We start from the raw sequence: 55,862 nt of genomic DNA on the forward strand, positions 1-55,862 counted from the left end.
GCCAAGCGCCGTCTGCAGCACGATCTTGATGTCGCGCGCTGCCGCCGCCTCGACCACGGGCCCGAGCAGGCCGACGGGATCGAGGTAGCCGGTCGGCGACAAGGCGAAGATGCGGTCCACGCCGTCCAGCGCGGCAGTCAAGTTCCGCGGATCGGCAAGGTCGAGTCGTACGGCTTCGGCACCGGTTGCGGGCGACGCAGTACCACGCGTGGCGGCCTTGACCATCTCTCCCCGGCGCAACAGTTCGGTGACCAGCGGTGCGCCAACATTGCCGGTGGCGGCCAAAACAAGGATTTTTCCTTCAGGCATATCAAGCTCCATGCGCTTTCTTTTGGAAAGTGAGTTCCCAATGGCTGCTTGATAGCGAAACGCTACATGGGTAAAAAGAAGGCACCTCCCGGTTATGAGGTGGCCTTCAATGCCACCAGCTTACCTCCAGGAAATCACCCTTCAGGGATGCCGCGATGCCCGTCTATGACGTCTACGCCAAGAATTGCCCGACCAGGATGCTGCTCGACCACATCGCCGACAAATGGACGTCGCTGGTGCTGTGGAAGATTTCCGACGGGCCGGTGCGCTTCAACCAGTTGCGCCGCGACGTCGAGGGCATTTCGACCAAGGTGCTGTCGCAGACGCTAAAGCGGCTCGGCCGCGACGGGCTGATAACGCGCGAGGTGTTTGCGACCGTGCCCGTGACGGTGGAATATTCGATCACGCCGCTCGGCCAGACGCTTTCCAACAAGGTCTCGATCATTGCCGAATGGGCTGAAACCAACGTCGAGGCCGTGCTGGCTGCGCAGGAGCGCTTCGACGCTGAAGCCGGCGCCGAGTCAGATGCAACCATGGCTGGAGGTGCAAAACGCGGCCTCATCCCGGCCGCAGGCGTGCGGTAAAATAATACCACACATACATGCCATTGTTTTCACTTATCTTTTCGCCACAGCTGCCAGCCCCACACGCTTGACGCGTCATCGGCCCTCGCCTATAAGCCCATCCAAAGCAGCGGCCCGCAATGGCCGCCGTTTTGTTATTGGCGGCGAGCTCCGGTTTTTCGCCAATGAAAGCAACAAGAAACGCCTTCATTTGAAGGTCCGAACCGAAAGCATATGACCATGACAACCTTTTCGCAGAAGCCTGCGGACGTGGTGAAGAAGTGGGTGCTGATCGACGCCGAAGGTCTCGTCGTCGGCCGTCTCGCCTCCATCGTCGCCAACATCCTCCGCGGCAAGAACAAGCCGACCTTCACGCCTCACGTCGACGACGGTGACAATGTCATCATCATCAACGCCGACAAGGTCGCCTTCACCGGCAAGAAGTTCACCGACAAGGTGTACTACTGGCACACCGGCCACCCAGGCGGCATCAAGGAGCGCACCGCGCGCCAGCTGCTCGAGGGCCGTTTCCCCGAGCGCGTCCTGGAGAAGGCCGTTGAGCGCATGATCCCGCGTGGTCCGCTCGGCCGTCGCCAGATGAAGAATCTCCGCGTCTATGCAGGCGCCGAACATCCGCATGTCGCGCAGCAGCCAGTGACGCTCGACGTCGGCGCGCTGAACGTCAAGAACAAGAAGGCCTCGTAATCATGGCTGATCTCAGCTCGCTCGCAGAACTCGGCACCGTCGCTGCAGCCGCACAGCCGGCAGCTCCGGTCCACGTCCAGAAGCTCGACAAGAGCGGCCGCGCCTATGCCACCGGCAAGCGCAAGAACGCCATTGCTCGCGTCTGGATCAAGCCGGGCACCGGCAAGATCATCGTCAACGGCAAGGAATTCGCGACTTACTTCGCGCGCCCCGTGCTGCAGATGATCCTGAACCAGCCAATCGTCGCGGCTGCTCGCGTCGGCCAGTACGATGTCATCGCCACCGTCGTTGGCGGCGGTCTCTCGGGCCAGGCCGGTGCTGTTCGTCATGGCGTCTCCAAGGCGCTGACCTACTACGAGCCGACGCTGCGCGGCGTGCTCAAGAAGGGCGGCTTCCTGACCCGCGACAGCCGTGTCGTCGAGCGTAAGAAGTACGGTAAGGCCAAGGCCCGCCGTTCGTTCCAGTTCTCGAAGCGCTAAGCGTTTCGCAGTCCGGATTTTGGAAAAGGCCGCCTTCGGGCGGCCTTTTTGTTTCCTACATGGCCTTACCCCGTGCCTAGCTTATGCTTGCGAGCGCTGTTCCAGACCGCCCCGTGGAGATCACCATGGTCCGCATGCTCGCACCGGCAGTCGCCTTGGCCTTTTTCTCTGGCCCGGCCGAGGCCGCTTCGAACAAGTTTCTCAAGTGGGCAGCTTCGTTCGACAGCTGCTGGATGCGCGCCTATGACAAGGCACAGGAACCTGGCGCGCCGACACAAGGAAAGTTCCTAAGAAATCTAATCATCAGTGAAAGAAGTCACCAAGTGCCGAAGTAGGTTCCATCAACCGATACCAAGGCGCCTCTACGGTCAAATGGCGCTGAAAATGCAAGCCCACGACCAATGCAACGGCTCATACTATCGAATTCTTTGTATCGTACGGTGAATTGCAGCGATCGTCTCAGCTCTAAAACTACTATTCTTTTCCACCAATCTTGCAATTTTTTGATCTGCAGAAAGACAAAGTACGAGCCTAATCAATCCGTATTTTGTATACTTCATTCTTATGTTATTCTTTTTTATTTCTTCAGAAAAAACACCAAGCTTTCGGTCAATATCTACGGCTGAATCACTTATAAGCCTATCTAGATTCTGAATACTTTTAACTTCCAACGCCTTGAAAAGCTTTATAGCATAACCTATTGAACGTTCACCGTCATCAGAGTTAACCTTCATCCTTGATGCAATATCCGCCTTTTCCGCTGCAACCCATATCTTCGCAACAGAAGGGCTATTTTGAATAAAAACTTCCAATGAATCACGGTTAATCTCGGTCACAAGCTCTTTTCGAGATATTTCCTCTGCGTATTGCGCGCGAAGAAGAGATACTCGACTGTCGATCTCGGACAAATTCTCATCTGCGTCTTCCAATTTTGCACTTACCAAAAACAGCTTTCGCTTTACAGCCTCAGGGACCTCATTTTTACTATTATACCTCAATCGACGATCAAGAACCGCCCACGCATGCTGCAGAACTGTTCTAACCTGTATTTCAGCCACCATCCCTGAAAACGGGCGGTTTTCTGGAAGCCCGCTCCGCAACTTACTATGCTTAACTACATAATGGACAGACAGATACCCAAATCTATCCGCATCCATAACCCTCTTCTTGTCTGTAGAATTCTCCTTGTCTACGTCAAAATTCTCCTCTATTATCCGACAAATTCTATCGACATCCTTCTGGTAGTATGATATTATTCTTATTCCAGAAATGTCTGTGATATCGCCAATTGATTTATATTTACCTTTCTTTTCTGGCCTTCCTATCTTATCCTTAAAACTCTCGGCGGTCTTGGTTCTGCTCTCGATCTGCAAAAACTCTATTCCCTCTGCCAAGCAGAGGGTCTGCAGTAATCCTGCAACGTTTCCTGAAAAGGATTCAAAAACAGAGCGAGCTTCTCCAAACTGCTCTTCCAAACTCAACTGGTTTTCCGTCACTACGCGCCCCATTAGATAGCATCGGCGCAAAATACATTGCTCGATCGAAATTGAAATGGAATTCTTGCGTCAATCTCAGGTCGAGGCACTATAATACTGCGCGAATTGACCAATCGATCGCCGAGCGTCACTTCACGAGCTGCTGCAAATTATCCGACTTCGACGACATCATACTACAATCGCTAACCACCAGCCTGCAGGTGGAATCACGCTACCGCCTCACGTAGTCAGTTGCCCGGCGCCTTAGAGGTGCCCGCAGCGACAGAGGCCACTGACTTGTCGAGCTCGGCATAAGGCACGCGATAGCCGTTGGCGGCCAGCCAGTTGATCGCAGCCCTTGGTTCGTCGGTCTGAATCATCGTCGCGCCGCGTTCGGCCCAAAAGCCGAACACCTCGTTGGGAAAGCCTGCCGCAACCGCCAGCTCATCGCCGCGGCCGCCGGAGAGATAGCCGCCCGGCTTGTTGACGATGGCGTGGGTGTCGACCCAGATGTGCCAGTTGCCGCGAACGGCCGTTGCCTTGACCTTGGACGAAAACAGCGGCCCGCCAGTGTCTGTCATCTTTTCGGCATCGCCACGCCAGGCGATCATCTCCACGGCATTGGCGGCAAAGGCCTTGCCTGACGCCTCGACGAAGGCAGGGTCCCGCACGGCGTCGTCGGCCATGATCGGCATGAACTGGAAGCCCTGCCCAACCCGCGCCATCGTCGCCTTCACGGTGGCGACGCGATCTGCATTCCACAGGTTCGCCTTGACCACCACCTGCTCCTCCATCTCCATGGCGCGTGCCAGCGCAACCATGTCGACGAGGTCGGCGGTGTCGAGCTTGTTATCGAGATTGACCAGGATCTTGCCCTTGGCGACCGCGAGATATTCCCGCAGCGTCGGCACAGACTCAGCCGTGACATTGCCGGTGCCTTCGACGACGAGATGGCATTTTCTGAGTTCGTCCATGGCACGGGTGACGACCTCGCCCTTGCAGTCGGTGGTGCGGTCGAGCCAACTGTCATGCATGACGATCAGTTCGCCGTCGGCGGAGCGGCGGATGTCGATCTCGGCCATCTCGGCACCGAGCGAGATCGCATCGCGCAGGGCGGCGATGGAGTTTTCGGCAAAGCGCCGCTTGCCGTCCTGCAGGCCGCCTGCCCTGTGCGCCACGACCATCACATGGTCGCGCCACTGATTGGCGTTTTCGAAGCGCGCGAGGATTTCTTCGGAACGAGAACCGGCATGGCCTGATGTCGCCAGGCCGAGGGTCAGCAAGACCGAGACTGCACCTGCCAGAACTGCCCGCATGGGAATCGCTCCATGGCTTGATATGCCTGGAACGACCTAGAAGGCGGCGATGACATGGGCGTGAAAGGTCGATGACAGGGCGATGAATGCAGCTGTCACACGCAATTCGCCATGGGGCTGGCATGTTGGTTCAGGCTTCTGTAGTTCTTGCGCCTCGAAATTCCGAAAGACTGAATAAGGAGACTGCCCATGCCCTCTTCGTCGATCGATCACGCCTTTACCGCACGCACCCCCAAGGGGCGCTCGGGTGATCCGACCTATGCAGGGGCATTGTCCTTCATGCGCCGCAAATATTCGAAGAACGTCGCCGGTGCCGACGCGGTCGTCTGGGGCATCCCCTTCGACGCCGCTGTCACCAACCGGCCAGGCGCGCGCTTCGGCCCGCAGGCCATCCGCCGCGCCTCAGCGATCTTCGACTGTGATCCGCAATACCCGTTCAACCGCGACCTGTTCGACGACCTCTCGGTCATCGACTATGGCGACTGTCTGCTCGACAGCGGCAACCACCAGAAGACACCGGCGACGATCGAACGCGAGGCGGCGAAGATTCTGAAATCGGGCGCCTTCTTGCTGACGCTTGGCGGCGACCATTTCGTCACCTGGCCGGTGCTCAAAGCGCATGCGGCGATCCACGGGCCGATGGCGCTGGTGCAGTTCGACGCCCACCAGGACACCTGGCCCGACGACGGCAAGCGCATCGACCACGGCTCGTTCGTGGCGCGAGCTGTCAAGGACGGCATCATCGATCCCGACCGCTCGATCCAGATCGGCATCCGCACGCATGCGCCCGACGATTGCGGCATCAAGATACTCTACGGCCACGAGGTCGAGGAGATGCGCGCCGCCGACATCGCCTATGCGATCGCCGAACGCACCGGCGGCAAGAAGACCTACGTCACCTTCGACATCGACTGCCTCGACCCGGCCTATGCGCCTGGAACAGGCACGCCGGTGGCAGGAGGCCCGTCCTCGGCCAAGATCCTGTCGGTGCTGCGCCAGATGACCCAGATCGACATCGTCGGCGCCGACGTCGTCGAGGTTGCACCGGCCTATGACCATGCCGATATTACGGCAATCGCTGGCTCGACGGTCGCCATGTATTATCTCGGCCTGCTGGCCGAGAAGAAGGCGCGCGACAAGGCCTGAGGCACTGAATCAAGGGCTTGCGGACCTGAGTCCGAATTTGGCCATAACTGACTGAAATAACGAATTTTTCGACGGACGGCAGAACAATGAAACCGAAAATCTTCATCGACGGCGAACACGGCACCACGGGCCTCCAGATCCGCACGCGACTCGCTGCCCGCGCCGACCTCGCCGTGCTGTCGATCCCGGAAGCCGAACGCCGCAACGTCGACCTCAGGGCCGAGCGCCTGCATGAGGCGGATGTCGCCATCCTCTGCCTGCCCGACGATGCCTCCAGGGAAGCAGTGCACATCCTCGAGGGCAACAACTCGACCCGCATCATCGACACGTCGACGGCGCATCGCGTCCACCCTGACTGGGCCTACGGCTTTGCCGAGATGGACGCAGCCCAGCGCAAGCGCATCGCCGATGCGCGGCTGGTCGCCAACCCCGGCTGCTATCCGACCGGTGCGATCTCGTTGATCCGCCCGCTTGTTGCGGCCGGCACCCTGCCCGCCGACTATCCGGTCAGCGTCAACGCCGTTTCTGGCTACACGGGTGGCGGCAAGCAGATGATCGGCCAGATGGAAGACGCCTCGCGTCCCGACCACATCGCGTCGCCGCACTTCCTTTATGGCCTGCCGCTGATGCACAAGCACGTCGCCGAGATGAAGCAGCATGGCCTGCTCGAGCGGCGCCCGATCTTCGCGCCTTCGGTCGGCCGTTTTGCCCAGGGCATGATCGTCCAGGTTCCGCTGCATCTCGCCGACCTCAATGGCTCGGCGTCGATCGGCAGCATCCACGCCACGCTTGCCGCGCATTATGCAGGACAGGACATCGTCGAAGTCGTGCCGCTGGCGGTCAGTGCCAAGCTCGACCGGCTTGACCCGACCGAGCTCGCCGACACGGACGGCATGAAGCTCTATGTCTTCGGCACCGAAGGCCAGGGTCAGGTCAACCTCGTGGCGCTGCTCGACAATCTCGGCAAGGGTGCCTCGGGTGCTGCCGTCCAGAACATGGACCTGATGCTCGGGCTCAAGCACTAGGATGGATCAGGCTGTCTTTTCAGATCGCTGGGAAGTCAGCGATCCCCAGCTCATTGCCGAAACGTTTTCCAGCCGCATCTGGAAGGTGCGGTTGGCCGACGGCAAGCCGGCGGTGGTCAAGGCGCTGAAGCCGTTCGACGACGTCGCTGACGAGCTGCGCGGCGCGCATTATCTCAGCTGGCGCGACGGCATTGGAGCCGTGCGCCTGCTCGGCTTCGAGGGGCACAACATGCTGCTCGAATATGCCGGCGACCGGCTGCTTGTCGATGAACTGAACGAACATGGCGACCGCCACGCCACCGACATCGCCAACGAGGTGATGGCGCGGCTGTTCTCGCCGTCCGACATCCCGCCTCCCGCCGATCTGCAGCCGCTGCGGGAGCGCTTCTCCAGCCTGTTCAAGAAGGCCGAGCTGGATCGCGATGCCGGGCTGGAAAGCCCCTACCGGGACGCCGCGGTCATCGCAGATCGGTTGCTGTCCAATCCGCACGAGCTGCGCGTGTTGCACGGTGACCTGCACCACGACAACATCCTGCGCGGCGAACGCGGCTGGCTCGTCATCGATCCCAAGGGCATCCTTGGCGATCCCGGTTTCGACGCGGCGAACTTCTTTTACAACCCGCTCGACCGGCACGACGACCTCTGTATCGATCCGCAGCGCATCGCTTACATGGCCGAGGTTTTCGCCAAAACGCTGGGCCAACGCCCTGATGCCATCCTGGATCACGCCATCGCCTGGGGCTGCCTATCGTCGTCCTGGCATGCCGAGGACGAGAACGACGAGGACGAGGCGAGCGAGCTGTCCGTCGTCGCGGCTGTCAGGGCGGTGCGCGCTAGCTTCTGATGGCGACGTCGTTTTCGAGGGGATAGGCCCCCTTGGTCGCGCGCCAATGGGCCGTGGCGAAGATCAGCACGATCAGCGCAAAGCCCTGATGCAGCAGCGCCCAGTGCATATGCGCCTGCATAAGCAAGGTACCGACGCCGATCGCCGCCTGCCCAACGATCAGCAGGGCCAGCACCCAGGCGCGGCGCGAATGGGTCGTGCGCGGCACCTGCGTCATGGTCAAAAAGGCGTGCCAGAGCGCCACGACCAGCACCGTGTAGGCAAACATGCGGTGGACGAACTGCACAGTCTTGGGGCTTTCGAAGAAATTGCGCCAGACCGGTTCGATGACCAGCAGGTCGCCCGGGATGATGGCGCCGTCCATCAGCGGCCAAGTGTTGTAGCTGAGGCCGGCATGCAGGCCCGCAACCAGCGCGCCGAGATAGATCTGGAACATCACCAGCAGCACCATGATGCCCGCGAAGCGCTGGATGCGGCGGTCCGCCGGCGCCTCGGAATAGGTCGCAAGGCCGCGCGCGAGGTAGGTGACAGCGGTGACGATGATGCAGGCAAAGGTGAGATGGATCGCCAGCCGGTACTGGCTGACCGACACACGCTCCGACAGCCCTGAGGCGACCATCCACCAGCCGATAAAGCCCTGGAAGCCGCCCAGCGCCAGCAGGCCGACGAGGCGCGGCTTCAGGCGCCGCTCGAGGCGACCCGAGATCCAGAAGAAGGCGAGCGGGATGGCGACGAGGAAGCCGACGCCGCGGGCAAGCAGGCGGTGAGCCCATTCCCACCAGAAAATGCCCTTGAACTCGTCAACGGTCATGCCCTTGTTGATCTGTTCGTATTGCGGAATCTGCTGGTACTTTTCGAACTCTTCCTGCCATTCGGCCTGGTTGAGCGGCGGAATGACGCCGTGGATCGGCTTCCATTCGGTGATGGAGAGCCCGGAGCCGGTCATGCGCGTGGCGCCTCCGACCATGACCAGCGCGAACAGGACCAGCAGCACTAGATAAAGCCAGCCGCGAACGAGCGTGCGGTTGCGCAGCTCCCTGTTGCGCTCGGCAAGCGGTGCGGCGGTGTTGGTCATGGCTGACATGGCATTCGTTCCCGGCTCATTCGAAACCGCGGGACTGGTGGACCATGATGGCCCCGCTGGCAAGTTCGGCCCACGCGACACGCAGTCGCGCCGACCACCCTACCCGGTTGCACCGGCTGGCCAGAGCGACTATGCGAAGCCTGGACAAAGGATGAAGAAATGCCCGTGCGCGTCAAGAAGCTGATCGGAACCGTGCTGCTGGTGCTGCTGGTCATCGTCTACGCGCTGATTGCAACCATGGTGGCGGTTGCCCAGCTGTCGCAATCAGGCCCGGTCACCCACCTGCTGTTCTTCTTCCTCAGCGGCCTTCTCTGGATCCTGCCGGCGATGTGGATCATCAAATGGATGGTCAAGCCATCCAAGACCGCCAGCCGCTAAAGCCTACACAGTCACGAGCCTGCGACCGCCATTGGTGATCAAGGTCGTCGCGCCAGACAGCATGGCGCGCATCGATGCGAGGTCCTGATAGCGGCCGTTGACCGAAAGCCGCGGCAGCGCGTGCAAGTGCGCGGAATGGCCTGGCACCAGGACACCGTGCCGTGTCGTGACAGCCGACACGAAGCCCGCCTCGCGCGCCAGATGGGTCTCGCGCATTCCTGCCGCTGCGGCATAGCCGTAAGGATAGGCGAAGTGCAGCGGTGCGGCGCCCAACTCGGCCTCGATCAGGCTGCGTGAGCGGTGCATCTCGCGCAGCGCCTTGCCGGCTTCGAGTCGCTTGAGATTGCAGTGATGCACGGTATGGGCCCCGATCGTGACCAGCGGATGGCTCGCGGCCCGCCTGATCTCGGTCCAGTCCATCAACAGTTTCCGGTTCGGAGCCGAGGCGTCGACGCTGGCCTGTTCGGCAAGGCTGCGCAGCACCTGCCGCTGCTCTTCTTCCGACACTTCGGAAGTCAGCCACTCCGACAGTTCAAGGAATGCGCTGTTGCGGTCCGCGGGCGTGACGCAATCGAGCGTGCGCTGCTTGCCCGTGATCGTAACCGTCAGCGGTTTGCCAGCCTCGACGATCGCATCGAGAACCTCCCACCACAGGTCGGCGGCGCCCGAGGTGAGCCCCGGCGCAACATAGATGGTCATGGGTGCGCCATGGCTTTCGAGAACCGGCAGCGCCTCGATCAGATTGTCGCGGTAGGCATCGTCGGCGGTGAGCGCGGCGAACGGCCCTGCACTGCGGCCTGAACGCAGGCGAGCGACGACTTCATCCATCGAGACGAAGGCGTAGCCGAGCCGCTTCATCTCGCTGATGAGCACATCGAGGAACCCTGGCGTAATCGTCAGGTGACGATTTGGGCCGTCGGGCCGGTCAAGACAGGCAGTCACCCGGTGCAGCATCAGGATAACGCCGACGCCACCCACCAACGGCTTGGCCAGCGCGCCAAGCCCACCATATCCGATCAGCAGGAAAGCCAGCTTTCTGGCTATGTCGATCATTCCTTCACCTTTGGCGCCTAGGCTTGGTGGCGTCGAGCATACCGAGGAATGCTCCCTTTGTGCCGATCAATAACCGGCAAGGATTGAAGTATGGTTGACGCTACTGCCCCCAGCGAAAACAATACCTTGCTCCGTCACGCTGCCACCACCGGCATCGCGACGACGGCAGTTGCGCTGGCGGCTTCGAGCGATGCGTTGAGCGCCTACGGCAAGTTCACCAACACCCATGCGCCGGCACAGAGCCCGGAATGGGTTGCTGCCTGGATCGATGCCAGCAAGCCCGACGCCCTCCTGGCCACCTTGAGCGCCAACGGGCGCCCGGTGATGTCGATTGCACTTGAAGTCGTCCGCGAAGGACCGTTCCGTATCGCCAGGTTCCTGGGCGGCAAGCATGCCAACGGCAACTTTCCGGCCACAGACAAGAACTGGCTGGCGGCGGCCAAGGCCGATGATATCGGCGTTCTGATCCATTCGATCGGCAAGGCCCGGCCGGACATCGATCTGGTCGCCTTCGACCGCCTGATCCGCGATCTCAAGGGCCTGCCCAATCCACTGCTCAAGCTGCGGTCGACGCCGAGCCCGAATGTGGCCCTTGCCGTCGATCTCGACGGCGGCTTCGAGCGCGTGCTGACGCGAACCAGCGGCAAGAAGAAGCGTAAGCGGCATCGCAGCCAGGAGCGAAAATACGACGCCCTTGGCGGCGCGCGGCGCACGATGGCGACGACGACTGCCGAGGCCAACGCCATGCTCGACGCGTTCTACGCCATGAAGGAGCAGCGGTTCGGTGCCATGGGCATCACCGACGTGTTTGCCGACACCAACGTGCGGAGCTTCTTTCGCAAGCTGTTCGTAGGAGCCCTCGCACGGGAAAATCCGTCCTTCGTGCTGCACGGGCTAGAGGTCGGCGGCAAGTATCGAGCGGTCACCGGATCGAGCCGCGCGGGAAATCGCCTGGTCTGCGAGTTCGGCGCGATTGCCGATGACGAACTGGCCTATGCCAGCCCCGGCGAATACCTGTTCTTCGACAACATATCGGAAGCCTGCGGCCAGGGATTCGGTGTCTACGATTTCAGCGTCGGCGACGAGCCTTACAAGCGCCAATGGTGCGACCTCGAGATCCTGCATGCCGATGTGCTGGTGCCGCTGACGGCCAAAGGCCGCATCTATGCGCTTGGCCTGAGGTCGCTGTCGCGCGCCAAGGCCACCGTCAAGAACAACGACAGGCTGTGGGCGCTGATCAAGAGATTGCGCTCAGGTATGCGCGGCAAGCCGGCCGCGGCACCAACCGAAGAAGATTAAGTCAGGCAGCCGACCGGGTTGGCTCCGGCGTCGTCGGCAAGTCATGGCCGACCGGAGTCACCAGGATGACGTCCTCGTAGCCACCAGCGCGCAGGCCGTCGGCCACATAGGCAATCTCGTCGTCATGGTGCAGGAAGCTTACCAGCACCTCGGTGCCGTCGCCGACAAGGCGCGTGATTTCGCCGGCGTCGGCCGGACCGCATTCGACCACGACGAGATCATAGGCGGTCGTCAGCGATTCCATGATGATCGGCAGGCGGTCGGCGGCACGCATGGCGCGTGCCGGATCGGCCGTGCCAACCGGCATGACATCGCAATCCGAATAGTGGTCGGCACGGATGACGTCGGTGAACTGGGCTTCGGAGGCCAGAAGGTTTGTGATGCCGGGATATCGGCCACCGTCGAGCATCGGCCCAGCCGCGGCACCTGAGGCCGTGAGGTCGAGCAGCAACACGCGCAGACCGGAATCGGCAACCTCGCGCGCAACCAGCACTGCGGTCGCCGCAGCATCGTCGCCTTCCGGCGAAACGAAGATGGCACGCGCCGCACCGCCCGCGATGAGCTTCTCCGCCGCCGTCTCGATGCTGATACCGCCATGGGCCGGTGCAGCGACAGTCTCCTGGGCCACGTCAGAATCGGACTGTGTATCATGGTCGCACTGCGCATCGACCAGTGTCTGTGGCTCGCCATCGGCGTCTGCGGTGTCGAGCTGCACGGCGACAGCCGGCTCTTCGTCTTCGACCCAGGCCTGGGCTGCGTCTTCTTCCGGCAGGCTGGCGGCGCGGCGCACCGGCATCGCCACCTGCGTGACAGGGGCGACGCGGGCGCCGGCTGCGGGTCGCATGGCGCGGCCGGAGAACAGTTCCTGCAGCAAGGTGAAGATAGCCATCAGGAGCAGAGACCCGACAAAGGCTGCGCCAACTATCGGGACAACCTTGGGGAAATAGGCTTCGGACGGAACGATGGCGGTCGAAAACACGCGTGCGTCAACCGGCAAATAGTTGCGGTCCTGGCGCGAGGCAGCTTCGCGGTAACGGGTAAGATAGGATTCGAGCAGCGCCCGCTGGGCGGCTGCCTCGCGCTCGAGGGCGCGCAGTTCGACCTCTTCTTCCGAGACGCGCCCGGATTCCACCTTCAACCTGTTGAGGTCGGCGACAAGCTGCTTTTCGCGAAGGTCGGCGCCATTGGCCTCATTGACCAGTCCGACAAGAACCTTTTCGGCCTCCGACCGGATTTGCGCGTCGAGGTCGGCGAGCTGCGAGTTGAGTGCCTTGATGCGTGGATGGTTGGGCAGCAACGTCGTCGAAAGATCGGCGATGTCGGTCCGCAGCTGGATCTGACGCTCGCGCAGGCGCTGGATGAGGCCGGACGACAGCACCTCAGGGATGGCATCGATCGAGCCGCCGCTCCTCAATGCCTGGCGTACGCTCTGGGCCGTAGCCTCGGCGGCCGAACGGCTGGCACGAACACGCGACAACTCGCTGGAGAGCTCGGACAGCTGCTGGGTGGCGAGCGCCGAATTGTTCTGCCCGACGAGCAAGTCGGACTGCGAGCGGAAGCTGGCAACCTTGGACTCGGCATCCCTGACGCGCTTGTTGAGGTCGGCAATCTCGGGCTTCAGCCAGTCGGTCGCCTCGGTGCTCGACTCAAGCTTGGAGCCGCGCTGGAAATCGAGATAGGCCTCGGCGATGGCATTGGGCACCGCTGCGGCAAGCTTCGGATCGGCCGAAGAGAACTGGATGACGATGACACGCGATTTTTCAACGCGGTAGACGGTCAGCTGTTCGCGGAACGCCTTGAGCACACGCTCTTCGGGCGGCAGTTCGTTGGGATCGCTCTTGAGCCCAGCGATGACCAGCAGGCGCGAAATCGTCGACATTTCCGAAGCGGCGTCGAACTCCGGCAGGCTGGCGAGATCGAGCTTCTTGGCAACCTGCTTGAGGATGTCGGTCGAACCGACGACCTCTACCTGGCTCGTCACCCCCTCCTCGTCGAGGATCGGCCGCTCGTTTTCGCCGCTGCCGTCGGGCCGCGTGAAGACGGACTCGCGCGTTTCGATCAAAAGCCGGGTCTCGGCGCGGTATTTCGGCGTCGCCAGCGAGGTCAGAACGAAGGCAAGAGCGGTGACGGCAACCGAAAACAGCACCAGGCGCAGCCAGTTCCTCGCAAGACTGGCGAAGAGCTGACGCAGATCGACATCGACATCACCGGCAGTGGATTGGACGCCAGACATGCAGTTCCTACTCCGAGACTGAGCAGACTGCACGGTAAACAAACATGGTAACCCATGCGTTAACAGCGCGGCCTCATATACAACCCAGGCCATGCAAGATGAGCGCGCCCTTTACCGGGCATTAACCCTAACAAGTCGATAACTGGCGCGAACCAATATTCCGCTGCGTGGCGGCAAGCCGTCGAAGGTGTGTCTGCAGAAATGAAAAGCTCCCTTCCCATTTGCCATGCGCTTCTCGCAGCCATGTTGGTTGTCAGCGGTTGCTCGAGCTATCGCCCCGCGCCGGCCGCCTTTCATGAAGTGCTCGACCAGCCCTACCGCCTCGGCGCCGGCGACCGCATCCGCGTCACCGTCTTCGAACAGGAAGGCCTGACCAACACCTATAGCGTCGACCAATCTGGCTACATCTCCTTCCCGCTCGTCGGCGGCGTGCCGGCACGCGGCTTCACCGCCCAGGAAGTGGAGAAGGCACTGGCCGCCAAGTTGCGCCAGGGATACCTGCGCGACCCCGACGTTTCGGTCGAGGTCGATCGCTACCGGCCGATCTTTGTCATGGGCGAAGTGGGAGCTGCCGGGCAATACTCCTATGTCCCCGGCCTGACCGTGCAGAAGGCCGTGGCCATGGCCGGCGGCTACAGCGCCCGCGCCAACCAGGGCAATGTCGACATCACCCGCGACATCAACGGCAAGGTGATGACCGGCCGCGTGCTGACCACCGACCCGTTGCTGCCCGGCGACACGATCTATGTCCGCGAGCGGCTGTTCTAAGCCGCCGTGCAGCAGACCCCGCCCCGCCAGCTCAGGATCGTCCATTGCTTCAGGTCGCCGGTAGGCGGCATCTTCAGGCATGTACGCGATCTGACCGAAGCCCAGGTGGCCGCAGGGCACCAGGTCGGTATCATTTGCGATTCGACCACCGGCGGCGAGCATGAGGAGCGCCTGTTCGAGGCGATCCAGCCGATGCTGGCGCTTGGCATCCGGCGCACGTCAATGCAGCGTCATATCGGGCCCGGCGACATCGCCGACGGCTGGCGCACATACAAGATCATCAAGGAATTGCGGCCGGACGTGCTGCATGGGCACGGCGCCAAAGGTGGTGCCTATGCCCGTGCGTTCGGCTCACTGTTGCGGGTTTCAAGGTATTGCGTGGCCCGCCTCTATTCGCCGCATGGCGGCTCTCTGCACTATGACGAAAGGACGATGACCGGGAAGCTGTTCTTCGGGCTGGAACGCCTGATGGAGCGCTTCACCGACCACCTGCTTTTCGTCTCGGAGTATGAGCGCGGCACGTTCATCCGCAAGGTCGGCAGGCCGCGCGTGCCCAACAGCCTGGTCTACAACGGCCTGCGCGACGCGGAATTCGAGCCGGTGGCAGCACAGCCTGATGCCGCCGACTTTCTCTATATCGGCATGATGCGCGACCTGAAGGGTCCCGACATGTTCATCGACGCCGTCAACGCTGCGCGGCAAAAGCTCGACCGCGACGTCACCGCGGTGATGGTCGGCGACGGCGAGCACCTGCCGCGCTACCACGCACAGGTCGCTAGGCTCGAACTTAACGGCAATATCCGATTCCTGGCGCCGATGCCGGCACGCCAGGCATTTGCCCTTGCCCGCTTCGTCGTCGTGCCGTCACGCGCCGAGGCCATGCCTTACATCGTTCTCGAGACACTCGCCGCCGGCAAGCCGATCGTGGCCACATCAGTTGGTGGCATTCCGGAAATCCTTGGGGCCGAGTCCCCGGCGCTGGTAAATCCCGACGCAGGCGAAATCAGCCTGAAGATGATCGAGGCATTCCAGTCGCCTGCGGCCTATGCAGCCGCGATGCCCGACCTCGCCGAGCTGAAAGCACGCTTCGGCGTAGACGTGATGGCCCGGGAAGTCGAAAAAGCCTACTTCTCCGCGCTTCCGAAAAACCGTGCCTGAAGTACGCTACAAGACAATTTTGTTGTTCAAGGGTTTCTTAGCTCATCTTTGATATGTCAATCTGGCAAACGGGCGACCGGCCAACAGATCGACGACGATGAACAACTTCGACCCAAAGCGCCGCTTCACCCCGGAAGCCGTCAAGGCGGCTGACGGCGACGGCAAGCCATCCGACAAGGCCAAGCTGAGCAATGTCGCGCAAGAGGTGGCAGCGCAGTACCGTCGCGACACCATGTCCCCTGTCATGCTCAGCGGCATCCTGCGCCTGACCGAATTCGGCATGCTTTTTGTCACTGGTCTGGTGATCTACGCCTACCACGTCGGTTTTCTCGGCCATCTCAGCTGGCAATATCCGCTCGTCATCCTGGCCGCTTCGGTGGCTGCGATCATCTTTTTCGAAATCATGGACTGCTATCAGCTGCAGTCACTGATGCGGCCGGGCGTCTCGCTGGGGCGCATGGCGCTTTGCTGGGCCACCACCTTCGCCCTGATGGCGGTCACCGCCTTCTTCATGAAGGTGTCGGCCGAGTTTTCCCGCCTGCTGTTCGGTGGCTGGTTCGTCATCGGGCTGGCGCTGCTGGTTTGCCAGCGCCTGATCATGGCGCGCTTCATCCGGCTTTGGGCCCGCAACGGGCGCATGGAACGCCGTGCGGTCATCGTCGGCGGCGGCAAGGCCGCAGAGGTGCTGATCCGGTCGATCGAGCAGCAGCCCTACAACGACATCCGCATCTGCGGCATCTTCGACGACCGCGACGACAGGCGCTCGCCCCCGATCGTCGCCGGCTATCCCAAGCTCGGTACAGTCTCCGAGTTGCTGGAATTCGCGCGCATCGCACGCATCGACATGCTGATCGTGTCGCTGCCGCTGACGGCTGAAACCAGGGTGCTGCAGTTGCTCAAGAAGCTGTGGGTGCTGCCCGTCGATATCCGGCTGTCGGCGCATTCCAACCAGTTGCAGTTCCGGCCACGCTCCTATTCCTACATCGGCGCCGTGCCGATGCTCGACATCTTCGACAAGCCGATCAACGACTGGGATTCGGTCGCCAAGCGCGCCTTCGACATCATCTTCAGCCTGTTCGGCATCGTCGTCTTTTCGCCTGTCATGCTGGCAACGGCGATCGCCATCAAGCTCGACAGCAAGGGCCCGGTGCTGTTCAAGCAGAAGCGCCACGGCTTCAACAACGAGGTCATCGAGGTCTACAAGTTCCGCTCGATGTTCACCGAGCTGTCCGATCCCTCGGCGAAAAAGACCGTGACCAAGAACGACCCGCGCGTCACCCGTGTCGGCCGCATCATCCGCAAGACCTCGATCGACGAGCTGCCGCAGTTCTTCAACTCGCTCTTCGGCAGCCTGTCCCTGGTCGGCCCGCGCCCGCACGCCATCGCCGCGCAGTCGCACAACCTGCTCTACAATGAAGTGGTCGACGGCTACTTCGCCCGCCACAAGGTGAAGCCCGGCGTCACCGGCTGGGCCCAGATCAACGGTTGGCGCGGCGAGATGGACACTGACGAGAAGATCCGCAAGCGCACCGAGTTCGACCTCTATTACATCGAGAACTGGTCGCTCTGGTTCGACATCAAGATCCTCTTCCTGACGCCGATCCGCCTGCTCGACACGGAAAACGCCTATTGAGCGCGATCAGCTATGATCTGCCGCGAGCCGCGATCAACGCCAAGCTGATCGGGCTCGTCTCCACCGGCGCCATTGCGCTGGGCGTATTGCTGTCGGGCTTTGTCATCCGCGAGCCGGCACCTTACGAGCTCTACATGGCCGGGCTGATCGCGGTCTGGTCGCTGTTCGGCCTGCGCATTTCGCGCGCCATCACCCCGCTGCTCGTGTTGATCATAACCTTCAACATCGGCGGCATGATTGCGATGACGCAGATGGCGGACCTGATGAACACCCCGCTTTATCTCGCGGTGTCGCTGTTCCTCGGCTTGACTGCGATCTTCTTCGCCGCGGTCACCGAAGCCGACCCGAGGTTGTTCAGGGTGATCTTCCTGTCCTGGGTGGCGTCAGCCGTGGTCACTTCGGTGCTTGGCATGCTGGGCTATTTCGGTGCCGTGCCCGGGGCGGAGATGTTCACCAAATACGGCCGCGCCGCCGGCGCCTTCCAGGACCCGAACGTTTTCGGGCCCTTCCTCACCTTGCCCGGCATCTACCTGCTCTACCGCGTGCTGACAGGCAATCCGCTCAAGATGGCGATCTACGCAGTGCCACTGCTCATCGTCACCGGCGGCATCTTCCTGTCGTTCTCGCGCGGCGCCTGGGGCTTGTTCGGCGCCTCGGCCATCCTGCTCACCGGCTTCCTGTTCCTGCAAAGCGATAGCGGCAAGTTCCGCCTGCGGATCGTGGTGATGAGCATCGCGGCGATTGCACTGCTGACCGTCGCGCTGCTGATCGTGCTGCAGATCCCCAGCATCGCCGAACTGTTCACCACGCGCGCCCAGCTCGTCCAGGATTATGACGGCGCGCGCCTCGGCCGCTTCGCCCGCTACGCAATCGGCTTCCTCCTGGCGACCGAGAAGCCATTCGGCATCGGAGCGCTGGTGTTCGGCCAGATCTATGGCGAGGACACACATAACATCTGGCTCAAGACGCTGATGGACTATGGCTGGCTCGGCTTTGCCAGCTACTTCATGCTGATCGTCTGGACCGTCGCCGCCGGGTTCCGCATCCTGCTGCGCAACCGGCCCTGGCAGCCCTACCTGCTGTCGGCCTACGTCGTCTTCCTTGGCCACATCGCGCTTGGCACGGTCATCGACACCGACCATTGGCGCCACTTCTACCTGCTGCTCGGCCTGATCTGGGGCTCGATCGCGCTCGAAGCCCGCCACCAGCGCACCCTGGGCTCACCCGCCTTCTGACTCGCCGGCGACTGTTGCCGTTGCACACAAGATTCTCGTTTTGTGAACGGTCCGGCACCGGTTTGCCGGCTCAACTCAGCGTGACCGCTTTGTGAATCAGAGTGACCGATCCGCCTATGGCAATCGGAAAGGTAGGCGCCTATCTCACAGTGGTCAGCGAGACGGCAAAACAAAAATAGCCACCTCGCTACCGAAAAAAGAAAGGACTACCCCCATGAAGAAGATCATCCTCGCAGCTTCGGCAATCGCTCTGATGTCTGGTGCAGCATTTGCTTCGTCCGCCGAAGGTGTTGTTGCCAAGTTCGACCCGGCCGTTCGCGTCATTACGCTCGAAAGCGGTCAGAGCTACTCGGTTCCGCGTGACGTTGCTATCCCGTCGATCCAGACCGGCGAGAAGGTATCGATCCAGCTCAACGACGAAGGCGACAAGGTCCAGGGCGTCCTCCGCTAAGCGGAAGCTTGCCTATCCCTAGACTGCCTATACCTCAGAAAAGCCACGGGCCCTCCCACCCGTGGCTTTTTTTGTTTTTCCGGTACGGCGTGCACGGTCACGCAACGTGCCCTGCACGCGGGCCGTTGAACCGTCGTCGCGGCACACCTCGCTGCCCTTGATGGCTTTCACCCGAACGTATGCCTCCCATCCGGCAAGTCTTTGCCCCCACCCTCCACATCCACGTCTGGACCGTGATGGCCATCCGACTCGGCGGCAGCGGGAAGACTCATCATCGAGCCCGGGCCGTTGCGCACAATCGCGCCGATTTGTGAACGGCCCGGCACCTGTTTGCCGGCTCAACTCGGCGTGACTGCTTTGTGACTCAGAGTGACCGACCAACCTATGGAAATCGGAAAGATAGGTGCCTATCTGTCCGTTGTAAGCGAAAAGACAAAACAACAAATCGTCGATCCGCTACAGAACATTGAAAGGACTAAAACAATGAAGAAGATCATCCTCGCCGCTTCGGCTTTCGCCATGATGTCTGGTGCTGCATTTGCTTCGTCCGCTAGCGGCGTTGTTGCTACGTACAACGAAGGCGCGCGCGTCATTACGCTCGAGAGTGGCCAGAGCTACACCGTCCCGCGCGACGTCGCCATCCCGGCGATCCAGGCTGGCGAAAAGGTATCGATCCAGCTCAACGGCGAAGGCGACAAGGTCAATGCCGTTCTCCGCTAAGGCGGGACAACGTTGATGGCCTGACTTGCCCCACAAGCTGGCCTCACCTCAGCAAAAAGCCATGGGTCCTCCCACCCATGGCTTTTTCTTACGTTCCGCGCCTGCCCGACGCCCAATCCGTTGCTGTGAAAGCGCCCCACGCGAACGGCAGTCCGCCACCAGAGTTTCAATACCGCGCGGCAAGTTCGCGTGATCGAAACGTGTCTCGAGTTTACCTGTCGGCACGCAACAAGCGCTGACGTCGGATCGTAGTTGATGGTGTCAGCAAGGTGTCCCGCAGCAAACGCAGCACCTCGCGCAACCCCATCAGGAGAACGATCATGAACAAGCTCATCTTGGCAGCCGCCGCCTTCGCATTTTTCTCCGGCTCAGCCCTCGCCTCCGACGCCAGCGGCGTCGTCACCCGCTTCAACGCCGACACCCGCGTCATCACGCTTCAGGGCGGCGACAGCTACACCATTCCGCGCGATGTCGCCCTGCCGTCGGTCAAGGTTGGCGAAAAGATCTCGATCCTCTTCAACGACGAAGGCGACCAGATCCGCAACGTGTTGGCCGGCCCTGATATGATGTAGCGCCGCCACGGCGCAGACCATGAAGCCATGGGCGCCTCGCGCCCATGGCTTTTGCGCACCCGGCCGGCCGCTCCCAACCTCGACCTGAAGACGACCGGGCGGCCGGCAATTCAAGACAGTGCGACACCGTGACTTCAGCAAAAGCGCGTGAGCTATTCGTGTTAGTTGTTTACCGAACCAAACCAGCGGCAGGCCGTTTCTTCTCTGCACCAAGCAATTGGCGTCTCCCTCCCGGATCCAATCCTTGGCCATAGAGCAATAGGAGAAGTACAATGAGAAAGCTCATCCTTGCCGCATCCGCCCTCACGCTCATGTCGGGCGCAGCCCTTGCCACCGAGGTTGATGGCACCGTTGCCAAGTTCAATCCAGCGGTCCGCGTCATCACCCTCACCAATGGCGAGAGCTTCACCATCCCGCGCGACGTCGCGATCCCGCCGCAACTGGCTCCCGGCAAGCGGGTGGCCATCGACCAGCATGACAACGGCGCCAAGATCGAAGCGGTGATGGTGGGTTCGGCCAGTTAGCATCCAGCGCCGTTATCACGCCCCTGCCCACAGACAACGCCATGGACGCCACCCAGCGCCCGTGGCGTTCTTCATTTCACAGAAGCATTGAAACCGAGAACCAGCGCAACACGGCCCACCGCCTGACGGCGGCCGGTGAACCGTTCAAACTCAGGTGATATTTAGGGGAAGGGAAAAATGGTCGGAGTGGCCGGATTCGAACCGACGACCCCTTGACCCCCAGTCAAGTGCGCTACCGGGCTGCGCTACACTCCGGACCGGTCGCGATGTATCTTGATATGACCGCTTCGGTCAACCCAATTCGGCGGCTCTCCCGCCAAACTTCTTCATTCGCGAGCAGAATATTTTGGTTAGCCTGGCGGGCGTCAGCGAACCTGGTCGAGCAGGCGCTTGCATTCGAGGAGATCGAACAGCGCCTCCTGCAGCAAGGCGCGGTTGTCGCGCGACAGCTTGCTGGAATCAGCGGCCACCGGCCCCTCGTCGTCGCCCTTGCCGAGCCCGAAGAAGCGGCGGCTTGGCTTGGCGCGCGCCTCGCCCACCAGCATCTCTTCGTCAGGCCCGCGCGGCTGCGCTGCCGGCGTCAGGGGCGCTTCGGCCTGCTTGCGCTGGGCAATCGCCTCAACGGCCTTCATGTCGCCGCTGCCAATGGCGACGAGGAACTGGTTGCCATTGTCGCGGAGCAGCTTCTGCACGCCCTTGATGGTGTAGCCCTGCTCGTAGAGCATGTGACGGATGCCCTTGATCAGTTCGACATCCTGCGGCCTGTAGTATCGCCGGCCGCCGCCACGCTTCATCGGCTTGATCTGGGTAAAACGGGTTTCCCAGAAGCGCAGCACGTGCTGCGGCAAATCAAGGTCTTCGGCCACTTCACTGATGGTGCGGAAGGCGTCGGGGCTCTTGTCCATGGTCGCCACTTTCGCAAAAAACGATTCGTGATCCATTTCAGCGCTTTGGGCAACAACATTCAAGCCCGGCGCGAATCACGCACCAGGCTATCAACCGGATTGTCGGGAGCTGGCAGCCTACTTGGCGGCCTTGGACTTGCCGTTCTGGTGAGCACGCAGGATGCGGCTCTTCAGCACGTTGGATGCCTTGAAGGTCATCACTCGGCGCGGCAGGATCGGCACTTCTTCGCCGGTCTTGGGATTGCGGCCAACACGCTCGTTCTTGTCACGCACGTGGAACGTGGCGAAAGACGACAATTTGACCGTCTCGCCGCGCACGATTGCTTCGCAGATTTCGTCGAGAACGGTTTCGACCAGTTGCGCCGATTCCGTGCGCGAAAGGCCGACTTTCCGATAGACGGATTCAGCGAGGTCGGCACGTGTCAGTGTCTTTCCCCCCATGCGACGGGCCCCATCCTCAATATCTGAAATCCAGCAACGCGCCGGAGGTTAAGTAATTGATCCGTCAAGGTCAAGGACCGATCCAATGACCTTTTCAAGACGTTGCACGGGGGCCGAAGCCCGCGCGATCACCACCTCACGAGCACGGCGCCCCAGGTGAAACCGCCGCCCATCGCCTCGAGCATCACAAGGTCGCCCTTCTTGATGCGTCCGTCGGCGACGGCGGCCGACAGCGCCAGCGGCACCGAGGCGGCCGAAGTGTTGCCATGCAGGTGCACGGTAACCACTGCCTTTTCCTCCGCAATGCCCAGCTTCTTGGCCGAAGCGTCGATGATGCGCTTGTTGGCCTGGTGCGGAACGAACCAATCCAGCGTGTCGGCGGAAACGCCGGTCTGGGCGAAAACGTCCTCGATCACGTCGGTGATCATGCCGACGGCATGCTTGAAGACCTCGCGGCCCTCCATCTTGAGATGGCCGACGGTGCCGGTCGTCGACGGGCCGCCGTCGACATAGAGCTTGTCCTTGTGCGTTCCGTCGGAGCGCAGGCTGGCAGCGAGTACGCCGCGGTCGGTAATGACACCCTCGCCCTCCTGGGCTTCCAGCACCAGCGCGCCGGCGCCATCGCCGAACAGCACGCAGGTTGAGCGGTCGGTCCAGTCGAGAATGCGCGAGAAGGTCTCGGAACCGATCACCAGAACGCGCTTGGCAAGACCGCCCTTGATGTAGAGGTCGGCGGTGGTGACGGCGTAGACAAAGCCGCTGCACACGGCCTGCATGTCGAAGGCGAAGCCGTGGCGCATGCCGAGCCGATTCTGGATCTCGACGGCGGTGGCGGGAAAGGTGTTGTTCGGCGTCGAGGTGGCGAGCACGATCAGGTCGATGTCGTCAGGCGTCAGGCCGGCATTGTCGAGCGCCGCGCGGGCGGCAGCCTCGCCGAGCGAGGCCGTCGTCTCGTCGTCGGCAGCAATGTGGCGTTGGCGGATGCCCGTGCGCTGGGCGATCCACTCGTCCGAGGTTTCGACCATGCCTTCGAAATCGGCGTTCTTCATGATGCGGCGGGGCAGCGCCGAACCAATGCCGCGCACAACTGATCTGATCACGTTGAAAAATCCTATTCCTGATCTTCGACCGCGGCCGCAGGACGGCCCATTGCAGCATGCGGGTTGCGTGCGTGAAACAGGTCGAGGTCGGCTTCGATGCGGTCGAGCAGCCGGTTCCGGACCATATCATAGGCCATTTCGATGGCAGCGGCGAAGCCGTCGGCGTCAGCGCCGCCATGGCTTTTCACCACGATGCCGTTGAGGCCGAGGAAGACGCCGCCATTGGCGCGGCGCACGTCCATCTTCTCGCGCAGGCGGTCGAAAGCGCCCTTGGCGAAGATGTAGCCGATCTTGGCCATCAGCGTACGGCTCATCGCTTCGCGCAGATAGCCGGCGATCTGGCGCGCCGTGCCTTCGGCGGTCTTGAGCGCGATGTTGCCGGAGAAGCCCTCGGTGACGACCACGTCAGTCGTGCCCTTGCCGATATCGTCGCCTTCGACAAAACCCTGGTAGTTCATCGAAGCCATGTTGGCCTCGCGCAGCATGCGCCCGGCTTCCTTGACCTCTTCCTGGCCCTTGATCTCCTCGACGCCGACATTGAGCAGACCGACAGTCGGTCGATCGATGCCGAACAGAGCCCGGGCCATGCCGGTGCCCAGGATGGCGAAATCGGTGAGCTGGTGCGCGTCCGCGCCGATGGTGGCGCCGACGTCGAGCACGATGCTCTCGCCGCGTGTCGTCGGCCACAGGGCCGCAATGGCAGGTCGATCGATCGTTGCCATGGTGCGCAGGCAGAACTTCGACATCGCCATCAGCGCGCCGGTGTTGCCGGCGGAAACGCAGGCGTCAGACGTGCCCGACTTGACCGCTTCAATCGCCTTCCACATCGACGACTTCCAGCGGCCCTGGCGCAACGCCTGGCTTGGCTTGTCGTCCATGCGCACGGCGACCTCGCAATGCACGAACTCGCTGACGGCAGCAAGCTTGGGATGCTTGGCAAGCTCGGGACGGACCACCTCTTCGCGGCCATAGATGATGAAGCGAATATCGGTGCGCCTGATGGCGACCTTGGCCAGGGCAGGAATGATCACGGAAGGGCCGTGATCGCCACCCATGGCATCAATGGAAATCTTGATCACGCGTCGGTCATCTCACTGTTGGCGTAGCTGGGCACGCAAAAGTCCGGCGAAAGTAACGGTTTTGGATAACCGCACAACCGGGATTACGCGAAACGGCGGGCGTTTTCAAAGCTTCTTGGATATTAGGCGGAGCTTTTTCTGGAATTCGCTCTCGACCGGCTCGACATCATCGTCATCGGTGCTGGCGACAGCAACGCCGGTCTTGCGCGGATAAGGATCGATGGCGAGGCCAAAGAACTCCTCGGCCAGCGCCCCGACATCGATAGTGTCGCCGGTGAAGGTTTCGGGCGCGTCGGGGCCCTCCGCATCGAGCAGGATCTCGCCGGCCGCATTGAAGCCCTGCCTGGCAAGCTTGGAATCCTCGGGCAGGAAGACGCCCTCGACATCCTCGTCGATCACCGATTCAACGGGGTCGAGCGTGACGACGCATGCCTGGGTGATCGCTGCCTGGACCCGGCCACGAACCTTGATGCCATTACGCTTCCACTTGGTGACAAGCAGGTCCGCCTTGTAGCGCTCGACCGACGTCAGCCCATGCGCCTCGGCCAGCGCGGCACGCTGGGCGGCATCGGCATCGACAACGGTTGACATGCCCTTCTGCGGCAGTCTGGCGACATTGACCTTGAAGGAAACCGGGCTCTGGGTCTCGTCAGGCATCATGGGGTGGCCTCCTTCAGGCTGCCAGCGGCGCCGGATATGACAATTTGCCGGCACATATGTCTTCCGACGGCTGCTCGGCAAGGGCGCGATTCGCCGCAAAGACATATTCGGCAAGTGCGACGGCTTCCGGCCACTCCTTCACTTCGGGGCGGACATTGCGCAAAAGTGCCGCCGCGAGTGCCGGATGATCGTCGCCTTCAAGCACGTTCTTGTAGGATTCGGTGCGGCCGTAGAACATCTTCGCCAGCTTCTTCATGCGCTTGGGCACGCCGACGTCGCTGATGCCGAGTTCACGCAGCGAATGGTCGACGTCGAGGAAGAATTCGTCGATCAGACGCTGGGCTATGTCGGCTGGCGCGCCCGGTTCGCCGCGCAAACGATGCTGGAACAGGAACATGTGCAGCGAAAGCATCTCGAAACGACCAAGCGGCGTGTCGGGAACATTCCATGCGGAATAAAATGGTTCCTGCCGCGCGGCCGCCACGATTCGTGTATAGAGCGCCTCGGTGATGGCGCGATTGGCTTGGCGTTCACGGCCAAACAGACGCTGGAACATTTTGAGGGCGGTCTCCCGGGGACCCGTTTCGCTTAGTGGCCTTGTTGCATCGGCGCGCAAGCTGGTTTACCGGTTTTGCGGCTTCGCGCAAGCAGGGGCTCTGGCACGACAGGATGGAGTTGTTGTTGCACTCGCTGAAATTCAAGATGCCATTTTCGTTGCGTCCGGCCGGCGCCGTGTCGCTGATCGTGGCCGCTGCCGCGCTGTCGGCATGCAACACCTCGAAGACGTTCGGTGACCTGACCCCCAGCGAGACGCTGACCCAGGGCTATGTCATCGACCAACAGTCGATCGACTCCGTGCCGGTGGGCTCGAGCCGCGAGCAGGTGCTGCTCGCTCTCGGCACGCCGTCGACGACGGCGACCTTCGACAATGAGGTGTTCTACTACATCTCCCAGACGCGTAGGCGCGCAGTCGCCTTCGCCAAGCCGAAGCTGATCGAACAGCGCGTGCTCGCAGTTTATTTCGGCGCCGACGGCCGCGTCTCCAACATCGCCAATTACGGCATGCAGGAAGGCAAGGTGTTCGACTTCATCTCGCGCACGACGCCGACCGGCGGCAAGGACCAGAACTTCCTCGGCCAGCTGCTTTCGGGCGCGGGCAAGATGGGTTCGAGTGCTGCCAGCAGCATCTTCGGCGGCGGCTGATCCGCCGACTGGGATTCAAGAATCTCAGGCAACAGGACCCGCGGAAGCAATTCCGCGGGTTTTTCTTTGGTCAAATTGCGGTCCATGAAAAAACCCCGCCCGCAATTACTGCGGACGGGGCGTTTAGCTTTGCCTCAAAGAATCGAGGATGCCGGCAGGATCAGCCGCCGCTATGCGCGAGTACGGCGAGCAGCAGAAGTGCCACGATGTTGGTGATCTTGATCGCCGGGTTCACGGCCGGACCGGCAGTGTCCTTGTAGGGATCGCCAACGGTATCACCTGTCACCGACGCCTTGTGAGCCTCGGAGCCCTTCATGTGCTTGACACCATCCTTGTCGGTGAAGCCGTCCTCGAACGACTTCTTGGCGTTGTCCCAGGCACCACCGCCCGAGGTCATCGAGATGGCGACGAAGAGGCCATTGACGATGACGCCGAGCAGCGAGGCACCGAGCGCCGCGAAGGCCGAGGCCTTGGAGCCAGAGATCAGCAGCACGCCGAAATAGACGACGAGCGGCGCCAGCACCGGCAGCAGCGACGGGATGATCATCTCCTTGATCGCCGCCTTGGTCAGGATGTCGACGGCGCGGGCATAGTTGGGCTTCGACGTACCCTTCATGATGCCCGGATCCTCGCGGAACTGCTTGCGCACCTCCTCGACGATCGAACCCGCGGCACGGCCGACGGCGGTCATGGCGATGCCGCCGAACAGGTAGGGGATGAGGCCGCCGAAGATCAGGCCGGCGACGACGTAAGGGTTGGACAGGTCAAACGATACCGTGCCGATGTCGGCGAAGTACGGGAACTGCGCGCTGTTGGCGGCAAAGTACTGCAGATCGTAGCTGTAGGCGGCAAACAGCACCAGCGCGCCGAGACCGGCCGAGCCGATGGCGTAGCCCTTGGTCACAGCCTTGGTGGTGTTACCAACGGCGTCGAGCGCGTCGGTCGAATGACGCACTTCCTTGGGCAGGCCAGCCATTTCGGCAATGCCGCCGGCATTGTCGGTGACCGGACCGAAGGCATCGAGCGCCACGATCATACCGGCAAGGCCGAGCATGGTGGTGACGGCGATTGCCGTGCCGAAGAGGCCGGCAAGCTGGAAGGTGGCGATGATGCCACCAACGATGACTATGGCCGGCAGCGCCGTCGATTCGAGCGACACGGCGAGGCCCTGGATCACGTTGGTGCCGTGACCGGTGACCGACGCCTGGGCGATCGAATTGACCGGGCGCTTGTTGGTGCCGGTGTAGTACTCGGTGATGACGACGATGAGGCCTGTCACCACGAGGCCGATCAGGCCGCAGATGAACAGGTTCTGGCCGGTGATCACGACACCACCCCCGGTGCCGATTTCACCCCAGCCGACGGTCAGAGAGGTCGCAGCACCCAGGCCGATGATGGAGAGGAGGCCAGTCACGATCAGGCCCTTGTAGAGCGCGCCCATGATCGAGCCGTTCGAGCCGAGCTTGACGAAGAAGGTACCGACAATCGAGGTGATGATGCAGGCGCCGCAGATGGCGAGCGGATAGAGCATCACGTTGGAGAGAACTTCAGTTCCGCCGAAGAAGATGGCGCCGAGCACCATGGTGGCAACGACGGTCACCGCATAGGTTTCGAACAGGTCGGCGGCCATGCCGGCGCAGTCGCCGACATTGTCGCCGACGTTATCGGCAATAGTGGCGGGGTTGCGTGGATCATCCTCGGGGATGCCGGCTTCAACCTTGCCGACGAGATCGCCGCCGACATCCGCACCCTTGGTGAAGATACCTCCGCCGAGACGGGCGAAAATCGAGATCAGGGAAGCACCGAAACCAAGCGCCACCAGCGAATCGATGACGACGCGGTCGGCGGGCGCATGCCCCATCGGGCCGGTCAGAACGAGGTAGTAGACGGAGACGCCAAGCAAAGCGAGGCCGGCCACCAGCATGCCGGTGATGGCACCCGACTTGAAGGCGATGTCGAGGCCAGCGGCGAGGCTGTTCGAGGCGGCCTGTGCTGTGCGCACATTGGCCCGGACCGAAACATGCATGCCGATGAAGCCGGCAGCGCCCGAAAGCACTGCACCAATCAAAAAGCCGATCGCCGCGGTTGCGGAAAGCAGCCACCAGGCAAGCAGGAACACGACGACGCCGACGATGGCGATTGTTGTGTATTGGCGGGCCAGATATGCCTGCGCACCTTCTCGGATGGCGGCGGAGATTTCCTGCATGCGCGCATTGCCCTGGTCGGCTGCGAGAACCGACTGAGTCGCCCATATGGCGTAAAGGACAGATAGCAGGCCGCAGGCGATGACGACGTAAAGCATTGTCATTGCCAATTTCTCTTCCCTGATTGTGCCCGGAATTCCCCTCCCCGGGCTAGTGAACGAGACCGGCAGCCTCTACTTGGTTTCCGGCCCCTGGCGAACAATCCGAAACAGGGCAGCGCACGTCAAGATATCGAAAAGGTGTTTCTCGGCTTTCACCGCCCCGTTATTGCAGACAGTCGAGCTTTAGAGCGCCGTGCGTCCGAAAGGACGCATAAAGGACGCTCTAATTCATTAGGTTTGCGCATCGTGCTTTCCGAAAATCAATTCCGATTTTCGAGCCGATGCGCAGGATCAGGCCAGATCGCGATCCGGCTGATTGACGAAGATCAACACTGCCAACATGGTCATGTAGAATTTGAAGGCGGCCTCCTGGCCGTTCCACGTGCTTGACTGCCACATGGCGAACCATTCACCGCCGACGACCATGAAGCCGAGGAACCAGACCAGAAAACCCATCGTCGCACCGATGACGACGAAGCCCTTGGCATCGTCGAACTGCCTGCCGGAACCCTTGCGCGCCTGCCAGAGCTTCAGCGCGGCGATCAGGAACAGCACGCAAGTGAGCCCCTCGCCGACAATGATCAACCAGTAGCCGACGGTCCACAGTGTCGGGTTGGTGATCGAGCGGTACATCAGCGCGTTGCCCGGGAAAGTGGTGTCCATGCTCAGCACATGCTGGACGAAGGCGAAATTCGAGCCGTAGTCGGTGATATTGCCGAACGCCACGAGAAAGGCGAAAGCTGCAAGACAAAGACACATCACGATCTTCGAGAGACGCCAAACCATGGCAAAAACTCCTTCAAATGACAGACCGGGGCATCAGCCAGATCAATCACCGAGTCTCGGCAGCGGCGCAACAGGCCAAAAGGTCGATGTTACGCTTACAGGTTCGGCCAGGATCTATGCCGGCAAGGTCGGGCTGGACGGCGTGCTGAATGCGCTCACACTTTCGCCGGAATGCCAAACGGGTGATGTCGTGACCGTGTCTGCAAGCGGGGCCAGTCACGACTTTGCCGTGCTACGCCGACGCTGGATCGTGGGTGCGATGGGCAACCGACTCGAAATCACGCTCGATTACCCCATCCGTGGCCGGTAGCACTAGGCTGCCTGCGCGACCTGCCCCATGCGCCGCGCCGCCATGCGCTCCAATGCCGATAGCGCGTCGTAGATCAGAACGGCAAGGGCCGCGACGATCAGGCCCCCTTGCAGGACGAAGGCCAGGTTGTTGGATTGCAGCCCGGCGATGATGACCTCGCCGAGTGTCTTGGCGGCAACCGTGGAACCGATGGTAGCCGTGGCGAGACTGATGACAACTGATAGCCGGATGCCGGCGAGGATGACCGGCACACTGAGCGGCAGTTCGACCTTGAGCAGGCGCTGCCAGCCGGTCATGCCGGCACCACGGGCGGCCTCGACGATGTTGGCCGGCGTGGTGGTGAGGCCGGTCAGGGTGTTTTCGAAAATCGGCAGCAGGCCATAGAGGAAAAGCGCGATCAGCGTCGGCTTCTCGCCAAAGCCGACCGCCGGAACGGCAAGCGCCAGCACCGCGACCGGAGGAAAAGTCTGGCCGATGTTCACTAGGCTGCGCGACAGGGGCAGGAATTCGACACCAACGGGCCGTGTGACCAGAATGGCGAGCGCGACCGCAACGACGATCGCCGCCGCGGTGGCGATGGCGACAGTGCGCAGATGCAACAGCGCCAGCGACAGCAGGCTGCTCTGATTGTAGATCGCCGGGGCGCCATTCTGGGTCAGCGGTTTGAGCAGCGGCTCGAACCACAGCGGATTTGTCAGGAACGCGATCAGCAACGCCAGCAGACAGAGGCGCAGCAGGAGCGGGAGCCACGCCTTCATTGCGGCCTCGCCGCACGTTTCAGCAGGCCTTCGACCGTTACGCGGCCAAGGGCAGCGCCGTTCTCTGAAGTTACCGGCATGGCTGCGCGTCCCGACCACAACAGTTCGGCGAGCGCATCACGTTGGCTTGCCTCGGCACGAATCCCCTCGCCCTGAGCTTGGCCGGGCTCGACCGCGTCACCGACGGTGCCAAGCGACAACAGCTTGAACGGGCGATCGCTCGTGCCGATCAATGTTTCGACGAAATCGTTGGCGGGTTTGGCCAAGATCTCGGCCGGCGTAGCGTACTGGACGAGCCGACCGGCATCCATCACCGCGATGCGGTCACCGAGATGCACTGCCTCTTCCATGTCATGGGTGACCAGGATGATTGTCGTGCCGAAGCGTTTCTGGATCGCCAGCAGGTCTTCCTGTGCCTTGGTGCGGATGATCGGGTCGAGCGCGCCGAAGGGCTCGTCCATCAACAGAACGTTGGGCTCGGCAGCAAGGGCGCGGGCGACGCCGACGCGCTGCTGCTGGCCGCCTGACAACTCGTGCGGATAGCGTGGGCCGAAGGCTGCGGGATCGAGCTGCAGCAAAGACAACAACTCGTCGACACGCGCCTTGATGCGGGCGGCATCCCAGCCGAGCAGCGAGGGAACGGTGGCGATGTTCTGTGCCACGGTACGGTGCGGGAACAGGCCATTGCCCTGGATGGCGTAGCCAATGCTGCGGCGAAGCTCATGGCCAGGCACCGAGCGGTTGTCGATGCCGTCGAGCTTGATCGTGCCGGAGGTCGGCTCGACAAGGCGATTGATCATGCGCAGCAGCGTCGTCTTGCCCGAACCGGAGGTGCCGACGATCACGGTGACCGTGCGCGGCTCGATGACCATCGAGACGTCGTCGACCACCGTGGTCTCGCCATAACGCTTGGTGATCTGTTCGATTTCGATCATGCAGCAGCCACCTCAGTGGATTTGCGGGTCGCGATGGTTTCGACCACCGCGTCAAGGATGATGGCGGCGGCAAAGGCCAGCGCCACCGTTGGCACGGCACCGAGCAGGACGAGGTCCATCGCCGTCTGGCCGACACCCTGGAAGACAAAGACGCCGAAGCCGCCGCCGCCGATCAGCGCTGCGATGGTGGCAAGGCCAATGTTCTGGACCAGAACGATGCGGATGCCGGTGAGGATGACCGGAAAAGCGAGCGGGAACTCGACGTTCTTGAGCCGCTGCCAGCCGGTCATACCCATGCCGCGTGCAGCGTCATTGGCCGCGCGCGGCACCCCTGCGAGACCGACGACCGTGTTGGCGACCACCGGCAGCAGCGAATAGAGGAACAGCGCGAAAAAGGCTGGGGCAGCGCCAATACCGCGAATGCCGAGCGCCGAAGCGCCGGGAATATTGGCCGCGACCCAGCCGAGCGGCGCGATCATGATACCGAACAGCGCGATGGACGGGATGGTTTGGATGATGTTGAGCACATTGAGCACCCCTGCCCGCAGCGCCTCCACACGGTGACAAAGGATGCCGAGTGGCAGGCCTACAAGAACGGCAGCAACCAGCGAGCCGAGCGCGAGTTCGACATGGCGCCTCGCCTCGTTCCAGAAACTGTCGGCGCGATTGGCATATTCCTTGAGGATCGACAGGCTGTCCCATTGCCCGGAGGCCAGCAGCAGCCAGATCGCTCCGGCAGCTATGCCGAGTACGACTACACGCCCAACCGGCGACAGCTGCAGCCGGGTCAGGACATCGGCAAGCAGCAAGGTGAAGGCAAAGATCAAGACCCAAAAGCCGGAGGCCGGCGATATGCGAGCGAAGGAGTTGCCCTCAGGCGTCAAATGGCTGCCGGCAACGCCGATCAGCAATGCGAGTGATGCGAGGGCCACGACGCTGGCGCCAAGTCGTGCAACGAGGGGCGTCTTGAACAGGGCAACGAGGCCAGCGGCGACCAGGATGGCCAGGAGAACGACGCCCAAAGGCTGCGGCAAGGCCTCGATGATCGAGCGTGGCTCACCAGCCACGATCCGGTTGGCGCGGAAAGTGGCAAATGGCGCCAAGAAGGCGCCATAGGCGGTGATCACGGCGATCACCACGCCAAGCTTGTCGAACCTGATGCTCACGACTGCGATGCGTCCCCGGTTCCGTCGGCGCGCGCCCTAATGAGGCGCGCGCCGGGGAAGCTTACTTCAGAAAGCCGTTCTTCTTCAGGAAATCTTCGGCAACGGCCTTGGCCGGCTCACCGCCGACCTGAACGCGGCCGTTGAGTTCCTGCAGCGTGACCAGATCGAGCTTTTCGAACACCGGCTTGAGCAGGGTCTCGATCTCCGGGTGCTCCTTGAGCACGGCTTCACGGATGATTGGCGCCGGCTGGTAGACCGGCTGCACGCCCTTGTCGTCGCTGAGAACAACCAGGCCGGACGGCGCGATGCCGCCGTCGGTGCCATAGACCATGGCGGCATTGGCGCCGTTGGTCTGGTTGGCAGCGGCACCGATGGTGGCAGCGGTATCGCCGCCTGAAAGCGTGATCAGCTGCTCCGGCTTGAGGGTGAAGCCGTAGGTGGTCTGGAAGGCCGGGAGTGCCGCTGCCGAATTGACGAACTCGGACGACGCGGCCAGCACGACTGTACCACCGCCGGCAACGTATTTGCCGAAGTCGCTCAGCGTGGCGAGCTTGTTGGTCTCGGCCACGTCCTTGCGCAGCGCAATCGCCCAGGTGTTGTTGGCCGGCGACGGCGACAGCCAGACGATCTTGTTGGCGTCGTAGTCGAGCTGCTTGGCGGTCTCGAAACCCTTGGCGGCGTCCTTCCACAGCGGATCATCGGCCTTTTCGAAGAAGAAGCCGGCATTGCCGGTGTACTCGGGATAGATGTCGATCTCGCCGGCGGTGATCGCCTTGCGCACGACAGGCGTCGCACCGAGCTGGATGCGGTCGGTGGTGGCGATGTTGTTGGCGTCGAGCACCGCCTTGATGATGTTGCCGAGCACGCCGCCTTCGGTATCGATCTTGGAAGACACCACCACCTGCGCGCTCGCAGCGCTGGTGGCGAGGCCGAGCGCGATGATCGCTGCGGCGATTGTTTTGGTTTGACGCATGGTGAAGCCCCTTTTCATTCCCGGAATCCGGTGGCCGCATAAGAGCATGGCGACACGGCTTCCGTCGGGGCATACGGTTTCACAATGCGCGGGGCATGCGCAATATTTTTTTGCGCTTCGAAGAAATCGGCGGCCAATGCTGCCGACAACGTACTGTCAGGTGGCTTGGCGCCGGCGTGTCAGGGAGAGAGTCGCAAGCGCTCCCAGGCTGATCGCGCAAACCGGGAAGACGATCCAGTTGAGCATTTCCCAGCCATAGGCGTTGTAGACCGCGCCGGACATCAGCGAGGCGAAGGCGACGGCGCCGAACAGGACGAAGTCGTGGAAACCCTGGACCTTGCTCTTCTCCGAAGGGCGATAGGCTGTCGAGACGATGGCCGTGGCGCCGATGAAGCCGAAGTTCCAGCCCAGGCCGAGCAGGATCAGCGCCGTCCAGAACTGCCAGAGCGCGATACCCGACAGGGCAACGATGGCGCAGGCAATGAGAAGGAAAAGGCCGAAGGCGACGACACGTTCCGCGCCGAAACGCTGGATAACGCGGCCGGTGAAGAAGCTGGGACCGAACATGGCCATGACGTGCCAGGAGATGCCCAGCGTCGCCTCATCAGGCGAAAAGCCGCAGCCGACCATGGCCAGCGGCGCGCCGGTCATGACGAAACTCATCAGCGTGTAGGTGCCGACGGCGCAGGTGAGCGCCGCAGCGAAGCGCGGCTCGGTGACGATCTCCAACAGCGGACGCGCGCCGGCTTCGGACGTCTCGTGATGATCCTGGGCAGGCTCCTTGACCCGCAGGAAGTACAGGATACAGGCGCCAACGGCTGCCAAGCCGATGATTGAGGCAAAGGAACCGGCAAACATCACCGGAGCGAACAGCTCGCGCGTGAAGATGACGATCTGCGGCCCGATGATGGCGGTGATTATACCGCCTGCGAGCACGAAGGAGATCGCATTGGCCTTGAACTGGGGCGGCGCATTGTCGGCGGCGGCAAAGCGGAACTGCTGGACGAAGGCACCGCCGGCCCCTAGCAGCACCAGGCCGAAGACGAAGAGCCAGAATTCGGCGCGGAACAACGCGAGCGTGGCAACAGCACCACCGAGGGCGGTGACTGCCGTGCCGAACATGAAACCGCTGCGCTGGCCGATAGCACGGATGATGGCGGCCGCCGGCAGGGCGCCGATTGCCAACCCTAGGCTGAAGCCAGTGATGGGAAGTGTTGCCAGCGACTTGTCCTCGCCGAGCAGATAGTAGCCGGCGAGGCCGCCAATGGCGAAGGAGATGGGAGCGGCGGAACCTATGATGGCTTGCGATGCGGCGAGAATGTAAGCTGTTCGCCGCGCTTCGCGTTCGCCACCGGTCATAATGCGTCCTTGCCCTTGCCTTCGCCGCGCAGCTTGCGCGAGACACGATCCAGTACAGCGTTGACGAGCTTGGGCTCGTCTTCGACGTAGAATGCCTTGGCGATGTCGACATATTCCGACACGATCACCGCCACCGGCACGTCCAGGCGCTTCATCAATTCGTAGACGCCAGCGCGCAGGATGGCGCGCAACGTCGAGTCCAGGCGCGACAATGGCCAGTCCTCGGTCAGCGACTGACGGATGACCGGATCGACAACCTTTTGGTTTTCGACGACACCGGCAAGGATGGCGCGGAACCACTGGGCGTCGGCCTCGCGGTAGAGCGCGCCGTCGACTTCCTTGCCAAGGCGAAATGCCTCGTATTCGGCGGTGATTTCGAGCAGGCCGCTGCCGGCAACGTCCATCTGGTACAAGGCCTGGACAGCAGCCAGACGGGCAGCACCGCGCTTGTTGGCGTGGCGGACGGGCGGCTGGCCGTTATCTTCGGAAGACGTCACGAGCGCGCTGCTCCGAGTTTTTCGCGTATGGCGATCATAGTCAGGGCGGCGCGGGCGGCAAAGCCACCCTTGTCGCCTTCGGTACGGCGGGCACGCGCCCAGGCCTGGTCGTCGTTTTCGACTGTCAGGATGCCGTTGCCGACGGCAATCGACTCAGCAACCGAGAGATCCATGATCGCACGGCAGGATTCATTGGCGACGATATCGAAGTGATAGGTCTCGCCGCGGATGACGGTGCCGAGCGCGACATAGCCGTCATACTGAGTGCCTTCGTCGTCGGCTGCATCGAGCGCGAACGAGATCACGGCCGGGATTTCGAGCGCGCCGGGAACGGTCACGACGTCGTATGCTGCACCCGCAGCATCCAGGGCGGCCTTGGCGCCGTCCAGCAGCGCGTCCGAAAGGTCGTCGTAGAAGCGCGCCTCGACGATGAGGAGCTTCAATTGCTTGTCGTTGGCCATGTAAAATCTCCGGCAGGAGCGGCTGACTTAGGCCGAACCGGGTGAGTTCGCAAGCGAAGTGTTAAGGCCTGTGGCAGGAAACCGCTGTCCAGCGACAACGGCCACTGCCCCGGGTCAGAGCCCTTCCCTGGCCGCCTCGGCAAGGCGCGCGGCGTAACGTGCCATGGTGTCGATCTCGAGATTGACCCGGTCGCCGACCTTGCGCTCGCCCCAGGTCGTCACCTGCAGCGAATGATGGATCAGCAGCACATCGAAGCGGGTGCCTTCAACCTTGTTGACGGTCAGCGACGTACCGTCGAGTGCAACCGAGCCCTTGGGTGCGATGAACCTGGCCAGCTCGCGCGGTGCCTCGAGGCGGAAGCGTACCGCCTCGCCCTCGTCCTCGCGCGCGACGATCTCGGCCATTCCGTCGACATGGCCTGAAACGATGTGACCGCCCAGCTCGTCGCCGATCTTCAGGGCGCGCTCCAGGTTGATCTTGCTGCCGGCCTTCCAACCGCTCGCGGTGGTCAGGCGCAGCGCCTCTTCCCAGGCTTCGACCTCGAACCAGCGCGCGTTGGAGGTTGCCTCCGGAAGCGTAACCACGGTCAGGCAGACGCCGGAACAGGAAATCGAAGCACCGATGTCGATGGTCTTCGGATCATAGGCGGTGTCGATGCGCAGGCGGACGCCCTGGTCGAGCTGGGCTGCGGACGCGACTGTAGCCACGTCGGTGACGATCCCGGTAAACATCAGATTTCCCTTATCCATTCGGCGAAGCTGTCCTCGCCGAAGCGCGCCTCGCGCACCAGGGAGAACCCTGCCGGTATATGGTCGCGGCCAATCGGGGCTGCAATACCGTCCGTACCAATGGCCTCGGGGCCGTAGAACAGCGCGATGCGGTCGACCAGCCCCTCGTCGAGGAAGGCACGAGCCGTGTCGGCGCCGCCTTCGACGATGATGCGCGACATGCCCTGGTTGCCCAGGTCCTCAAGAAGCTCCGGCAGCGCCACGCGACCATCATAAGTCTCGGTCGCCAGGAATTTTACCCCGGCTCGCTCCAGCTCCGCCCTGTTGGCGACTTGGCTGTCCGAGCAGGCGGCGACAAGCACCGGAACGTCGGACGCCGAGCGCGCCAGCTTCGACGTCGCAGGCAGGCGTGTCAGCCGGTCGAGCACGATGCGGGCCGGCGAACGGCTGCGCAGTCCAGGCAGCCTGACGGTGAGCTCGGGATCGTCAGCGATGGCGGTGCCGATGCCGATCAGAATGGCATCGCATTCGGCGCGCATGACATGGACCTGGCGGCGGGCGATCTCGCCAGTGATGCCGATCTGTCCCTCGCCTCGCCTGCCGATCATGCCATCGGCGGAAAGCGCAAGCTTCAGAATCACTTCCGGGCGCTTTCTCATCGAGCGATTCATGTAGCCGGCGAGCTGATCGGCGGCCTCGCGGGCAAGAACGCCCTCCTTGACCTCGATGCCGGCGCTGCGAAGGATCGCATAGCCCTTGCCGGAAACACGCGGGTCCGGATCGCTGGCGGCGCCAACGACGCGTGTTATGCCTGCGGTAACCAGCGCATTGGCGCAAGGCGGCGTGCGGCCATGATGGGCACAGGGCTCAAGCGTGACATAGGCGGTGGCGCCGCGCGCCAGTACACCCGCTTCGGCAAGCGCTTCGGCTTCCGCATGCGGCCGCCCGCCAATGGCGGTGACGCCGCGGCCGATGATGACAGGTCCATTGCCGTCGTCGCGAATGATGAGCGTGCCGACCGCCGGGTTGGTCGAGGTCAGTCCGAGGTTCTTGCGCGACAGCCTGAGAGCGGCTGCCATGTAGCGGCGATCAATCCTGTCCTGCCCGGATGCACTGTTTTCGACCATCGTTCAGCTGGCTTCCTCGTCGCCCTTCAGTTCGCCCAGGACCTCATGGAAGTCCTTGGCCTCGCGGAAATTGCGGTAGACGGAAGCAAACCTGACATAGGCGACGTCGTCGAGCGTCTTCAGCGCTTCCATCACCAGGCGGCCGATTTCGCCTGACGGAATCTCGGTTTCGCCGGAGCTTTCGAGCTGGCGGACGATGCCGGTCACGGCACGTTCGATGCGCTCGGGATCGACATTGCGCTTGCGCACGGCGATCTCGACCGAACGGGCCAGCTTGTCGCGGTCGAACGGCACCTTGCGGCCAGTCTTCTTGAGCACGACGAGGTCGCGTAGCTGGACGCGCTCGAAGGTGGTGAAACGACCGCCGCAAACCGGGCAGATACGCCGGCGACGGATCGCGGCACCGTCCTCGGCCGGACGCGAGTCCTTCACCTGCGTGTCTTCAGACTGGCAATATGGGCAGCGCATCGTTCAGCCTTGTCATTCGAATCCTCGACCGGGAAAGGCTTAATGCATCATCCCGGAAAGCAGAAGCCCCATGCCGGGATGACCGGCACGGGGCTTCGAAATGTGAAGGCTTTTTACGGCCTCCGGCCGAAGGATGCTTAGCCGAGATAAGGATAGAGCGGAAAGCGTTCGGTCAGGCTGACGACCTTCTGCTTGACGGCCGCTTCGACGGCAGCGTTGCCCTCGTCCGAATTGGCGACCTTGAGGCCGTCGAGCACTTCGGTGATCAGCTGGCCGATCTCGCGGAACTCGGCCTCGCCGAAGCCGCGGGTGGTGCCTGCCGGCGTGCCGAGACGCACGCCCGAGGTGACGAAGGGCTTTTCCGGGTCGAAGGGAATGCCGTTCTTGTTACAGGTGATGTTGGCGCGGCCGAGCGCTGCCTCGGCACGCTTGCCGGTGGCGTTCTTGGGGCGCAGGTCGACCAGCATCAGATGGTTGTCGGTGCCGCCCGAAACGATGTCGAGGCCGGTGTCCTTGAGGCTCGCGGCCAGCGCCTTGGCGTTGGCGACGACATTCGCCGCATAGGTCTTGAACTCCGGCTTCAGCGCTTCGCCGAAAGCGACCGCCTTGGCGGCGATGACGTGCATCAGCGGGCCGCCCTGCAGGCCGGGGAACACGGCCGAGTTCATCTTCTTGGCGATGTCCTCGTCATTGGTCAGGATCATGCCGCCGCGCGGGCCGCGCAGCGACTTGTGCGTGGTGGTGGTGACGACATGGGCGTGCGGCAGCGGCGACGGGTGCACTCCACCGGCAACCAGGCCGGCGATGTGGGCCATGTCGACCATCAGATAGGCGCCGACTTCATCGGCGATCTCGCGGAAGCGCTTCCAGTCCCAGATGCGGGAATAAGCGGTGCCGCCGGCGAGGATCAGCTTCGGCTTGTTCTCGCGGGCAAGGCGCGCGACCTCGTCCATGTCGAGCAGGTTGTCGTCCTTGCGCACGCCGTAGGAGACGACCTTGAACCACTTACCGGACATGTTGACCGGCGAGCCGTGGGTCAGGTGACCGCCCGAATTCAGGTCGAGGCCCATGAAGGTGTCGCCGGGCTGCAGCAGCGCCAGGAACACCGCCTGGTTCATCTGGCTGCCGGAATTTGGCTGGACGTTGGCGAACTTGCAGTCGAACAGCTTCTTGGCGCGCTCGATGGCGAGCTCCTCGGCGACGTCGACGAACTGGCAGCCGCCATAGTAGCGCTTGCCGGGATAACCCTCGGCGTACTTGTTGGTCATGATCGAGCCCTGTGCCTCGAGCACGGCACGGGAAACGATGTTTTCCGAGGCGATCAGCTCGATCTCGTGGCGCTGGCGACCGAGTTCGTTGCGGATCGAGCCGAAGATCTCCGGATCGGCCTCCTCGAGCGGGGTTCCAAAGAAGGTTTCGAGGTGTTTCGAAGCGGCCATCGGTTCTGATCCTTGCTGGTCCGGGGACTGGTCCGGAGGGGCATCGGGGAAGTTCGGCGGCCATTAACATACTTGCCCCAGCGTCGCCACGTGCGGTGCGAAATTTCGTGGTCGCATTTGGACCAAAGGGCCGGAGAATGAAAAAAGCCGCCCCGAAAGGCGGCTTTTTGGTTGTCGCTGCGGCTCGATCAGAGAGCCGAGGTGATCTGCAGCTCATCGACACCGTCGCGGCCATAGATGTCGTCGCGGAACTGCACGACGCCATCGCCGGTCGACCATGCCGAGACGTAGGTGAAGTAGACCGGTACCGGGTTGGTGACAGGAACCGGGGTATTTTCGCCCGACTTGATGGCCTGCTCGAAATGCGAGCGGCTCCAGCCTGGCGTGTCACGCAGGATCCAGGTGACGAGGTCGCGCACGTTCTGGACGCGGACGCAGCCCGAGGAGTCGAAGCGCATCAGCTTGCCGAACAGGCTCTGCTGCGGCGTATCATGCATGTAGACGCCATCCGGGCTCGGGAAGTTGATCTTGACCGAAGCCATGGCGTTGTTGGCGCCGGGATCCTGGCGGAAGCGGTACTTCGCCGCCTCTTCCGTCGACCAGTCGACGTTCATCGGATCAACTTCGCTGCCATCGGGCGCAAACAGGCGGATCTTGTTGTCGGTCAGGTAGTTCGGGTTCTTGCGCATCAGCGGGATGATGTCCTTGCGGACGATCGACACCGGTGCGTTCCAGTACGGGTTGACGACGATCTCGTTGATCTTCGAATTGACGATCGGCGACTGGCGGTCGACCTTGCCGACGATTGCCGTGTGGCGCAGCACGACGCGGTCGTTCTCGACAGCTTCGACCTGGGCAGCCGGAATGTTGACGTTGACATAGCGCTGGCCGAGCGTGCCGGCCTGGGCCTGGATGCGGCCGAGGTTGGTCTCGAGCTGGCCAAGGCGAATCTGGGCGCTGATGTTCATAGCCGCGTAGGTGTACTGGCCCATGACGCCGTCATCCGGCAGGCCGTGGCGTGCCTGGAAGCGCTTCAAGGCGGCATCGACATAGGTGTCGAAGGAATCGGAAAGGCCTGCACGCGGCGACAGGTCACCCGAAATCATCAGGCGCTTGCGCAACACCTGGACATCGGGGTCCTCGACGCCGAGGCGGAGCTTCTTGGTGGCCGGAACGACCGGCCAGCCGCCCTGGGCGACGATGTTCTGATACTGGGCAATCGCCTGCTGGGTGAAAGCGGCCGTCTGCGAGGTGAACACCGGCAGCGTGCTGGCAACCTTGGCGCCCTGGCTGACGCGGGCATCGAACTGGTCATCCCAGTTGCCGCGGCGCGACGAGCCGAGAACTTCGCCGATCACATCCTGAGCGCTGGCTGCGCCCGACAAGGCTGCCATGGCGATCGCGCCGGCACCGGAGAGAAAGAAACGGCGGCTAGTTTTCATGGACGTTCCAGACATATTCGCGCAACACAACCGGCAGGAAATCTCCCGCGACGATATGACGGCCATACTTAACAATTAGCCAACCATAACCCGGCATCACTAGAGCGTGAAACGCGACTTCATCGCACGGGTTGCTGACGGCCGAACAGGCAGATCTGGCACATCACAGCTTCCCGATAGTCATTCGAATATGGCGGCAACATGGCTGGCACCCCTTCCATTGAATGTCGGCGAGCTAAAAAGGGAAGGACCGGTGCATTTCTGCAACCGGCCCTGCGACTGGAGGTCGTTCCTTTGGGAAGATGGGAATAGGGCAGTAAGGCAGAAGGGCAGTCAGAAATAAGCGCGGCACCGGAGGTCATGTTGACCCATTGCCCTGCTGTCTTACTGCCCTATTCCCCTTCCCTGCACACTTACATCCGGTAGGCGATGGTGTCGTTCCAGAAGCGGTCGAGGCGCTGCAGGGCGCGGTTCATCTGCTTGAACTCGTCGGTGTTGATGCCGCCGACATGCTCGATCGAACCGACATGGCGATCATAGAGACCTGCAACCACCTCGGCCACGTCCTGACCCTTCGGCGTCAGGCTGACACGGACCGAGCGACGGTCGATGCGCGAGCGCTGGTGGTTGATGAAGCCGAGCTCGACAAGCTTCTTGAGGTTGTAGGAGACGTTCGAGCCGAGATAGTAGCCGCGTGAGCGCAATTCGCCGGCGGTCAGTTCTGCATTGCCGATGTTGAAGAGCAGCAGAGCCTGGATCGCATTGATGTCGCTGCGGCCGTTGCGGTCGAATTCATCCTTGATAACGTCAAGAAGACGACGATGAAGTCTTTCAACAAGCTGCAGAGATTCCATGTAAAGCGAACGGATCGCTTCGTTACGGTCCTCGGAAACCATGGCGGGCTTGGCCACCTGACGCGAATTGATCATTGTCTTTGCCTCTCTGTTTTCGCCTGGTGACTTTTTTGTTTGATGTCACCTTGATCGCGAACTTATCGAATACCCATAAAATTCGACTTAAACGTCAGGCTTAACAAGGGCTTACCGGGGACAGGTTTCGAAAGAGGGTTAACAAACCCCACTTCGAGTAAGAATAATTAACCTTGTATTTTACGGAATGTCGGCCAACGCACTGAAAGCGTTGGCCGGAGCAATTCCAGGAAAGCCGTGAAGCGGCTTTCCGTCCGGAATTGCGCAAAACAAAAAGACAGAGAGCGGCCGCTGTCCGAAGGAAGGCGGAAACGCTCTAGTGCGCGGCACGGCGCCTTTTCAGGTGCAGGACGATGCGGAAGGCCGCGTAGATCAGAGCCACGGCAATATGGGAGACGACGATCAGCGGCCGGCTTCCGAACAGTTCGGGGAAACCGGCATACATCGCGATCTCGGTCACGGCACAAATAAACCAGATGACCGGGCCCCAGGACGACAGCATCCACAGGCCGATGGCGGCGAAGGGGAAAAACACCGAAAGCGTCACCGCCGCGACCTGCCAATGGATCGGCATCAGGTCGAAACGCCAGAGCGGGCCGTCATAGAGGCCGATGAGGCGAACCCAGTAGAGGATGCCGAACAGCAGGCAGTAGCCGGCCACGACGCGCAGGAACAAAGCGAAGGCGCTCTCTATTGCCGACGGATGCATCTCGCGCAGGCGGCTTGCACTGTCGGTCAAAGGGCAAGTTCCCTGTCGCCAAGCGTTTCGAAATAGCGGTCGATGTCGAGGGGATCGACATCCTCAAGCCGGGCCGGTTGCCATTGCGGCGTCGAACCCTTGTCGACCAGAACGGCACGGATACCTTCATAGAAGTCGCGGCCGGCCAGCATGCGGCTGAGGATGCGGAACTCCATCCGCATGCAGTCTTCCATCGACATGGTAAGGCCGGCCCTCACCTGCCGGAAGGCAACTGACAGGCTGGTGGGCGAACGCTGCTGGATGGTCGCAAGCGTCTTTTGGGCGAACTCGCTCGAATCCGCTTCCAGGCTGGCGATGACGTCAGACAGCGTCGCCGCGGAGAAGTGCCTGGCGATCGCCTCCAGCGTCTCGCGCTCGGTCTCGCGCTTGGCCGGGCGGAAGAAATTGCGCAGCATCGCTTCCGGCTCGCCGGTCTCGCACAGGCGCTCCAGCAGCCCGATCTGCCCGTCGGCCGAAATCGTGTGCGTCGCGAGGCCCGACCACAACGCGTCGCCGTAGCGGATCCTGTTGCCGGTCAGCGCCAGGTACATGCCGAAATGGCCGCCGAGGTCGGGCAGCAAATGGCTGCCGCCGACGTCGGGAAAGAAGCCGATTCCGACTTCCGGCATGGCGAACTGCGCATTTTCGGTCAGCACCCGGTGCGAGCCATGAAAGGAAATGCCGACGCCGCCGCCCATGACGATGCCGTCGATGAACGAGACATATGGCTTGGGGTAGCGCTGGATCTGGGTGTTGAGCCGGTATTCATCGGCGAAAAAGTCGACCGGCGCATTGCCGGCGAGGCCGGCGTGATAGACGTGCAGGATATCGCCGCCGGCACAAAATGCCCTACCCTCGGCCTTGACCACGACGATTGCGACGTTGGGGTCGACCTGCCATGCGGTGAGTGCCCTGGACAGCGCCAGCACCATCTTGTGGGTCAGCGCGTTCAGCGCCTGTGGCCGCGTCAGCGTGACGATGCCGGCGGCTCCGGAGCGCTCGAAGCGGATTTCGTCGTCGCCGCCAAAGTCCATGTCCACTGGAATCCCTCACATCAGGCTGAGTGTGCAGAGCTAATGTGGAGCGCATGGGTGCGTCAATGCCGCAGGTCCCATCCTGCATCTTGGTCTTGGGCAAACCGGCATGCTAAAAACTGCACAATTGCCGGAGAATGCCGATGAACAAGTTCACCCCAGCCAAGCCAGCCGGCGCCCGCAGCGTCGACGAGATCACCGGCAGCCGCCGCCTGCGCCGCATGCGCAAGGCCGACTGGTCGCGCCGGCTCGTCCAGGAAAACCGCCTGACGGTCGACGACCTGATCTGGCCGATCTTCATCATCGACGGCGAGAACCGTCGGGAAGTCATACCGGCGATGCCCGGCGTTTATCGCATGTCGGTCGATTTCGCCGTCAAGGAAGCGGAACGGGCGGCAAAGCTCGGCATTCCCGCGCTTGCCACCTTCCCCAATGTCGAGATGGGCCTGCGCGACCAGACCGGCGCGCATATTCTCGAGCCCGACAACATCATCAACCGCGCCACCCGCGCCATCAAGGCAGCGGTGCCGGAGATCGGCATCATCACCGACGTCGCCCTCGACCCGTTCACCAGCCATGGTCATGACGGCATCCTGCGCGACGGCGTCATCGTCAATGACGAGACGGTTGCCCAGGTGGCGGCCGCCGCCGTGCTGCAGGCCGCGGCCGGTTCCGACATCATCGCCCCCTCCGACATGATGGATGGCCGCATCGGCGCGATCCGCGACGCGCTCGACGACAACGGCTTCCACGACGTGGCCATCATGTCTTATGCGACCAAGTTCGCTTCGGCCTTCTATGGCCCCTACCGCGAGGCGATCGGCACGCAGGGCCTGCTCAAGGGCGACAAGAAGACCTATTACATCGACCACGCCAACTCCGACGAGGCGGTGCGCGAGGCCGAGCAGGATCTCGCCGAGGGCGCCGACATGCTGATGGTCAAGCCGGGCCTGCCCTATCTCGACATCATCCGCCGGCTGAAGGACGAGTTCCGCGTGCCGACTTTCGCCTACCAGGTGTCAGGCGAATATTCGATGATCAAGGCAGCTGGTGCCAATGGCTGGATCGACGGCGAAAAGGCGATGCTGGAAAGCCTGCTCGCCTTCAAGCGCGCCGGCTGCGACGGCATCCTGACCTACTTCGCGCCCGAAGTGGCCGAGATGCTGAAGGGCTGAGGCCCGAGCTTCCCCTCCAGGATTTCTGCCAGCCCGCGCCGGAATTCTTGAAACCGGCGCTGCAATTCCCATTTGTTTCCGGCGCGGACAATCTCGTCCGCCCTTAGAGGAAGTCATGACCGCACGCGTTCTGGACGGCGAAATCATCAACAGCAGGCTCGACGACAGCCGCGCCTATGACGGCGTGCGCACCCGCCGCATCCTGGCGTTCCTGATCGACTATCTGATCGTCGGTCTTCTGATGATCCCCTTCGCCATCATCATCTTCTTTCTCGGCGTGCTGACGCTCGGCCTTGGCTGGGCGCTGTTCGGCGTGCTGTTTCCCGCAGTTGCCCTGCTTTACATCTGGATGACGCTCGGCGGGCCGAACCAGGCAACGACCGGCATGCGCATGATGGGCATCCGGCTCGACCGGCTCGACGGCAGGCCGATCGATGGCCTCCTGGCGGTGGTTCACTCGGTGCTGTTCTGGGCCGGCAACGTTGTTCTGACGCCGCTGGTGCTGCTGGTTTCGCTGTTTTCCGACCGCAAGCGCACACTGCATGACCTGCTGCTTGGCACCGTGGTCAGCCGCAGCGACAGCTAAAATTGCCATTCGGCGAGTCAAAACCGGCACTTGCGCCAAAATGTGAAGGCAAAGATTGGGCTTGCCTTCACATTCATGTTGAATTTTTCGCAGGCAGCGCCAAGCTAGGGAACATTGATTGGGAGTCTTCCTGACGCTCGATGACGCAGCATCCGACCCATTCTCCTCAGTTCTTCCTGACGGCGCCGTCCCCCTGCCCCTATCTTGAGGGTCAATTCGAACGGAAGGTCTTCACTCACCTCGTCGGTGACAAGGCCCCCGAGATGAACGACCTGCTGACGCAGGGCGGCTTCAGGCGTTCACAGAACATCGCTTATCGCCCGGCCTGCGAGACCTGCCGCGCCTGCGTCTCCGTCCGCATCCTGGCACAGGAATTCAAGGCGACACGCAACATGCGCCGGGTTATCGAGCGCAACTCCGACCTCGTCGGAGCCATGCACGACGCCGAGCCCTCGACAGAGCAATATTCGCTGTTCCGCTCCTATCTCGACGCCCGCCACCGCCGAGGCGGCATGTCCGACATGACCGTGCTCGACTATGCCATGATGGTCGAGGACACCCATGTCACCACCAAGGTGATCGAGTATCGCCGCCGCGGCCCCGATACCTTCATCACCGGCCAGGGCCAGGGCGAACTGATGGCCGTGGCGCTGACCGACCAGATGTCGGATGGCCTGTCGATGGTCTATTCCTACTACAATCCGGAAATGGACGAACGCTCGCTTGGCACCTTCATGATCCTCGATCATATTGCCCGCGCGCGCGCCATGGGCCTGCCCCACGTCTATCTTGGCTACTGGGTCAACGGTTCGCGCAAGATGAACTATAAGGTACGCTTCACACCTCAGGAGCATCTCGGCATGAAGGGCTGGGAGCGTTTCGAAGGCGACATCTGAGCCCGTCCGGCCCGTTTCCACGCTGCCGTCGACCATCTGGCAGGGGAAATACGTGGCAGACACTCAATCGAACCACTCCAAGGGATTGCTGCTGACAGGCATCGGCGGACTGGCGCTGACCGTCGATATCCCGCTGATCAAGCTCGCCGACGGCAACAACTGGTCGATTCTCCTGATGCGCAGCGGAACGACGTTCATCGCCGCCATCATTATCTGGCTGGTCTGGCGCGCACTGAGCCCGAAGGCACCGCAACTCATCCCTGGCCGGGCCGGCCTCGTCGTCGCCGGCCTCTACGGCATCGGCTCGATTTCGTTCATCACCGCCGTCTACAACACCTCGACCGCCAATTTGGTGTTCATCCTGGCCTTCAACACGGTGTTTTCAGCCGTGCTGTCGTGGATGTTCCTGCGGGAAAGGCCGCGACCGGCAACCCTGCTTGCCATGCTGGCGATGGTCGGGGGCGTGTCGATCATCGTTGGCAGTTCGATCGGCACCGGCCATCTGTTCGGTGACCTGATGGCGGTGTGCTCGGCCTTCTGCATCGCCTCGGCCATCACCATTTCCCGCTCCAGCGGCAAGGACATGGGCTTTACCGCCCTCGTCGGCGTGCTGCTGCCTGGGTTGGTCGCAGCGTTCATGGTGTCCAAGACAGGCTTCAAGGTCGAAGCGCCGTGGTGGATCATCTTCAACGGCGCGGTGATCATGCCGATCTCGTTCTTCTGCCTCGCCAACGGCCCGAAATACATCTCCGGGCCGGAGGTCGCGATGTTCTACCTGCTCGAGACGGTGATGGCGCCGATCTGGGTGTGGATGATCTTTGCCGAGGTGCCGACCCGCAACAGCCTGATCGGCGGGGCGATCTTGATCGTCACGCTGATAGCCCACTCGGCCTGGCAGCTATCCGAGGGACGCAGGCGCCGGGCGAGCCTCACAAGGCAGCCGGCGTAACCAGCCGCCTTTCACCACTGAGACCTAGGGGCTAACCGGCCTGCTTGGTCGGCATGTCGCTTCGGATGGCTTCGATGGTGCGCGGCGTATCGCTCTCCGGCAAGGCATTGGCTGCGGCCAGCATCGCGGCCTCGTCGGTCAGTTCGACCTCGCGCAGCCATTCGCGCCAGATCGCGACGAGCAGCGCCATCAGCACGGGGCCGATGAACAGCCCGAGAAAGCCCATCGTCTTGACGCCGCCGATGAGGCCGAAAAAGGTCGGCAGGAACGGCAGCTTGATCGGGCCGCCAACAAGCTTGGGGCGCAAGGTCTTGTCGACGATGAAGAGCTCGATCGAGCCCCAGGCAAACAGGGCGACACCGGCAATCGGCGAGCCGCTGGCAACCAGATAGACTGACACGAGCGTGAACGACAAAGGCGCGCCACCCGGGATCAGCGCCATGAAGCCGGTGAGCACGCCGAGCGTCACCGGCGACGGCACGCCCGCAACCCAATAGGCAAGGCCGAGCACCACGCCTTCGCCGATGGCAATCAGCGTCATGCCGGTGACGGTGGCGCTGATCGTCTTGGGCACGACGCGCGAGATGCGCTCCCAGCGCATCGGCAGGATGCGCTCGCCGAGCCGATCGAGCTGGCTGACGAAGTGCTCGCCGTCACGATAGGTGAAAAACAGGGCGATAAGCATGAACAGCAGCGTCAGAAGGATGCCAAAGGCACTGCCGCCGGCGGCGAGCACACCGCGATAGATGCTGCCGATGTTGGCGCCGCTGAGAAGCTGGGCCAGTTCGCCGATGGCGCCGGGATGGCCGACATAGCGTGTCCATTGTTCGTTCAGCCATTCGCCGACAACTGGAAGGTTGTTGATCCATTGGGGCGTCGTCGCGCCGTGGCGGTTGGTTTCCACCGCCCAGCCAACCCAGTCGCGGATCTCGTTGACGGCGTAGGTTGCGGCAAAGGAGATCGGCACGACGAGGAAGGCGATGATGAACAGCAGGGCAAGCGTTGCGCCAATTGTCCTGTTGCCATCGACCGCGACGAGCAGACGCCGGTAGAGCGGCCAGCTGGCGAAGGCGATGACGAGTGCTGCCAGCACGGGCACCAGGAAGCCATGGAAGAAATAGATGCCCGCGGCGACGATCAGGACGAGCAGCCAGCGCGCCGCCGAAAGCGGCGGCACCAGAGCGGCACGCATCGGCTGGGCCGGGCCGAACAGCCTCTGCTCTCGCTCCGGCTTACGGGGATTGGTCACGTTCAAGAGCCTGGATCTCCTCGGCCCTGAAGTGGACCCGATTGACGCCCGGCGCACGGTTCAGCGCCGGTGGGGAGATCATAGAGCCTAAAGCGGTGCCGCGCACGAAAACTTTGCCGCACCGCACGCGCTCATTTGCCTCCTTCCGGCCTAGCCGAAGCGGCCGGTGCGCGGAAAGCCCTTGGGAACCATGCGTCCGGCGGTGGCGCGCGTGCCGATCCACTCGAGCAGTTCCTCGCGCGACCGGGTGAAGGTGCGTTCCGCCGAATCCAGCCAGCTCAGGCCGCTCTCCATCGTGAACGTCTTCACGTCGAGTACGCCGCCGTCCTTGTACTTCTGCAGCCGGACGCCCTTGCCACGGGTCATTTCCGGGATCTGCTCGAGCGGGAACACTAGCATCTTGCGGTTCTCGCCGACGATGGCGAGATGATCGCCGGTCAGCGGGATGCATCGCTTGGCTTCGTCGGGCGTCTTGATGTTCATCACCTGCTTGCCCTTGCGGGTGTTGGCGATGACCTCTTCCTCCGGCACGGTAAAGCCATTGCCTTCATGGCTGACGAGCAAGAGCTTCCGCTTGGGCTCGTGGACGAAGGCGGTGACGATGTCCTGATCATTGTCCATGTCGACGATGATGCGGATCGGCTCACCATGGCCGCGCCCACCCGGCAGCCGGTCTGCACCGATGGTGTAGAACTTGCCGCCTGTCGTGAAGACCAGGATCTTGTCGGTGGTCTGGGCGTGGAAGGCGAGCTTGAGGCTGTCACCTTCCTTGAAGGTGAGTTGCGAGAACTCGGCGAGATGCCCCTTCATCGCGCGCAGCCAGCCCTTTTCCGAGACGACGACCGTCACCGGCTCCTTCTCGATCATGGCGTGGTGGATGTCGGTCAGATCGTGATCCGGTGCTTCGGCAAAGACAGTGCGGCGGCGGCCAAGCTCGGTCTCGGGACCGTAATGCTTGCGGACCTCGCTCACTTCCCACTTGATCGTCGCCCACTGCTTGGCATCGGATGCCAGCAGTGCCTCGATCTGCTTCTTCTCGGTGCTGAGCGCGTCGTGCTCCTTGCGGATCTCGAATTCCTCGAGCTTGCGCAGCGCCCTGAGGCGCATGTTGAGAATGGCTTCAGCCTGGTTGTCGGTCAGGTCCCAGCGCGCCATCATGGTGCGCTTGGGCTCATCCTCCTCGCGGATGATGCGGATCACCTCATCGATGTTGAGGTAGGCGATCAGGTAACCGCCGAGGATTTCGAGACGCTTTTCGATCTCGCCGAGACGGAACTTCGAGCGGCGGACGAGCACTTCGCGGCGGTGGTCGAGCCATTCGCGCAGCACGCTCTTGAGCGACAGCACGTTCGGCACCTTGCCACGCGACAGCACGTTCATGTTGAGCGGGAAGCGGCTTTCGAGCTCGGTGAGCTTGTAGAGCGATTCCATCAACAGGCCCGGATCGACGGTGCGGCTCTTGGGCACCAGAACGACGCGAATGTCTTCCGCCGACTCATCGCGGATGTCTTCGAGCAGCGGCAGCTTGCGGGCGATCAGCAGCTCAGCAATCTTTTCGATCAGCCGCGACTTCTGCACGCCATAGGGAATCTCGGTGACAACGAGGTTCCAGGTACCCCTGCCCTGGTCTTCCTGCTGCCACATGGCACGCATGCGGAAGCCGCCACGACCTGTCTCATAGGCGTTGACGATTGAAGCCCAGTCATCGTCGACGCTGCCGCCGGTGGGGAAATCGGGCCCACGAACCTTGCAGCCGAGGCGAAGCTCGGGATCGTCCTTGATGCGCTCCCATTCGCCCGGCGAGGTCATCAGGTCGGTGACCGAAGCGTCCGGGTTGTCGATCAAGTGAAGGGCAGCGCTGCACAGCTCGGCCGCATTGTGCGGCGGGATCGACGTCGCCATGCCGACGGCAATGCCGGACGAGCCGTTGGCCAGAAGATTCGGAAACGCGCCCGGCAGGACGACGGGCTCTTCGTCTTCTTCGTTATAGGTCAGGCGATAGTCGACGGCGTCCTCGGTGATGCCTTCGAGCAGCGACACAGACACATCGGTCATGCGCGCTTCGGTGTAGCGCATCGCGGCAGCGCTATCGCCGTCGATGTTGCCGAAGTTGCCCTGACCGTCGATGAGCGGATAGCGGACCGAAAAGTCCTGTGCCAGGCGCACCAGGGCGTCGTAGATCGACTGGTCGCCATGCGGGTGGAACTTACCCATGACCTCGCCGACGATGCGGGCGCATTTGGCGAATCCCTGGTCAGGATTGAGCCTGAGCAGCCGCATGGCGTGCATGATGCGGCGATGGACCGGTTTCAGTCCGTCGCGCACGTCCGGCAGTGCCCGGTGCATGATGGTCGACAGCGCATAGGCGAGATAGCGCTCTTCGAGCGCCTTCTTCAGATCGACCGGTTCAATATTGTCGCCGCCATCATTTCCAGGCGGCACAAGCCCTTTTCCCATGGGTTTGGACTAGCGGAACGGGCGATTCGCGACAAGCCTTATCCCTAAATGCAAGGGCTACCGGGACAACACTGCGACAAATCTGCCCGCTCGCTAAAGTAGCAATCATGCGGTCAGCCGGTCATTCACCATTTTTGCGCGTGTTGCTCAGCAGTGATTGCCTTTTGGATCGAATTGCGGCCATTGTCGTTGCGTCGCCTTCTTCCGGTCCAGTTCGTGGCTGACGTAAGGCTGAATCATTTCACAAGTCTCAGGGATCTATGATGACGCAACACCGCTCTGCATTCCGCAAGCTCGCACTCACGACCTTCCTGTTCTCGCTGCCGCTCAATGCAGCATTCGCCCAGGATGCGACTGCGGTCGCCGAGCGGCTCAAGTCAGTGCTGGCCGGCCAGAACGTGACGCTCGGCTGGAGCAGCGTCACGGGCGACGCTTCCGAAGCGGTGCTCGAAGGCGCGACCATCGCCTTGGCCGGCGAAGGCAAGCCGCTGTCAATCGGCAAGCTCACGCTCAGCGGCATCACCGAAGAGAATCGCGGCTTCAAGATCGAAACGATCACGACCGAGCCCTACAGCCTCAACGAAGGTCCGACCAAGGTCGAGGTCAGCCCGCTGACGATCGGCAATGTCACGCTGCCGGCCACCGATTCGACCGACCTGCTGGCATCTTTCCTGATGTATGAGACCGCCAACCTCGACAATGTCAGCGTCAAGATCGGCGACAAGCAGGCCTTCCAGATGACCAACTTCGCGGCCGAGGTGACCCCTCCTGCCGACGGCAACGCGATGGAGTTTACCGGTTCGGCCGAGAAGTTCACCGCCGACCTGACGCTGGTCGAAGACCCGCAGTCGAAGGCCGCGATCGAAGCGCTCGGCTACCAGAACATCTCCGGCGACTTCCAGATGGAAGGCACCTGGCAGCCGACCGACGGCCGCATGGCGCTGTCGAGCTATGACATCACCGTCGACAACGCCGGCACGCTCGGCATGACCTTCGACCTCGGCGGCTACACCGTCGAATTCCTGAAGTCGGTGCAGGAACTGCAGAAGAAGATGGCCGCCCAGCCGGAAGGCACTGACAACTCGGCCCAGGGCCTCGCCATGCTCGGCCTGATGCAGCAGCTGACCTTCAACGGCGCAACTGTCCGCTTCGACGACGATTCGGTGACCAACAAGGTTCTCGAATACCTTGCCAAGCAGCAGAACATGACGGCCAAGGACATTGCAAACCAGGCCAAGGCGATCGTGCCGTTCCTGATGATGGAACTGAACAATCCGGAGCTGTCGACCCAGGTGACCGCTGCTGTCACCGCCTATCTCGACGCGCCCAAGTCGATCGAGATCGCAGCCAAGCCAGCCTCGCCGGTTCCGTTCGCGCTGCTCGCCGCAAGCGGCATGTCGAACCCCAAGGACCTGCCCAAGACGCTCGGCCTGACGGTTACGGCGAACCAGGACTGATCCTGGTCGCTAGATCCGGAAATGAAAAAGCCCGGCAGCGATGCCGGGCTTTTTTTGTTGAGTGGAAAGAGTCGCTTGCGCGGTTTGCTTAAGCTTCTTTCTTGGCCACCGCGACACGCAGCGACAGCTCGCGCAGCTGCTGCGGGGTGGCTTCCGAAGGCGCGTTCATCAACAGGTCCTGCGCCTGCTGGTTCATCGGGAACAGCGTCACTTCACGCAGGTTCTTGGCACCGACGAGCAGCATGATGACACGGTCGACGCCGGCGGCCATGCCGCCATGCGGCGGGGCGCCGTACTGGAATGCGCGGTAGAGGCCGCCGAACTGCTCCTCGACCTCTTCGCGCGTCTTGCCGGTCAGCTCGAACGCCTTGACCATCAGCTCGGGCAGCTGGTTGCGGATCGAGCCGGAGGCGATTTCGAAGCCGTTGCAGACCATGTCGTACTGATAGGCCTTGATGGTCAGCGGATCCTGGTTGTTCAGCGCATCCAGGCCGCCCTGCGGCATCGAGAACGGGTTGTGGGCGAAGTCGATCTTCTTTTCTTCTTCCAGCCATTCGTAGAACGGGAAGTCGATGATCCAGCACAGCTCGAAACGGTCGCGGTCGACGAGGTTCAGTTCCTCGCCGGCGCGGGTGCGGGCGGCACCAGCAAACGAGACGAACTTCTTGGGGTCACCCGCGACGAAGAAGGCAGCATCGCCGTCCGACAGGCCAAGCTGCTGGCGGATCGCTTCGGTACGCTCTTCGCCGATATTCTTGGCGATCGGGCCAGCGCCCTCAAGCTTGTCGCCTTCCTTGCGCCAGAAGATGTAGCCGAGGCCCGGCTGGCCCTCGCCCTGCGCCCAGGAGTTCATGCGGTCGCAGAATGCGCGCGAACCACCAGTCTTGGCCGGAATCGCCCAGACCTCGACCTTCGGGTTCGAGGCGATCATGCCGGCGAACACCTTGAAGCCCGAGCCGTCGAAATGCTTGGTGACTTCCTGGATCTCGATCGGGTTGCGCAGGTCGGGCTTGTCGGTGCCGTAGGTGCGCAGCGCGGTGTCATAAGGAATGCGGCGGAACTGCTGGGTGACCGGCTTGCCGTCGGCAAACTTCTCGAACACGCCGCGCATCACCGGCTCCATCGTGTTCCAGACGTCTTCCTGGGTCACGAAGCTCATTTCGAGGTCGAGCTGGTAGAATTCGCCCGGCAGGCGGTCAGCACGCGGATCTTCGTCGCGGAAGCACGGCGCGATCTGGAAGTAGCGGTCGAAGCCAGCAACCATCAGCAGTTGCTTGTACTGCTGCGGCGCCTGCGGCAGCGCGAAGAACTTGCCCGGATGGATGCGGCTGGGCACCAGGAAGTCGCGTGCGCCTTCCGGCGACGAGGCCGTCAGAATCGGCGTCGAATATTCGGTGAAGCCCTCGCCGGTCATGCGGTTGCGCATTTCGGCGATGATCTTGGTGCGAGCTACGATGTTCTTGTGCAGCGTTTCGCGGCGCAGGTCGAGGAAGCGGTACTTGAGGCGGATGTCCTCGGGATATTCCGGCTCGCCGAACACCGGCAGCGGCAGTTCCTTGGACGCCGACAGAACCTCGATTTCCTTGGCGAAGACTTCGATCTCGCCGGTCGGCAGGTTGCCGTTGACGGCTTCCGCCATGCGCGCCTTGACCTCGCCGTCGACGCGGATGACCCATTCGCCGCGCACGGTCTCGGCGACCTTGAAGGCAGGCGAATCGGGATCGGCGACGATCTGCGTCAGGCCGTAATGGTCACGCATGTCGATGAACAGCAGGCCGCCGTGATCTCGCACGCGATGCACCCAGCCGGACAGGCGAACGGCGGAGCCGACGTCGGATTTCCTCAATTGAGCGCAGGTGTGGCTGCGGTAACGATGCATGGCAAATTTTCCGGTTCAGGCTGTGTGGACGTCACGCCGGGGCGACAGCTGCGCCCGGGCCTAAAATTTGGCGCGAAAAGCGCATGGGTGCCCGGCTTTGTCAAGGTTAAGCGGCTTTTGGACCGCTCTTGCGTAGGGTCAAAAGCGCTTCTTCAGCCAGACCCTGGAGTACCCGACCGGATAATCGTCGATCCGGCCGAGCTCCTCATATCCCAACCGCTTGTAGAACTCCGGCGCCTGGAAGGTGTACGAATCGAGGTGAACGCCGATGCAGCCGCGCTGCCTTGCCGCTTCCTCGGCCTCGGCCAGCAGCCGCTGGCCGAGGCCCTCGCCACGGTGAGCGCTGCTGATCCACAGCCATTCGACGAACAGCCATGTGTATTCGGACGAACCCTTGAGACCGCCTGCAACCGAACCGTCGTCGCCGCGGGCAACCACCCACAGGTCCTCATCGTTATGTGGACCGGCCGTATCGTAGTTGTAGGCGTTCAACCCTTCGCCGATGAACCTGGCGGTCTCGTCATCAATGCTGGTGCTAACGGTCAGTGTCGTCATCGCGGCCTCGTTCGTCCCTGGCAGTCGAGCCAGCGGCGCACGCTAACCGCCTCCACGGCGGCAACGTTGGCGCAGTCGACGGAATATGTCGCACCAGCGGCTGTCTGCCATTGACCGATCAGGCAAACTGTAGCCACCTCAGCTTTTGTATCGCGTGCCTGATGTCCTCCATACGCCCCCTCATCCCGCTCCTGATCACCGCCGGCATCCTGTTGGGCGGCAACGGCCTGCAAAGCACCTTGATTGCGCTGCGCGGCGCGCAGGAGGGATTTTCGGCATCGACGATCGGCCTGATGGGGACGTGCTATTTCGTAGGCTTCCTGCTCGGCTGCCTCTTCATCTCACGCATCATGAAGGCCGTAGGCCACGTCCGGGCCTTCGCGGCACTCGCCGCCATCGCCGCCTCGGCAACGCTGACGCTGGTGCTCGTCATCGACCCGGTGATGTGGTCAGTGATCCGCTTTGCCACCGGCTTCTGCTTCGCCGGGCTATTCACCGTGATGGAGAGCTGGCTCAACTCGGGTGTTTCCAATCATGACCGCGCCCGGATCCTGGCGATCTACCGCATCATCGACATCGGCTCGGTGACCGGCGCGCAGTTCATGATCCCGGTCTTTGGCGCCGGCGGCTTCACCATCTTCGCCATCATGTCGATCATGATCACGCTGTCGCTGGTTCCGGTCTCGCTCGGCGACCGCTCCAATCCGACACCGCCGGAAGAGGTCAAGCTCGACCTCAAGCGCGCCTGGCAGATATCGCCGCTGGGCAGCATCGGCTGCATCTTCGTCGGCGTCACCAACAGCGCTTTCCGCACGCTGAGCCCAATCTATGCCGAGCAGATCGG

General features: G+C 62.2%; 58 protein-coding genes and 1 tRNA gene (2 of these 59 only partly in view). 25 read left to right on the top strand and 34 right to left on the bottom strand.

The features are described 5' to 3' along the window. Positions 1-309, bottom strand: partial view of an NmrA family NAD(P)-binding protein gene (locus tag ACSQ3E_RS14655; RefSeq protein WP_436123244.1) — the 5' portion only. It extends 537 nt beyond the left edge of the window; the window shows 309 of its 846 coding nt (coding positions 1-309); the start codon lies at positions 307-309; its stop codon lies beyond the left edge, outside the window. Between the two features lie 155 nt (positions 310-464). On the opposite strand from ACSQ3E_RS14655, the gene ACSQ3E_RS14660 reads away from it, so the two are divergent. The 4 genes from ACSQ3E_RS14660 to ACSQ3E_RS14675 all read left to right on the top strand — a co-directional run bounded on the left by ACSQ3E_RS14660 (position 465) and on the right by ACSQ3E_RS14675 (position 2,391). Beyond that, positions 465-893: a winged helix-turn-helix transcriptional regulator gene (locus ACSQ3E_RS14660; protein ID WP_436123245.1), complete on the top strand. Its 429-nt coding sequence runs from the start codon at positions 465-467 to the stop codon at positions 891-893. 219 nt (positions 894-1,112) lie between these two features. After that, positions 1,113-1,577: a 50S ribosomal protein L13 gene (rplM, locus tag ACSQ3E_RS14665; protein WP_184768877.1), complete on the top strand. Its 465-nt coding sequence runs from the start codon at positions 1,113-1,115 to the stop codon at positions 1,575-1,577. 2 nt (positions 1,578-1,579) lie between these two features. Further along, positions 1,580-2,056, top strand: coding sequence for a 30S ribosomal protein S9 (gene rpsI, locus ACSQ3E_RS14670; RefSeq protein WP_067962883.1), 477 nt, complete (start codon positions 1,580-1,582; stop codon positions 2,054-2,056). Positions 2,057-2,181: 125 nt separating this feature from the next. Next, complete coding sequence (locus ACSQ3E_RS14675; protein ID WP_436123246.1) at positions 2,182-2,391, top strand: hypothetical protein; 210 nt, start codon at positions 2,182-2,184, stop codon at positions 2,389-2,391. A gap of 81 nt (positions 2,392-2,472) precedes the next feature. Here ACSQ3E_RS14675 and ACSQ3E_RS14680 read toward each other — a convergent pair whose 3' ends face one another. Further along, entirely contained in the window at positions 2,473-3,552 is a 1,080-nt protein-coding gene (locus ACSQ3E_RS14680) for a GTP pyrophosphokinase (RefSeq protein ID WP_436123247.1), read from the bottom strand. Between the two features lie 227 nt (positions 3,553-3,779). Then, the gene (locus tag ACSQ3E_RS14685; protein ID WP_436123248.1) at positions 3,780-4,847 is read right to left on the bottom strand and encodes a glycerophosphodiester phosphodiesterase family protein; all 1,068 of its coding nucleotides are present in this window, start codon (positions 4,845-4,847) and stop codon (positions 3,780-3,782) included. A 189-nt stretch (positions 4,848-5,036) separates the two neighbouring features. On the opposite strand from ACSQ3E_RS14685, the gene speB reads away from it, so the two are divergent. From speB to ACSQ3E_RS14700, 3 genes are all read left to right on the top strand, one after another. Next, positions 5,037-5,993 (top strand): agmatinase, encoded by a 957-nt coding sequence (gene speB, locus ACSQ3E_RS14690; protein ID WP_436123249.1) that lies wholly within the window; start codon positions 5,037-5,039, stop codon positions 5,991-5,993. An 86-nt stretch (positions 5,994-6,079) separates the two neighbouring features. Next, positions 6,080-7,018, top strand: coding sequence for an N-acetyl-gamma-glutamyl-phosphate reductase (argC, locus tag ACSQ3E_RS14695; RefSeq protein WP_436123250.1), 939 nt, complete (start codon positions 6,080-6,082; stop codon positions 7,016-7,018). A 1-nt stretch (position 7,019) separates the two neighbouring features. Beyond that, positions 7,020-7,862 carry an aminoglycoside phosphotransferase family protein gene (locus ACSQ3E_RS14700; RefSeq protein ID WP_436123251.1) on the top strand — a complete coding sequence of 281 codons (843 nt, stop codon included), beginning with the start codon at positions 7,020-7,022 and terminating at the stop codon, positions 7,860-7,862. Here the strand turns inward: ACSQ3E_RS14700 and ACSQ3E_RS14705 are convergent. Then, a complete protein-coding gene (locus ACSQ3E_RS14705; protein ID WP_436123252.1) occupies positions 7,852-8,946 on the bottom strand; it encodes a COX15/CtaA family protein in 1,095 nt (364 codons plus the stop codon). The genes ACSQ3E_RS14700 and ACSQ3E_RS14705 overlap by 11 nt on opposite strands. 159 nt (positions 8,947-9,105) lie before the next feature. Between ACSQ3E_RS14705 and ACSQ3E_RS14710 the strand changes: the two genes are divergently transcribed. After that, positions 9,106-9,324: a DUF2842 domain-containing protein gene (locus ACSQ3E_RS14710; protein WP_436123253.1), complete on the top strand. Its 219-nt coding sequence runs from the start codon at positions 9,106-9,108 to the stop codon at positions 9,322-9,324. Between the two features lie 3 nt (positions 9,325-9,327). Here ACSQ3E_RS14710 and ACSQ3E_RS14715 read toward each other — a convergent pair whose 3' ends face one another. Further along, positions 9,328-10,377, bottom strand: coding sequence for a polysaccharide deacetylase family protein (locus ACSQ3E_RS14715; protein ID WP_436123254.1), 1,050 nt, complete (start codon positions 10,375-10,377; stop codon positions 9,328-9,330). A 90-nt stretch (positions 10,378-10,467) separates the two neighbouring features. Between ACSQ3E_RS14715 and ACSQ3E_RS14720 the strand changes: the two genes are divergently transcribed. Beyond that, positions 10,468-11,676 carry a GNAT family N-acetyltransferase gene (locus ACSQ3E_RS14720; RefSeq protein WP_436123255.1) on the top strand — a complete coding sequence of 403 codons (1,209 nt, stop codon included), beginning with the start codon at positions 10,468-10,470 and terminating at the stop codon, positions 11,674-11,676. 1 nt (position 11,677) lies between these two features. Here ACSQ3E_RS14720 and ACSQ3E_RS14725 read toward each other — a convergent pair whose 3' ends face one another. Beyond that, positions 11,678-13,909 carry a GumC family protein gene (locus ACSQ3E_RS14725; protein ID WP_436123256.1) on the bottom strand — a complete coding sequence of 744 codons (2,232 nt, stop codon included), beginning with the start codon at positions 13,907-13,909 and terminating at the stop codon, positions 11,678-11,680. 201 nt (positions 13,910-14,110) lie between these two features. Between ACSQ3E_RS14725 and ACSQ3E_RS14730 the strand changes: the two genes are divergently transcribed. The 8 genes from ACSQ3E_RS14730 to ACSQ3E_RS14765 all read left to right on the top strand — a co-directional run bounded on the left by ACSQ3E_RS14730 (position 14,111) and on the right by ACSQ3E_RS14765 (position 20,970). Beyond that, a complete protein-coding gene (locus ACSQ3E_RS14730) occupies positions 14,111-14,677 on the top strand; it encodes a polysaccharide biosynthesis/export family protein (protein ID WP_115732448.1) in 567 nt (188 codons plus the stop codon). A 6-nt stretch (positions 14,678-14,683) separates the two neighbouring features. Continuing rightward, positions 14,684-15,835 (top strand): glycosyltransferase family 4 protein, encoded by a 1,152-nt coding sequence (locus ACSQ3E_RS14735; RefSeq protein ID WP_436123257.1) that lies wholly within the window; start codon positions 14,684-14,686, stop codon positions 15,833-15,835. A gap of 97 nt (positions 15,836-15,932) precedes the next feature. Further along, positions 15,933-17,468: an undecaprenyl-phosphate glucose phosphotransferase gene (locus ACSQ3E_RS14740; RefSeq protein WP_436123258.1), complete on the top strand. Its 1,536-nt coding sequence runs from the start codon at positions 15,933-15,935 to the stop codon at positions 17,466-17,468. Beyond that, a complete protein-coding gene (locus ACSQ3E_RS14745) occupies positions 17,465-18,703 on the top strand; it encodes an O-antigen ligase family protein (RefSeq protein WP_436123259.1) in 1,239 nt (412 codons plus the stop codon). The genes ACSQ3E_RS14740 and ACSQ3E_RS14745 overlap by 4 nt, the downstream gene beginning before the upstream one ends. Positions 18,704-18,917: 214 nt before the next feature. Beyond that, the gene (locus ACSQ3E_RS14750) at positions 18,918-19,154 is read left to right on the top strand and encodes a DUF1344 domain-containing protein (protein ID WP_067962926.1); all 237 of its coding nucleotides are present in this window, start codon (positions 18,918-18,920) and stop codon (positions 19,152-19,154) included. Between the two features lie 483 nt (positions 19,155-19,637). After that, the gene (locus tag ACSQ3E_RS14755) at positions 19,638-19,874 is read left to right on the top strand and encodes a DUF1344 domain-containing protein (protein WP_436123260.1); all 237 of its coding nucleotides are present in this window, start codon (positions 19,638-19,640) and stop codon (positions 19,872-19,874) included. Positions 19,875-20,194: 320 nt separating this feature from the next. After that, positions 20,195-20,446: a DUF1344 domain-containing protein gene (locus tag ACSQ3E_RS14760; protein WP_310326758.1), complete on the top strand. Its 252-nt coding sequence runs from the start codon at positions 20,195-20,197 to the stop codon at positions 20,444-20,446. 272 nt (positions 20,447-20,718) lie between these two features. After that, entirely contained in the window at positions 20,719-20,970 is a 252-nt protein-coding gene (locus tag ACSQ3E_RS14765) for a DUF1344 domain-containing protein (protein WP_436123261.1), read from the top strand. 178 nt (positions 20,971-21,148) lie between these two features. On the opposite strand, the gene ACSQ3E_RS14770 is transcribed toward ACSQ3E_RS14765, so the two are convergent. The 7 genes from ACSQ3E_RS14770 to ACSQ3E_RS14800 form a co-directional block, all read right to left on the bottom strand. Beyond that, positions 21,149-21,225, bottom strand: a tRNA-Pro gene (locus ACSQ3E_RS14770). Between the two features lie 110 nt (positions 21,226-21,335). Continuing rightward, positions 21,336-21,875 (bottom strand): MerR family transcriptional regulator, encoded by a 540-nt coding sequence (locus ACSQ3E_RS14775; protein ID WP_310326753.1) that lies wholly within the window; start codon positions 21,873-21,875, stop codon positions 21,336-21,338. A gap of 117 nt (positions 21,876-21,992) precedes the next feature. Next, entirely contained in the window at positions 21,993-22,316 is a 324-nt protein-coding gene (locus ACSQ3E_RS14780; RefSeq protein WP_055971437.1) for an integration host factor subunit alpha, read from the bottom strand. A gap of 128 nt (positions 22,317-22,444) precedes the next feature. Continuing rightward, positions 22,445-23,416: a beta-ketoacyl-ACP synthase III gene (locus ACSQ3E_RS14785; protein ID WP_436123262.1), complete on the bottom strand. Its 972-nt coding sequence runs from the start codon at positions 23,414-23,416 to the stop codon at positions 22,445-22,447. Between the two features lie 11 nt (positions 23,417-23,427). Then, the gene (gene plsX / locus ACSQ3E_RS14790) at positions 23,428-24,495 is read right to left on the bottom strand and encodes a phosphate acyltransferase PlsX (protein ID WP_436123263.1); all 1,068 of its coding nucleotides are present in this window, start codon (positions 24,493-24,495) and stop codon (positions 23,428-23,430) included. Positions 24,496-24,600: 105 nt separating this feature from the next. Beyond that, the gene (locus ACSQ3E_RS14795) at positions 24,601-25,155 is read right to left on the bottom strand and encodes a YceD family protein (protein ID WP_436123264.1); all 555 of its coding nucleotides are present in this window, start codon (positions 25,153-25,155) and stop codon (positions 24,601-24,603) included. Positions 25,156-25,168: 13 nt separating this feature from the next. Then, positions 25,169-25,711: a ubiquinol-cytochrome C chaperone family protein gene (locus tag ACSQ3E_RS14800; protein WP_436123265.1), complete on the bottom strand. Its 543-nt coding sequence runs from the start codon at positions 25,709-25,711 to the stop codon at positions 25,169-25,171. Positions 25,712-25,824: 113 nt separating this feature from the next. Here ACSQ3E_RS14800 and ACSQ3E_RS14805 point away from each other — a divergent pair, with 113 nt between their 5' ends. Next, entirely contained in the window at positions 25,825-26,358 is a 534-nt protein-coding gene (locus ACSQ3E_RS14805; RefSeq protein ID WP_436123266.1) for an outer membrane protein assembly factor BamE, read from the top strand. Between the two features lie 160 nt (positions 26,359-26,518). Here the strand turns inward: ACSQ3E_RS14805 and ACSQ3E_RS14810 are convergent, their stop codons facing one another. Further along, positions 26,519-28,666 (bottom strand): sodium-translocating pyrophosphatase, encoded by a 2,148-nt coding sequence (locus ACSQ3E_RS14810; RefSeq protein WP_436123267.1) that lies wholly within the window; start codon positions 28,664-28,666, stop codon positions 26,519-26,521. 288 nt (positions 28,667-28,954) lie between these two features. Next, a complete protein-coding gene (locus ACSQ3E_RS14815) occupies positions 28,955-29,449 on the bottom strand; it encodes a DUF2165 family protein (RefSeq protein WP_436123268.1) in 495 nt (164 codons plus the stop codon). On the opposite strand from ACSQ3E_RS14815, the gene ACSQ3E_RS14820 reads away from it, so the two are divergent. Next, positions 29,448-29,759 (top strand): hypothetical protein, encoded by a 312-nt coding sequence (locus ACSQ3E_RS14820; RefSeq protein ID WP_436123269.1) that lies wholly within the window; start codon positions 29,448-29,450, stop codon positions 29,757-29,759. The two genes, ACSQ3E_RS14815 and ACSQ3E_RS14820, sit on opposite strands and share 2 nt — an antisense overlap. Positions 29,760-29,761: 2 nt before the next feature. Here the strand turns inward: ACSQ3E_RS14820 and ACSQ3E_RS14825 are convergent, their stop codons facing one another. From ACSQ3E_RS14825 to ACSQ3E_RS14895, 15 genes are all read right to left on the bottom strand, one after another. Continuing rightward, positions 29,762-30,517 (bottom strand): ABC transporter permease, encoded by a 756-nt coding sequence (locus ACSQ3E_RS14825; protein ID WP_436123270.1) that lies wholly within the window; start codon positions 30,515-30,517, stop codon positions 29,762-29,764. Further along, the gene (locus ACSQ3E_RS14830) at positions 30,514-31,452 is read right to left on the bottom strand and encodes an ABC transporter ATP-binding protein (RefSeq protein ID WP_436123271.1); all 939 of its coding nucleotides are present in this window, start codon (positions 31,450-31,452) and stop codon (positions 30,514-30,516) included. The genes ACSQ3E_RS14825 and ACSQ3E_RS14830 overlap by 4 nt, the downstream gene beginning before the upstream one ends. Further along, the gene (locus ACSQ3E_RS14835) at positions 31,449-32,618 is read right to left on the bottom strand and encodes an ABC transporter permease (protein WP_436123272.1); all 1,170 of its coding nucleotides are present in this window, start codon (positions 32,616-32,618) and stop codon (positions 31,449-31,451) included. The genes ACSQ3E_RS14830 and ACSQ3E_RS14835 overlap by 4 nt, the downstream gene beginning before the upstream one ends. A 61-nt stretch (positions 32,619-32,679) precedes the next feature. Then, on the bottom strand, positions 32,680-33,591 hold the full coding sequence (gene osmF, locus ACSQ3E_RS14840; RefSeq protein WP_436123273.1) for a glycine betaine ABC transporter substrate-binding protein OsmF: 912 nt from the start codon (positions 33,589-33,591) through the stop codon (positions 32,680-32,682). Positions 33,592-33,747: 156 nt separating this feature from the next. Beyond that, positions 33,748-34,950, bottom strand: coding sequence for an MFS transporter (locus ACSQ3E_RS14845; RefSeq protein ID WP_310326722.1), 1,203 nt, complete (start codon positions 34,948-34,950; stop codon positions 33,748-33,750). Beyond that, the gene (gene nusB / locus ACSQ3E_RS14850; RefSeq protein WP_310326720.1) at positions 34,947-35,447 is read right to left on the bottom strand and encodes a transcription antitermination factor NusB; all 501 of its coding nucleotides are present in this window, start codon (positions 35,445-35,447) and stop codon (positions 34,947-34,949) included. Before nusB ends, ACSQ3E_RS14845 begins: the two co-directional genes overlap by 4 nt. Continuing rightward, positions 35,444-35,908, bottom strand: coding sequence for a 6,7-dimethyl-8-ribityllumazine synthase (ribH, locus tag ACSQ3E_RS14855; protein ID WP_436123274.1), 465 nt, complete (start codon positions 35,906-35,908; stop codon positions 35,444-35,446). Before ribH ends, nusB begins: the two co-directional genes overlap by 4 nt. A gap of 114 nt (positions 35,909-36,022) precedes the next feature. Further along, positions 36,023-36,640: a riboflavin synthase gene (locus ACSQ3E_RS14860; protein WP_436123275.1), complete on the bottom strand. Its 618-nt coding sequence runs from the start codon at positions 36,638-36,640 to the stop codon at positions 36,023-36,025. Then, positions 36,640-37,764: a bifunctional diaminohydroxyphosphoribosylaminopyrimidine deaminase/5-amino-6-(5-phosphoribosylamino)uracil reductase RibD gene (ribD, locus tag ACSQ3E_RS14865; protein ID WP_436123276.1), complete on the bottom strand. Its 1,125-nt coding sequence runs from the start codon at positions 37,762-37,764 to the stop codon at positions 36,640-36,642. The genes ACSQ3E_RS14860 and ribD overlap by 1 nt, the downstream gene beginning before the upstream one ends. 3 nt (positions 37,765-37,767) lie before the next feature. Beyond that, complete coding sequence (gene nrdR, locus ACSQ3E_RS14870) at positions 37,768-38,232, bottom strand: transcriptional regulator NrdR (protein ID WP_067962991.1); 465 nt, start codon at positions 38,230-38,232, stop codon at positions 37,768-37,770. A gap of 137 nt (positions 38,233-38,369) precedes the next feature. Further along, positions 38,370-39,671: a serine hydroxymethyltransferase gene (glyA, locus tag ACSQ3E_RS14875; protein WP_067962994.1), complete on the bottom strand. Its 1,302-nt coding sequence runs from the start codon at positions 39,669-39,671 to the stop codon at positions 38,370-38,372. 188 nt (positions 39,672-39,859) lie between these two features. Beyond that, entirely contained in the window at positions 39,860-41,113 is a 1,254-nt protein-coding gene (locus ACSQ3E_RS14880) for a L,D-transpeptidase family protein (RefSeq protein ID WP_310326712.1), read from the bottom strand. 413 nt (positions 41,114-41,526) lie between these two features. Further along, entirely contained in the window at positions 41,527-42,042 is a 516-nt protein-coding gene (ldtR, locus tag ACSQ3E_RS14885) for a transcriptional regulator LdtR (RefSeq protein WP_109576855.1), read from the bottom strand. A 316-nt stretch (positions 42,043-42,358) separates the two neighbouring features. Next, a complete protein-coding gene (locus ACSQ3E_RS14890) occupies positions 42,359-42,751 on the bottom strand; it encodes a DUF6163 family protein (protein WP_436123367.1) in 393 nt (130 codons plus the stop codon). A 26-nt stretch (positions 42,752-42,777) separates the two neighbouring features. After that, positions 42,778-43,815 (bottom strand): enoyl-CoA hydratase/isomerase family protein, encoded by a 1,038-nt coding sequence (locus ACSQ3E_RS14895; protein ID WP_436123368.1) that lies wholly within the window; start codon positions 43,813-43,815, stop codon positions 42,778-42,780. Between the two features lie 143 nt (positions 43,816-43,958). On the opposite strand from ACSQ3E_RS14895, the gene hemB reads away from it, so the two are divergent. From hemB to ACSQ3E_RS14915, 4 genes are all read left to right on the top strand, one after another. Continuing rightward, positions 43,959-44,990 carry a porphobilinogen synthase gene (hemB, locus tag ACSQ3E_RS14900; RefSeq protein ID WP_436123277.1) on the top strand — a complete coding sequence of 344 codons (1,032 nt, stop codon included), beginning with the start codon at positions 43,959-43,961 and terminating at the stop codon, positions 44,988-44,990. 115 nt (positions 44,991-45,105) lie between these two features. Continuing rightward, positions 45,106-45,576, top strand: coding sequence for an RDD family protein (locus tag ACSQ3E_RS14905; RefSeq protein ID WP_436123278.1), 471 nt, complete (start codon positions 45,106-45,108; stop codon positions 45,574-45,576). 140 nt (positions 45,577-45,716) lie between these two features. Next, the gene (locus ACSQ3E_RS14910; RefSeq protein ID WP_067963014.1) at positions 45,717-46,472 is read left to right on the top strand and encodes an arginyltransferase; all 756 of its coding nucleotides are present in this window, start codon (positions 45,717-45,719) and stop codon (positions 46,470-46,472) included. Positions 46,473-46,524: 52 nt separating this feature from the next. Further along, positions 46,525-47,421, top strand: coding sequence for a DMT family transporter (locus ACSQ3E_RS14915; protein WP_310326701.1), 897 nt, complete (start codon positions 46,525-46,527; stop codon positions 47,419-47,421). A 31-nt stretch (positions 47,422-47,452) separates the two neighbouring features. Here the strand turns inward: ACSQ3E_RS14915 and ACSQ3E_RS14920 are convergent, their stop codons facing one another. Next, the gene (locus ACSQ3E_RS14920; protein ID WP_436123279.1) at positions 47,453-48,676 is read right to left on the bottom strand and encodes an AI-2E family transporter; all 1,224 of its coding nucleotides are present in this window, start codon (positions 48,674-48,676) and stop codon (positions 47,453-47,455) included. A 144-nt stretch (positions 48,677-48,820) separates the two neighbouring features. After that, positions 48,821-51,127 (bottom strand): DNA topoisomerase IV subunit A, encoded by a 2,307-nt coding sequence (gene parC / locus ACSQ3E_RS14925; RefSeq protein ID WP_310326699.1) that lies wholly within the window; start codon positions 51,125-51,127, stop codon positions 48,821-48,823. Between the two features lie 263 nt (positions 51,128-51,390). Here parC and ACSQ3E_RS14930 point away from each other — a divergent pair, with 263 nt between their 5' ends. Continuing rightward, complete coding sequence (locus tag ACSQ3E_RS14930; protein WP_436123280.1) at positions 51,391-52,584, top strand: hypothetical protein; 1,194 nt, start codon at positions 51,391-51,393, stop codon at positions 52,582-52,584. An 88-nt stretch (positions 52,585-52,672) separates the two neighbouring features. Here ACSQ3E_RS14930 and aspS read toward each other — a convergent pair whose 3' ends face one another. Continuing rightward, positions 52,673-54,463 carry an aspartate--tRNA ligase gene (gene aspS, locus ACSQ3E_RS14935; RefSeq protein WP_436123281.1) on the bottom strand — a complete coding sequence of 597 codons (1,791 nt, stop codon included), beginning with the start codon at positions 54,461-54,463 and terminating at the stop codon, positions 52,673-52,675. Between the two features lie 138 nt (positions 54,464-54,601). Continuing rightward, entirely contained in the window at positions 54,602-55,018 is a 417-nt protein-coding gene (locus ACSQ3E_RS14940) for a GNAT family N-acetyltransferase (RefSeq protein WP_436123282.1), read from the bottom strand. 149 nt (positions 55,019-55,167) lie between these two features. Between ACSQ3E_RS14940 and ACSQ3E_RS14945 the strand changes: the two genes are divergently transcribed. Beyond that, a protein-coding gene (locus ACSQ3E_RS14945; protein WP_436123369.1) for an MFS transporter crosses the window boundary here: on the top strand, positions 55,168-55,862 show its 5' portion. It continues 562 nt past the right edge of the window; only the first 695 of its 1,257 coding nucleotides appear in the window; it begins with the start codon at positions 55,168-55,170; its stop codon lies off the right edge, out of view.

Origin of the sequence: Aminobacter sp. LjRoot7, assembly GCF_964252895.1 — a bacterium.
Classification (GTDB): domain Bacteria; phylum Pseudomonadota; class Alphaproteobacteria; order Rhizobiales; family Rhizobiaceae; genus Aminobacter; species Aminobacter aminovorans_B.

Coding starts and splice junctions, on each gene's coding strand:
- ACSQ3E_RS14660 (WP_436123245.1), top strand. CDS start 465: ATGCCCGTCTATGACGTCTACGCCAAGAATTGCCCGACCAGGATGCTG.
- rplM (WP_184768877.1), top strand. CDS start 1,113: ATGACAACCTTTTCGCAGAAGCCTGCGGACGTGGTGAAGAAGTGGGTG.
- rpsI (WP_067962883.1), top strand. CDS start 1,580: ATGGCTGATCTCAGCTCGCTCGCAGAACTCGGCACCGTCGCTGCAGCC.
- ACSQ3E_RS14675 (WP_436123246.1), top strand. CDS start 2,182: ATGGTCCGCATGCTCGCACCGGCAGTCGCCTTGGCCTTTTTCTCTGGC.
- ACSQ3E_RS14685 (WP_436123248.1), bottom strand. CDS start 4,847: ATGCGGGCAGTTCTGGCAGGTGCAGTCTCGGTCTTGCTGACCCTCGGC.
- speB (WP_436123249.1), top strand. CDS start 5,037: ATGCCCTCTTCGTCGATCGATCACGCCTTTACCGCACGCACCCCCAAG.
- argC (WP_436123250.1), top strand. CDS start 6,080: ATGAAACCGAAAATCTTCATCGACGGCGAACACGGCACCACGGGCCTC.
- ACSQ3E_RS14700 (WP_436123251.1), top strand. CDS start 7,020: ATGGATCAGGCTGTCTTTTCAGATCGCTGGGAAGTCAGCGATCCCCAG.
- ACSQ3E_RS14705 (WP_436123252.1), bottom strand. CDS start 8,946: ATGTCAGCCATGACCAACACCGCCGCACCGCTTGCCGAGCGCAACAGG.
- ACSQ3E_RS14710 (WP_436123253.1), top strand. CDS start 9,106: ATGCCCGTGCGCGTCAAGAAGCTGATCGGAACCGTGCTGCTGGTGCTG.
- ACSQ3E_RS14715 (WP_436123254.1), bottom strand. CDS start 10,377: ATGATCGACATAGCCAGAAAGCTGGCTTTCCTGCTGATCGGATATGGT.
- ACSQ3E_RS14720 (WP_436123255.1), top strand. CDS start 10,468: ATGGTTGACGCTACTGCCCCCAGCGAAAACAATACCTTGCTCCGTCAC.
- ACSQ3E_RS14725 (WP_436123256.1), bottom strand. CDS start 13,909: ATGTCTGGCGTCCAATCCACTGCCGGTGATGTCGATGTCGATCTGCGT.
- ACSQ3E_RS14730 (WP_115732448.1), top strand. CDS start 14,111: ATGAAAAGCTCCCTTCCCATTTGCCATGCGCTTCTCGCAGCCATGTTG.
- ACSQ3E_RS14740 (WP_436123258.1), top strand. CDS start 15,933: ATGAACAACTTCGACCCAAAGCGCCGCTTCACCCCGGAAGCCGTCAAG.
- ACSQ3E_RS14750 (WP_067962926.1), top strand. CDS start 18,918: ATGAAGAAGATCATCCTCGCAGCTTCGGCAATCGCTCTGATGTCTGGT.
- ACSQ3E_RS14755 (WP_436123260.1), top strand. CDS start 19,638: ATGAAGAAGATCATCCTCGCCGCTTCGGCTTTCGCCATGATGTCTGGT.
- ACSQ3E_RS14760 (WP_310326758.1), top strand. CDS start 20,195: ATGAACAAGCTCATCTTGGCAGCCGCCGCCTTCGCATTTTTCTCCGGC.
- ACSQ3E_RS14765 (WP_436123261.1), top strand. CDS start 20,719: ATGAGAAAGCTCATCCTTGCCGCATCCGCCCTCACGCTCATGTCGGGC.
- ACSQ3E_RS14775 (WP_310326753.1), bottom strand. CDS start 21,875: ATGGACAAGAGCCCCGACGCCTTCCGCACCATCAGTGAAGTGGCCGAA.
- ACSQ3E_RS14780 (WP_055971437.1), bottom strand. CDS start 22,316: ATGGGGGGAAAGACACTGACACGTGCCGACCTCGCTGAATCCGTCTAT.
- ACSQ3E_RS14795 (WP_436123264.1), bottom strand. CDS start 25,155: ATGATGCCTGACGAGACCCAGAGCCCGGTTTCCTTCAAGGTCAATGTC.
- ACSQ3E_RS14800 (WP_436123265.1), bottom strand. CDS start 25,711: ATGTTCCAGCGTCTGTTTGGCCGTGAACGCCAAGCCAATCGCGCCATC.
- ACSQ3E_RS14805 (WP_436123266.1), top strand. CDS start 25,825: ATGGAGTTGTTGTTGCACTCGCTGAAATTCAAGATGCCATTTTCGTTG.
- ACSQ3E_RS14810 (WP_436123267.1), bottom strand. CDS start 28,666: ATGACAATGCTTTACGTCGTCATCGCCTGCGGCCTGCTATCTGTCCTT.
- ACSQ3E_RS14820 (WP_436123269.1), top strand. CDS start 29,448: ATGGCAAAAACTCCTTCAAATGACAGACCGGGGCATCAGCCAGATCAA.
- ACSQ3E_RS14815 (WP_436123268.1), bottom strand. CDS start 29,449: ATGGTTTGGCGTCTCTCGAAGATCGTGATGTGTCTTTGTCTTGCAGCT.
- ACSQ3E_RS14825 (WP_436123270.1), bottom strand. CDS start 30,517: ATGAAGGCGTGGCTCCCGCTCCTGCTGCGCCTCTGTCTGCTGGCGTTG.
- ACSQ3E_RS14830 (WP_436123271.1), bottom strand. CDS start 31,452: ATGATCGAAATCGAACAGATCACCAAGCGTTATGGCGAGACCACGGTG.
- osmF (WP_436123273.1), bottom strand. CDS start 33,591: ATGCGTCAAACCAAAACAATCGCCGCAGCGATCATCGCGCTCGGCCTC.
- ACSQ3E_RS14845 (WP_310326722.1), bottom strand. CDS start 34,950: ATGACCGGTGGCGAACGCGAAGCGCGGCGAACAGCTTACATTCTCGCC.
- ribH (WP_436123274.1), bottom strand. CDS start 35,908: ATGGCCAACGACAAGCAATTGAAGCTCCTCATCGTCGAGGCGCGCTTC.
- ACSQ3E_RS14860 (WP_436123275.1), bottom strand. CDS start 36,640: ATGTTTACCGGGATCGTCACCGACGTGGCTACAGTCGCGTCCGCAGCC.
- ribD (WP_436123276.1), bottom strand. CDS start 37,764: ATGGTCGAAAACAGTGCATCCGGGCAGGACAGGATTGATCGCCGCTAC.
- nrdR (WP_067962991.1), bottom strand. CDS start 38,232: ATGCGCTGCCCATATTGCCAGTCTGAAGACACGCAGGTGAAGGACTCG.
- glyA (WP_067962994.1), bottom strand. CDS start 39,671: ATGGCCGCTTCGAAACACCTCGAAACCTTCTTTGGAACCCCGCTCGAG.
- ACSQ3E_RS14880 (WP_310326712.1), bottom strand. CDS start 41,113: ATGAAAACTAGCCGCCGTTTCTTTCTCTCCGGTGCCGGCGCGATCGCC.
- ldtR (WP_109576855.1), bottom strand. CDS start 42,042: ATGATCAATTCGCGTCAGGTGGCCAAGCCCGCCATGGTTTCCGAGGAC.
- ACSQ3E_RS14890 (WP_436123367.1), bottom strand. CDS start 42,751: ATGCATCCGTCGGCAATAGAGAGCGCCTTCGCTTTGTTCCTGCGCGTC.
- ACSQ3E_RS14895 (WP_436123368.1), bottom strand. CDS start 43,815: ATGGACTTTGGCGGCGACGACGAAATCCGCTTCGAGCGCTCCGGAGCC.
- hemB (WP_436123277.1), top strand. CDS start 43,959: ATGAACAAGTTCACCCCAGCCAAGCCAGCCGGCGCCCGCAGCGTCGAC.
- ACSQ3E_RS14905 (WP_436123278.1), top strand. CDS start 45,106: ATGACCGCACGCGTTCTGGACGGCGAAATCATCAACAGCAGGCTCGAC.
- ACSQ3E_RS14910 (WP_067963014.1), top strand. CDS start 45,717: ATGACGCAGCATCCGACCCATTCTCCTCAGTTCTTCCTGACGGCGCCG.
- parC (WP_310326699.1), bottom strand. CDS start 51,127: ATGGGAAAAGGGCTTGTGCCGCCTGGAAATGATGGCGGCGACAATATT.
- ACSQ3E_RS14930 (WP_436123280.1), top strand. CDS start 51,391: ATGACGCAACACCGCTCTGCATTCCGCAAGCTCGCACTCACGACCTTC.
- aspS (WP_436123281.1), bottom strand. CDS start 54,463: ATGCATCGTTACCGCAGCCACACCTGCGCTCAATTGAGGAAATCCGAC.
- ACSQ3E_RS14940 (WP_436123282.1), bottom strand. CDS start 55,018: ATGACGACACTGACCGTTAGCACCAGCATTGATGACGAGACCGCCAGG.